This window comes from Pristimantibacillus sp. Z349TD_6 (assembly GCF_056173205.1).
On record NZ_CM149662.1, the window covers coordinates 7,493,185 to 7,550,855 of the forward strand.

Genomic DNA, 57,671 nt, shown 5'->3' on the forward strand with positions numbered 1-57,671 from the left:
AACCGCGCCAGCATGAATGAGATCGTCAAAGCGGAGCAAATGGGCATACTCAATTACGAGGCTTATATGATTTTCAAGAACAAAACGATTGACTTTGTTGATCCAAACCATATTACGCAAGAAAAAATCGATTCCGTCAAAAAGATCGAAACACCTGGCGCTCCGCAGCTGTGGAAAACAGCAGCAGGCAAAAACGTCATCATTATTCAAATGGAATCATTTCAAAACTTCCTCGTCAACTTGAAGATTGACGGAAAAGAGATTACGCCTAACATTAATAAGCTGGTCAACGAAAACTATTACTTCAAGCATTTCTATCAGCAGGTCGGCCAAGGCAATACATCCGATGCGGAATTCGTCGTAAACACGTCTTTCTATATTCCGCCACGCGGCGCGGCAACGATGATTTATGCCGACAAAGAGCTTCCTAGCTTGCCGAAACTGCTGAAAGCAAACGGCTATGACACAACTACGTTCCATACGAATGTTGTTGAATTCTGGAATCGCGGCGAGCTTTACAAAGCGCTTGGTTTCGACCGTTACTACGATCAGAAGTTTTTTGGAGATGAAGATACCGTATTTTTTGGTGCTTCCGATGAGCAGCTTTACAAGAAAACAGCTGCTGAAATGTCACGCATGAGCGAGAATGGCAAACCATTTTATTCCCATGTTATTTCGATGACATCACATCACCCATTCACCATTCCTGCTGACAAATACAAAATGACGCTCCCTGAGCGTTATGAGAAAACTTTTGTTGGTGATTATATCCGCGCACAAAACTACGCTGACTTTGCACTTGGCGAATTCATTGCAGATTTGAAGGAACGCGGCATTTGGGACAACAGCTTAATCTTGTTATACGGTGACCATCTCGGCCTTCCAGTGTACTCGCTGGATCGTGATGACAAAGCGCTTATGGCTGAAATTTATGGTCATGAATATAGCTACACCGATATGATCAACATTCCGCTCGTTGTTGCATCGACAGGCGTAACAGAAGGCAAAGTATTCGATCAGCTTGGCGGTCAAGTTGACGTATTGCCTACGATCGCGAACATGCTTGGCATTTCCTTGGATGATCATATCCACTTCGGCCAAGACTTGTTTAATCAGTCGTATAACGTATTGCCACAACGTTATTATCTCCCGACCGGCTCATTCTTAAGCAGCAAAGAGCTATTCATGTCAGGCAGCGGATATGAGGACGGCAAGCACTATTCCTTAGCCGGAGACGGCATTACGGAGCAGGCTGCGACAGAAGATGAGTATCAGCGTGCATTAGAGCTCCTCAACTTATCTGACAGCTATGTTAGCCAATTGCCTTCTTGGAAAACCAAATAATAAAAAAACTAAAAGGCTCCCCTTGAAGCGAATATCACGCTTCGAGAGGAGCCTTCTTTTACGCAAATGACAAAGCTAGCTGCTTTTTACCGCTTCAAGTACTTCCTTCACATGTCCATCCACGCTTACGCTGCGCCATTCCTTAACAAGCTTGCCCTGTTCATCAAGCAGGAAAGTCGAGCGCTCGATACCCATAAATTCCTCACCGTTCCAGCTCCGCAGCTTCCATACGCCGAACAGCTCCGAAACCGTATGCTCGGTGTCAGACAGCAATAGGAATGGCAGCTCATGCTTGTCTACGAATTGCTCATGAGATGCAAGATCATCTGGGCTGATTCCGATTACCTCCGTGTTGTTCGTGCCGAATTCGCCGTTAAAGTCACGGAAGTCGCATGATTCAGTCGTACAGCCAGGCGTCATGTCGCGCGGATAAAAATAAATAACGAGCTTCTTGCCTGAGTAATCTGCAAGCTCAACTTCTTTGCCATTGGATGCTTGCAGCTTAAAATTCGGGACCTGATCCCCTACTTTTAAATGTTCTCCCATCGTTGAATGCTCCTCTACTTTTTATTTTCAATCAACAAGCCTTGCTCGCCTTCCACCAAGTACAGCTCACCCAGCCCGCGCACGGTCACATGAACTGGGAAGCTCTCTGCGGTTTTGTTCGTAAAATGCCAGCGTCTTCCTTTTCCAACCACTATAAATATACCATTATCATCGCCGATTGGATTGAAATTGTCATTGCGCGTCCTATAGGTCATAATGCCAAGCTCTGCAAATTGATCGACTGCTGTAGGAACGTCACTGGTCGTTATGCCAATTTCACTGATACAGAGAATGTCTTGCTGCGGGTCAAAGGGACGCTCAACACCGTTATCCATCGTATGGCGAGCAATCAGCTCTAAAATATTACCCGACGGGTCTTCAAAATAAACAGAATGCGAGTTCCATGATTCACTATACGACACATCCTGACCTGCCTCCGTACCAATTGGAACAAGCGCTTCGATCCACTTTTTTGCTTCCTCGAGCTTATTCTCTGGAATCGTAAAAGCGAAATGATAACAATACGCTTCAGCAGCTTGATCACCTGTCTCTTGGAAAGTCAGCTCGCTCCAGCCTGCCTGAACGGTAAAGCTGTCCTTCTCAGAGCGAATAACCGGCAATGCCAGCACATCCCTATAAAAGGGCAAAATGCTTGCTGCTTTTTCTGTCAAAAGCACCAGCTTTTCTATAATCATTTTACACCTCATTATGTTCGTGATATAAAACACTTTCCGTTACGAAAGCTTTTGCCTGTGCTTTATCATCGTATAAACCATATGCGAGCATGAGCTTAGTTATTGCAGCCTCAACCGACAGCTTCTCAATGACAATGGCACCCGCTTCAATAAGGCGCAGCGACGACGAATATAGGGCTGCCGAACGATCTCGGATCGGACATATGTATACATCGATGCCAAGCTTTTTACAGTTTGCAATAAACGCAGGAAGAGAGTACGGCCCTGCTTCTATTGCGCTTGCTGTACCCGAATGATGCAAATCATGGAGGATCGCCTTCGGCCGAATCGTTCTAAAATCATACAGCGAATAGTTCAAGCCCGGATATGGACGAATATAGACGATGCTGGAATCGAGCTTAAGAGTAGCCGGCTCCCATGCAAACGACGCTTTAGGCTTGGTACTCAGCGCTTCCGGTCTTGGATTTCTCTCATGCTCCAGCCAGTTGAACACTCGGTCTGCCATCTTTCCGTACGGCACGCCATAGGGGCTGCCGAATTGATCCGTAAAGGACATCGCTTGCGTAACTCTAGTAGCTAAGTAAACAAGTGCATCCCCTTTGTCATCCTCGTAAACGACAAATACGCCCGGAAGCTGTGCATCCACTACAAAATCGATTGCATTTGCAAAATTACGGCGCCCATTGCTTCTTTCATCGGCAACCGGGTAATTGCTGGCGGTCAGCACAATTGGAATTTTTGTATCTGCGAACAAATAACCGATCATCGCTGCGCTATATGCCAGCGTATCCGATCCATGGGTGATGACTATGCCTGCATACGATTCGGTATCTATTCCATGGACAGCCTCTGCAAGCGCGATCCAATCCTCGGTCGTCATATTTTCACTTAACAAGTTAAGCGGCTGTATCGCATCAATTCTAACATCATCGCGCTGCTCAGCACTGTTGATATAATCATCTATAAGCGAATAAGATCCCGCGTCATTAACATCGATGCCGTTTCCCTGCTTTTTGCTTCCAATGGTCCCGCCTGTAAAAACAACCAATAACTGCTTCACAAATGTTCCTCCTTATTGTCTTGCAATCGCTATCCAGCGATAAAAAAAGATAACTTCTACTATCGTATATGCGGCTCTGCACTCTGGTCAAGGCACAAGCGCTATCCTTACATGTTGCCCTGTGCAACTCGCTTCATACGAGATCATATCGCCTATTCATCCAATTAAAAAAGGAGGTGCTGGGCATTTGCAACTAACATGCCTTTAGCATCCTCCATTCATTTAATCTCGCTCCTGCTTTCCTTGCTTCCGCCAAAAATCATCGAATTGCTTAAGCAATTCCTCCGTAGAAATGACATTCATCAAATGTTGTCGACCTAAATCCGTTCCCATTTGAAAAAATTGACTATAATTTTTATAATAGCTCGGTTTTCTTACGCCCTGAAACCGATCAGGGTCATTTGCCATCAACATATAAGGAGCATACGGCCCTGTAGAATACTTTTCCTCTTCAATTGTATTGTTATAGATGGATATAGCGCCTGAGGCATCAGTAAAGGCACGATTGTTCTCAATCGAAGACAAATAGGAAATGAACTTCCAAGCCTCATCCTTATGCTTAGACTGGGAAGCAATCCCCCAGCCGGCTGCGCCAACGTTGTAATGGGAGATCCCATCAGGCCCTGTAGGCAAAGGGGCTGTTGCCCACTGGCTGCTCTCCAGCTTTTCCTTAATCATCTCTATCACGTCTGAGTCTTGGATAAGCAAGGCCGCATTGCCGTTCACAAACGCTTGAACCTGTTCATTAAAGCCCCAATCTATGGACGCAGGATCTGAGATCTCTGTATAAATCTTCTTGTAAAGCTCAACAGCCTCTGCTGCCCGCTTGCCTGAGAATATCGTCGAGCCATCCGTATTAAACATGGAATCGCTTATATCGACATTCTCTCCGTTATAGTCCTGAACGACTGAAGACAACGTATTAACGGCACCACTCCCTCCGCGAAAGGAAAAGCCGTATATCCTCTCCATCGGCTTCGTCAATTGCTTGCCGACAAAGAAGAGCTGCTCCCATGTTTCTGGCACTTGCAGCGCCTTGGCATCGAACCAATCCTTGCGATAATAAAGCTGCACTTGATAAAGACTGCTCGGAATATAATAAGCAACATCGCCTGCATCTCTAGACATCAGCTTTGCATTATTGTTAAGCAGCATATAGTTGCTCCATGATGAAATATAACTTTCCAAGCTGGTTATCAGACCACTTTCCGCAAGCTGATGTACCGTAACGTCCCGCACCTCAACAATATCAATCGCTTGGTTCTGCTCCAGCATCGTCAAGATCGTCTGATCAGCGGTCTCGTATTCTGACGTCACTCTCACAATCTCAATGGTTGGATTGTCGCGTTCAAATTGTTCGATTAATTTGTCTAATTCCACTGTCCGCAGCGGCGTCATTAAACTCTCAACAATTTTTAAAGTCACCTTATTCGGAGCTGGTGTCTGTTCAAGCGGTTCCGGACTATTTGGATTAAGCGTACAACCGCTTATGAAAGATATCATGATAATTAACGAGAGCGGGTATAGTGCTTTGCCCATTTGAGTGAGCTTCATAAATTCCCTCCCGATCAAAAAGTAATGATGCATAACCATTACTTTATTTATCGGCTACATGCGCTTCAATCAATACAGCTGACCTCTTCTTTTTTTTGCAGAATACCACAGATAAAATCGAACGAGCGCCCTCATTTATTGCGCGTAACTCATCAAATGCCTCACTGTCTCATCGATGAGCCCATCGTGGACGGTCGGATTATAGTTCAGCCGGTCGTGATAGCCGATAAAGATACATCTTCTACGCGCATCCTTTTCCCTCAAGCGGCGCCAGCCCTCCTCCAGCTGATTGCAATAATCACGGGAAGCCTCCGCTGGTACGAGGAAGAGAACGCTGCTGCAGCCCAAATCAGCGATCTCCCTTAGTGAGCTCGTATCAAGAAATCCGATCTGGTGTGCCGACTTCGGATAGGTCATTTGCAAATCGTCATAAAAAAGATCCTTCATCTTGCGGCGACGCGGGCCAAATATACGAAAGCCCGTTTTTCCGGCATGAACAATTAAGATAGGCTCATCGCCTAGACTATTTTTGAGCTGCTCACGCGCGTTTTGCACCTTCATCTCATAATAGGATAACCAGCGCTCTGCTACGGTGGACAAGCCTAATGCATTGCTTATCTCAAGCAGCCGCTCCTTCCAGGAATAAGCCTTCCAATCGAGCATTAGAACCGGAGCGATAGCCGAGCATGCCGCGTACATTTCCTCATCCAGCATACCTGCCAATATGAGATCCGGCTCCGCTTCACGCAGCTGCTGAAGCACACGCTCATGCTGATGAGTGCTCAGCCGAATAAAGGACAAGCAAGTAGGCATGCCGATAGCTGATAGGTCGCCCGCGAACACAGATACAAGCGTGGCTACTCGTTTCTTCGCAAGCTGAGCATATTCCGTAGGAGCCAGTCCCATATGTTTCTTAAACAGCCGGCTAAAATAGTACTCGTCAGGATAGCCGACGGAATGGGCTACGTCGACGATGGAAGAGGACGTACCCGAGAGCATGCGCATAGAAGCATCGAGCCTCAGCTTGGTCATATATTTAAGCGGTGTAAGTCCTGTATAACTGCGAAAGGCTTGATAAAAACGGCTTGTACTCACCCCTGAGGATCTTGCGAGCTCCTCCATATCCATCGGTGTGCTTAACTGCTCAATCATAAACTGCTTGGCTTGCTCGACGTAGCCAATTAAATCAGCTTCGGTCTCTCTCGGCTGCTGGACAGACTGAATGAGCGCAGCAACCATTGCATAAAGCTGTGATTGCAGCTGATAGTATAAAACCACATCATCAGTACCGCAGTCGCTTTGAAAGTCCTGAAGCCAGCTTCTCGCCTGCGGCAGCCTCAGCAGTTTTAATCCCATACTGTCTCGGTAAGGGAGCATCTCCGCGCCTGCTGCTGTCGAACCGCTTCGGAAGCGGATAAGTACGATTTCAGCTAGATGGTTGCCCTCATTAAGCAGCGTGCATTCACAATGGGACGGAATGAGAAACAGCTCACCGCCAACGGCTTTTTTAGTCGTGTGCTGCCCCTTCTTCACAATGGAAACCTTTATTTTATGTTGAAGCACAAACGCAAAGCATTGCTCCTCACGATTGTTCAACTGCATATGCTGCAGCGACGGGAGCTTAACTTCCTCCGTGCCAATATAGAACATTTCACCGTACTTTGTTTGATTCGGTTGCTGCGACATGCGCGCTCACATCCTTAATAAACAATATTATTTTATAAATTGTAAATAATAATAATTATCATTGTCAATGCTGTAAGTAGAGTAAGCTTATTCCAAATGACAGCTGAAGAGCGATCTCTTATGTTTCACTTCACCCTCAAGCAATGAAAAACAGAAGCTTTCCTTATCATAAAGATCGAGGTGACTTAACTTGAAGATGTCTACTAACGATGTTTCCAAAGAGCATCATCAACATAGCAAGCAAGAGCCTAAAGTCAATCCGCGCAGCAGCAAGCGTTATTTTGGCCGCGGCGGCGTGAAGGTTGCACTTATGAAGCTCCTCGTCGACCAGCCAATGCACGGCTACCAGATGATGAAGGCTTTAGAGGAGCAGTCTGGCGGCCTTTATGTACCCAGTGCCGGCTCCATTTATCCCACGCTTCAGATGCTTGTGGGATCCGGCTTCGTCTCCGTTCAGTTAGAGGATGACGCCAAAAAAGTCTATAAAATTACCGAGCAAGGTCGTGCAGCATTGCAGCTGCTTCCTGAAAAAACAAAACATAATAACGCCGAGGGCGGCAGCCCATCACTAAAAGCCGAATCGTTTCGGAATGAGAAAATTCGGATTAAGCTTGGATTATCGATTGAATCCTTTAATCTGCTTAAGCTGGTAACACGCGCCGAACAAGAAGCATCGGCGAGCAAAGAGCAAGCAGAAGAGCTGCAGCGTCTGTTAACTGAGCAGCAGCAGCAAATCAGCGCCTTTCTCGATGGGTCCGTGCAAAATGCGAATGCAGCTATGGTTCCATACGAAATGGCCGGACGTTAAGTAACAAGAAAAGGGTTATCGCATAGGTCTTTGTCATGCACCAAAGACCCTGGATAACCCTGCTTTATTAACTAGTGAGTTGAATCATGTGAAACATGATGACCCTTAAGCGTTTGACCGCTATGCAAACGATTCGTTTGCTCAGCATCCTGTTTGCGTCCCATAAACGGCCACCAGTTAGCAGGACCGAAAGTGCGTACCATAACTGGAATGAATAATGGAAGCATCAACAATGCATAGATGAACAGTCCACAAAGCACAATAGTTGCAATTTGCAGAAGTGACATTACGCCTGAAGGAAGCATCGCTGCGAATGTCCCGCCTAGAATAACGGCTGCAGACATAATAACCGTACCCATGTTTTTCATCGCTTCCAAAATAGCTTCCTGAGGCGACAGATGGCGGTATTCTTTAAAGCGATCCATCAAGAAAATACTATAATCAATTCCTAGTGCGACAAGCATGACGAATCCGAAAAATGGAACCGCCCAGCTAATTCCCGACTGCCCAAGCAGCCTTACGAATATGACCTCTGCAATCGCCATCGAGGAATAGAACGTAACGAGAAGCGATGCGATCATATATAGCGGCATGACGATTGAGCGGAACAAAAGGATAAGGATAATTGAAATGCCGATGAGCATGAGAATAACCGTACGCGAATAATCCGACGCTGAAATATTGCTCAAATCGTTATTCATACTCGTTACTCCGCCGACAGCCACCTGTGATCCGTTATAATCGGTGTTTTGAATCGCGCGGTGAACAGCTGCTTCCAGTCCATCGATTTGCGCCATCGTTTCCTGTGCATACGGATTGCCTTTAAATATGACATCGAACTTCGCCGTTTGGCGATCCTCCGACATATACACATTAAGGGCAGCTTGAAATTCCTTGTTCGCAATGGCTTCCTCTGGAATATAAAAGCCCGTCATTTGCTTATTCGGCGATTCCGCTAGACTATTCAAATATCCGCCAGCGGATGTGAGTCCATCGGTTACCTTGGTTAAGCCGTCAACGCTTTGATCCAAACCGCCGGTCAATTCGCCCAGCTGATCGTTTAGCGATGCAAACCCTGCCTGCAGTTCCTTCTGACCATCCGATAGTTCATTAAAGCCCTGCGTGACACCAGGCAGCTTCGATACAATTTGACCTTGGCCTGCGGCTGCCTGCTCAATTCCTTTTTGCAGTTCTCCAAGTCCTGCAGCCAGCTTGCCAAGACCCGAAGCTAGTGCCGTTTGCCCTTCACTTGCTTGCAAGAAACCAGCATTTGCTTGTGTCATTCCCGCTGAAATGCCTGTCAGCTGCTCATTAAGCTGAGACAACTGCCCGCTGATTCCTGCTGCTCCTTGCTGCAGATTTCCAAGAGCAAGCATCGTTTGTTTAAAAGTCTCATCAGTTTGCAGCTCTGGGTGACTTTCCTGAAGTGAAGTCAGGCTTTGCTGTACGCCGGATAACCCGCTCGCTAGCTTCTCCTGTTCCGATGCAATCGCGCTATATGCACCTGTAAGCTGACCAAGACCGCCGCCTAGCTGTTCGTAGCTGCTAAGCAATTTACGGCTCGCGCCTGCCAGCTGCTCCGCACTCGCCTGCGCCTGCTTCAAGCCCTCGCTAAGTTCTCCCGCACCTGCAGATCCATCCTGCAGCCCTTGCTGAATCTTCTTCAAACCTGCGCCAAGCTGTACAATGCCAGCCTTCAGCTCATTCGTACCATTAACGAGCTTACCGGCGCCGTCAACAGCTTCATTTAATTTCGGCTTATTCTCGCTTAACGCGCTGCTTGCCTCGGAGAGACCATCACCGATTTTGCCCAAGCCTTCGCCGCTTTGACCAAGTCCGCTCTCAAGGGTTGTTACTTGATCTGCCACGAGAAATTGCTCCATTACATCACCTGTCGGACGAGTTGCACTGCGAACGGCCTTGATGCCTCCAGAATTCGCAAGCTCGCGGCTGATTTGCTCTAGTACAGCAAGCCCCTCAGGTGTGTCCATCGGTTTATCAGCTTTGACCACAACGGTAGTAGGCAGTGAATCACCAGGTCCAAAGCTATCCGCAATAATGTTGAACGCTTTAACAGAGTCATATTTATCGCCAATCTCATCCAGCGAGTTAAAAGAAATTGTACCTTTATACGCTGTAAGGAAAGGTACGATAATTACTGCCAAAATAACGAGCGCCCACAAAGGGCGTTTTAGTGAAAACTTACCCACCGTACCCCAAAGCTTGCTCGGCTTATGCTCAAGCGAGCCTTTCGCCGGCCAAAACAATTTTGTACCCAGCACCGCCATAAAAAACGGCACGATCGTAAACAATGCGATAAGCAGTACCGCTACCCCGACTGCAACGGCTACTGCCGAGCGGTAAAGCATAAACGTCGAGAATCCGATTGCAGAGAATCCCACCAACACAGCTAAGCCAGAAAATAATACGGTTCTTCCCGCAGTGCGGTAAGTTTGAACAATCGCTTCTGTCTTGTCGCCGCCGCTATGCGTCAACTCTTCCTTGAAGCGGCTAATGAGCAGGATGCAATAGTCTGTGCCGATCCCAAATAATACGGCAACTAAGAAAATTTGCGTGAAGTTGGAAAGCGGAAAATCAAAATATTTGACTAAAAACGCAATAACGGATTGTGATATTAAATAAGTAAATCCAACGGCCACTAGCGGTACGAGCGGCGCAATCGCAGAACGGAATACTACAAACAAAATAATTAAAATAAATCCAAGCGTAATAAACTCGGTTTTCTTAAGCCCTTCCTGCGAGCTTTGCACAACATCCTCAGAAATAAGCCAGTTTCCTGTATAATAATGCTCTACCTTCACATCTGAAATCGTCTCATAGAGACCGTCTCTCAGCTCAGCAAGCTCACGGTCGCCAGCCTCGACATTAACGAGCGCAAGGATGGTGCTTCCATCCTTCGATACCATTTGCTCCTCAAGCTCTTTGGTATCAAAATGAGTCGTCACGGAGAGAACCCCGATAGCCTCGCCTTTGCTCTTCAGCTCATCGATTCCTCTCTTCACTTCCGCTAAATCGGCGTCCTTCAGACCGCCATCCTTATGAAATACAAGCACGGTAGGCATTCCGCTGCTGGCGCCTGCATTATCGCCTCCGCCAATCGATTTCTCCAAGTCCCTGGCGACTGACGAAGAATATCCATCAGGCACGTTGATTTGCCCTTTCGTACGAACAAGCTCTTCCATATTCGGCGCGCTGAGCATTAAGCCTACGGCAGCAGCAAGCCACAATATAAGAACAAACCATCTAAATTTCAAAACGGTTCTCATCTTTGTTCCCCCTCAAATATAATAAAACTATGGATTCATCATTTCTTTAGCAAGCTTCTCGAAGGTTTCGATAAAACAGTTCGCTTCCTGCTCTTCAAAACGATTAATGTATTTAGCCAGCAGCACTTGTATCTTATCCTCCATGAGGTCGCAAACCTGCTTGCCTTCCTCGGTTAGCGCTAAATAAATGACCCTGCGATCCTTCTCATCCGGAAATCTTTGAATCAAGTTTTTATCAAATAATCGCGTAATGATCGCGGTTATTGAGCTTTTGCCCACGCAAAAAATGTCCGCTAATTCGGATGATGTGCTCATTTCCTTCGAATGCAAATAACGTAGTGTCGCAAACTGGTCTACCGTTAGATCATCTGGCATTAACTCGCGGATCATCGCATTTAATCGACGGTTTACAAGAAAATTAGCCGCTTCGTAGCGATCGATGAGTTGTTTCAATGATGCTCGATCCACACTGGTGTCCCCCTTTATATGTAGTTTCAAAATATCCACGAAATTAATTCTATTATGAAACAGTTCGATAATAGAACTATATCAAACGATTTTATTTAAAACAACGCCTTAATTTAGAATATATTGTGAACAGATGTGTACAAGAGAAGGACAAGCCATTTGCTTTTTTTAAGCTGCCGTTTATATACTAGTGAAGTAATCAAACCAACCATTATTGGAGGTATGTCGTATGTACGATATCGTTATTATTGGTGCTGGTCCGGCTGGAGCAAGTGCAGCCATTTTTACTGCAAAAGCAGGAAAAAAGACGCTCGTGTTTGAGAACAACAAAGGAATGACAAAACGCGCTTGGTTCGAGAACTACTACGGAATTTCAGAAATTGGCGGCCCTGACCTTGTGGATACAGGCAAACGACAGGCTGAGAAATTCGGAGCAGAGTTCAAGGAGGAAACCGTACAAAATATCGTTGCCATCACTGACGGCCTGCGGGTGGAAACAGACAGCGGAAGCTATGAAGGAAGGCATGTACTTATTGCAACAGGCGTTTCGACTGAGCTGGCTGAGCATATCGGGATCTCTACAAAGCCGGGTACCGAGCCTCGTATCAAAACCGTTATTGCGGTCGACGCGGCTGGTAAAACGAATATTGATCACATTTGGGCAGCAGGAACGGTTGCTGGCGTAAGCGTGCATGCTGTCGTTACTGCAGGGGATGGGGCAAAAGCTGCCATTAACATCATTAGCGAATTAAACGGCGAACGTTATGTGGATCACGATATTCTAAAGGTTTAACAGTATCTTCCTGAAACAAAAGCAGGATATTAGAAAAAATTGTCGAATAACAGGGAAAATAATCAAACTCTATTTATGTTCTTATCCTTGTCAGGGTGCTTCGGCACCCTTTTATTTGAACGTAAAAGGTTTTGTCACACTTCCAGGAGGCCGACGGTGAGCAACCCATTGTTTCAGCAGCACAACAAACAATTGACGATTGCTTTCGCATTTGCCTTATGTGCGCTTCTTGCGCTAATCGCCGAGTCGAACCATTTTCAATTTTTGTATGGCATTACCTTTTCGTTAACGAGTCTATTTACACTTCTTGGCTTGCGGTTATTCGGTTACTGGCCAGGACTCTTAATGAGCGCAGTTGTCCTATTCCTAGGCACTTTTTTATTAAAGCAGCCCCTCTTTCATTACATCATCCTTATTGAAGCTGCCTTTACGGGCTTGCTTCTTCGCAAATACAAGAATCAACTATTTGGGATTGACGCCGTTTTCTGGGTTCTAGTCGGAATGCCCGCTATCTATTGGTTCTACTCCTTTCATTCAACGCTCATAACGCAGGATTTGCTTCTTATTGCAGGAATTATTGCCATGAATGGCCTATTTAACGCACTGTTCGCTGAGATTATCTACCAGTACATGCCGCTGCGCAAATGGAGTGGGTTTGCCCGGTCGCAGCAAGGACCAAATTCCTTCAGCAAGGTACTGTTTCATTTCTCCATCGGTATCGTATTCATTTCATTTTTACTCAACATTTTCATTAACAGCTTGAGCTCCATTAAAGAAGTAAGTTTATATGTCGAGCGAATCTCCTCGATCGAAGTCAATCGTATTCTAGAATCATTGGACAAATGGCAGGCGGTTAGCACGGATGTAGAGAAGCAGGATCAGATTGCTTTCCTTCAACTAGCCCTTGGCAAACATTCCGGGAATTCTATCATTTCTGTGACGAATATTGACCAGAAAGTTATTGCATCCAGCGCGCCTAAGACTGTAGGTGAAATGCTTGATTTCTCCAAAGAAAGCAGCATTACTCCCATTAACAAAAAATCGTATTTAGTCATGCCTGACTTAAAAAAATACTCTTGGCATTTCCAGACCTGGCATGATGGAAATTTGATATATAAAGATAAGCTTCAGGCAACGGATTGGCTTGTTTACGTTGACTTCCCCATTAAAAACCATCAAAAATATTTGTTTTCCAAATATTTTATTCATTTTGTTTATATGATCGGTCTTGCCTTCTTTGCCGTCATTCTAGCGTATCTCATTAATTGGTGGCTCTCTCGCAGTTTAACGAGGTTAGCGAGAGCGACAACGAACCTTCCGCTGAAGCTTCAGGAGATGAACACGTTGGAATGGCCACGAAGCAGTATTGTAGAAATTCATTCGTTGATTGCTAATTTCAAGCATATGTCAACCAATCTCATTCACATGTTTCAAGAATCGCAGCGAAGCAACGAGAGGCTGGAGGCTCAAACTTATTTATTGCAGCAATCGGAGGAAAGACTGCATCAGCTTGCCTATTACGACATGCTGACTGGTCTGCCGAATAGGCTGCAATTCACACTCCATTTTCAAGACATGATCACTATGAACGCTGCTATGAAAAAACCGATAGCCATCATGTTCGCTGACATCAATCGCTTTAAGCAAATTAATGATACGCTTGGACATGCTGTAGGAGATATTTTGCTCGGCAAGGCAGCAGAACGCTTCGGAGCAGCGGTGTTTGATGAATGCAACGTCTTCCGATTGGGTGGGGACGAGTTCGTGTTTGTCGGACAGTATGAGAATGAAGATGAACTTGCTGCAAATGCCCAAGCCGTCGTAGATTCTTTCAATGAGCCTTTTATGATCGACGAAACGCTGCTTTATTTAACCGTTAGCGTCGGCGTTAGCGTGTACCCGCAGGATGGCGGCGATATGGATACTATTATCCGAAACGCCGATATTGCTATGTATAGCGCCAAAGAGCAAGGCGACGGCTGCTATCGGTTTTTCAAGCCAACGCTGGTGTCCGCGATGACAGAGAAGATGCAGATCGAGAACGGGCTTTATAATGCGCTGCAAAACAAACAGTTCTCGCTTCATTATCAGCCAAAAATAAATGCTGCAACCGGCGAGCTATGCGGCATTGAAGCGCTCATTCGCTGGCGTCATCCCGAGCTTGGCATGATTCCGCCTGATAAGTTTATTCCACTTGCCGAGCAATCCGGTTTTATATTAGATATTGACAGCTGGGTCTTCCATGAGGCCTGCCGGCAAAATAAAGCTTGGCAGGATGAGGGACTACAGCATATATGCGTCTCAGTGAACATTTCAGCAAGACATTTCTACCAAGGAAACTTATCTGAAATGATCGTCAAAGCGTTAAAGGACACCGGCCTTGATCCGCAATATGTAAGCCTAGAAATTACAGAAGGTGTATTTATGCGGAATATGGATCAAGTGATCGAGACCATCCTTTTCCTTCGGGGGCTTGGCATTCAAATATCAATCGATGACTTTGGCACGGGTTATTCATCCTTGAATCAGTTGCAGCGCCTGCCTATATCGGACGTAAAGCTAGATCGTTCTTTTATTCAAGGCATTACGAATGACGAGAAAAAATCATCGATCGTCAAAGCAATTATCGAGCTTGTACATAGCATGAATATGAAGGTTGTTGCAGAAGGCGTGGAGACCATTGCCGAATCGAATTTCTGTACGGAGCTGCAGTGTGATGAGCTGCAAGGTTATTTATTCAGTAAACCGCTGCCGCCACAGGAGCTGGCGCTCCTTCTCAGTAAGAATGAATAAGCTATACAACAAACATGAAGGAGCTGCCTCAAGGTCATAGACCGCGGAGCAGCTCCTTCATCTTTTTAAAGTCTACAGGACTTATTGCATATTTCGCCTACAAAACTGTTATGCAGTTGGAGCTGAAGTTGCTGCTGCGGAGGTATCCGTTGTGGATTCGCTTTTCGCTGCAGCGTCACTCGGGCGTTCGCCACGCGGTCCTTTTCCGCCATGTCCACCCTTGCCATGACCTCCACGCGCCGGGATTTCTCCATTTACATGTTTTGTTGCATGATCGACAGCCTCAGCCAGCTTCGTATCATATTGCTCCTGCGTAATCGTGCCCGCTGCCAGCTCCTCCGCCAGCTTCGCTTTTTGATCCTTTACTTGCACGTCAATGATTACTTGGATCGCAACACCCTTCTCCCCAGCGATTGCCGCCAAGGTCTTGCCTGATTCAAGCTCCGTCTTTAGTACATCTGCCGTTATGCCTAGCGCTGCAGCTATGCCATCTACGTTTTTCTCAAAGCCGCCTCCTCTTTCACCACCGCCGCCATGCTTTCCAAAACCTAATCCTTTGGAATCAAGCAGCTTCTCCGCTTGTGCAGCCGCATCCGGTTTTGCTTGCTGTTGTCCAGTTTCTGCAAGCTTGTCTGCTTCTACTTTTGCGTCAGGTTTCGGATTAGCTGCCTCAGCTGCCTCCAGCCATTCAACAAGCTTAGCCTTAAGATCAACTCGCGTTTTCCCGCTTGCGATTGCAACCTCTGCCAGCGTTGACGTTTGCAGCTTAGTCTGAAGCGCCGCTTCATCGAGCCCTAAGTACGTTAGTAACTGCTCCTGTATTTGTTCAAAGCCGCGTCCGAAACCGCCATGTCTGCCTTCATGATCCTTCTTAGCTGCGCTGCTATCTGCTTGTGCACCTTGTTCTTGCTGCGCGTCGCTGCTTGCTGCTGCCGCATTTACATATTGGCTAGCCCATAGGCCTCCGCCCCCTAAGGCAAGCGTTAGCGCAATAGCACCTGCTGTTATAGCTTTTGCTCTCTTCATTGAATATTCCACCTTTCACTTTCAAATTTGTTGTTACAAGACCTAGCATAGACAATAAAACTTAAGCCTCCTTTAATCCCCGCTGAATGTTGGCTGAAGACATGCTGCAATTGAACACTTTTCTAACATAAAGCCCCGTATTTCTCTAATAAAAGTCTGTTATTGTAAAAACAGATGTCATTCATTGAATTGTAAAAAAATGGACTGTATCGTTACTATTCATTTTTCGACATAATTCGACGATAACTTATCTTATCTTAACTTTTCATTATGGGGTGTGATTGCATGTTCCGAATTAAGGACAGAAGTTTAGTCGTTACCAGCTCCATCGTATTAGCCCTTCTCCTCGTTATTGTCATTAGCGTCACCGAGTATTTATCCTACAGCTCGCAGAAAAAATCCTATTTAGATGAAATTGAACGGATTGGACAAACGCTTGGTTATCAAATCGAAGCTGGTCATGATCTGGTTACTTTTGGATACAACGAAGTATCCGCTGGACGTGATACCAATAATGCTACGTTTAAGACGCTTAAGCTGCAGCTTGACGTCATGATTAAGAACGATATCGTCGCAAATGCATATGTGTATATGCCTGAGGTGATTGAACGCGACGGAAAGAAATTTATAAAGATGATGCAGAGCAATGAGTCTCTCTCCGCCGCAGGCCTTGGTCCTGGAGATGAGTATGAAATGAGTGACGATTTCGCTGGTAAAATTGATGATGCCTTAAATGAGGGATCAGCTTTGACCGAAGTCGTTACAGATGAATATGGTCAGTGGATTTCTTATTTAGCCCGCGTAAAAGACCCAAGCGGCAAATTAATCGGCATATTTGGCATCGACGTTGATTTCAAACAAATTGATGATGCCTTAAATCTTATGTTTTGGAAAAGCATAGGGATTGCAGCGCTGCTAGCCTTTATTGCCATACTTATTATTGTTGCACTGGTAAGAATGACGTTGAAGCCGCTCAAACGGCTCGCGGAAGTATCCTCTTTAGCAGCGAAAGGCGACTTGACGCTTGCCGTTGCAGTCAAAGGAGGCAATGAAATAGCTCAAGTTTCTATCGCCTTTAATGAAATGATCGCAAGCCTTCGTCAGCTCACAGGCAGCATTCGAATAACATCCGATGAGGTGGCTGGCTCGGCTTTCAACATGCAGCAGAGTGCAGAGCAGACCTCCCGTGCAACAGAAGAAGTAACCGAAGCTATTCAAGAAGTTGCCTCCGGTTCAGAAACACAGCTGCAAAGCTTGCAAGAGTGCCAGCGCGCGATGACAGAAATGACGATCGGCATTCAAAGAATTGCAGAGTCGACCTCTTCTGTATCTGAGCTGGCAGCCGACACTACGGCAATGGCTACGGAAGGCGAGACCGTTATTGATCAAACATTGCATCAAATGAATACGATCGAGTCCAATGTAGTCGAAACGGTAACAACATTGCATGAGTTGAAGGAGCAGAGTGACAAAATTGGCGGCATCCTTGCCTTGATCGGCGATGTAGCCAATCAGACTAATCTGCTTGCGCTTAATGCGTCTATTGAAGCGGCGCGTGCCGGCGAGCATGGCAAAGGTTTTGCTGTCGTTGCCCATGAAATCCGCAAGCTGGCTGAACGCTCCAAGGAATCCTCCGAGCAGATTGGAACTATACTGCATAGCATCGGAAGTTATGCTGAAACAGCCGTTTCATCAATGGAGCAATCCGTGGAAGCTGCTCGTTTCGGCTCTAACATCTCGGCGCAAGCCGGCGAGTCCTTCCGCTCTATCGTTACTTCCATTCGTGATGTTTCCAGTCAAGTACAGGAAGTATCCGCAGCGTCTGAGCAAATGTCAGCTGGCAGCGAGCAAATTGCAGCTTCGCTAGATGCGCTTGAGGGCATAACGGCTAATTCCGCAGGAAACTCACAGCGTGTCGCTGCGGCGTCAGAAGAACAGCTTGCTTCCATGCAGGAGGTTGCAAGCTCCTCCGAGCAACTGCGCAACTTAGCTTCTACCTTGAATGAGGCGATTAGCCGCTTCAAGACCTGATGTACTAACAAACGCTAATATCTGCCCAAATAAAAAAGGCTAAGCGGGATGACTCTCGCTTAGCCTTTTTTTGCCGTTTTCTATGATGCAGATGCTGCGCCGAATTGCAGCTGATACATCGCGTAATATTTGCCGCGATGCTCCATAAGCTCATCATGGCTGCCGCGCTCTACAATGACGCCGCGATCAAGCACAAGAATTTGATCTGCACTGCGAATCGTCGACAGGCGATGCGCGATGACGAACGTCGTGCGGCCTTTCTTCAGTACATCAAGCGCCTCTTGAATGATGGCTTCCGTCTCGGTATCAATGCTGGCTGTCGCCTCATCGAGAATAAGAATAGCCGGATCATAAGCAAGCGCCCTTGCAAAGGAAATCAGCTGCCTTTGACCAGCAGACAGTGTGCTTCCCTTCTCAATAACAGGGGCATCAATGCCGCCTTGGAACTGACTGAACATGTCGTAAGCGCCAACGTCACGCAGCGACTGTACAATTTTCTCGCGGCTAATCTCCGGGTTATCAAGGCTGATGTTCGATGCGATCGTTCCGGTAAATAGGAACGGGTCCTGAAGAACGATACCCATATGCTGCCTTAGCAGCTGCTTCGGCATATCGCGTACATCGGTGCCATCTACGATGATCTTACCCTCGTTCGAATCGTAGAAACGGAACAACAGATTAAGAATCGAGCTTTTGCCTGAGCCGGTATGGCCTACCAGCGCAACCGTCTGGCCTTGTTGAGCATGGAAGGAAATATTTTTCAGCACATACTCATCCTTTTTATAAGCAAAAGAAACATCCTCAAACTTAACATCGCCCTTATAACGGTCCATTTTGCCGGAAACGACATCGATTCCTTCCTCGTCCATCAGCTTAAATACTCGCTCTGCAGATACGCGCGCCGTCTCGAGATTGGATAGCTGGTTTACGATACCAACGATCGGCGCAAACATACGGTTCATATAATCGATGAATGCGTAAAGCACGCCAACTGATACCGCTCCGCGGAGTGAATCGCCCCAGAACATAATGAGTACAATGAGGAACAATGTATTCCGTATAACATTGACAAGATTATGCGATGTCACAGAGTTGAGGCTGAGCAGCTTGTTTTGATATTTATAATAATGCTCATTCATTTCCTCAAATTCCTTCGTCGTCTCCTTCTGACGGCGGAACGCCTGGATAATCGTCATCCCTTGTATCGATTCATTGATCATTCCGTTGATTTCACTCAGCTTTGATCTAATGATACGGTTATAACGAGCAGCGAATTTACGGTAAACGATAATCCAAATGATGAGGATTGGCACAAGCGGCAGAGCCAGAAGCGCTAAGCGCACATCAAGCAAGAACAAGGCTCCATAAATAGCCACCATATAAATAACACCTGTAAAGAAATTCGCCAGCACAGCGACATACAGCTCGCGTATAGCTTCTGTATCATTTGTCACCCGCGAGACAACCTGCCCAGCCGATAAATTATCATAATAATTGACCGGCAGCCGCTGCGTGTGTGCAAATATATCCGTACGCATCTTGCGCACGATACGATTCGCTGACGTTTGCAGCATAAGCCGCTGTCCGTAGGTGAAGACAGCTACGAGCAGCAAAAATCCGAAATACATAGCTGCTAGCTTCATTAACGCCGGAAACTCCGGCTTATAGAAGGAATACAGCTCTTGTGATGTAAGCTGTGTTACTGGATACGAGACCGTTTCGCCCGTTTCCTTGTTTGTCACCGAGAGATTGTTCCCCTCTACGACACGTTTGCCTTGATCGGATGCCAGCGCATCCTCCAGCCAATAAAATTTGCGTCCAACCTGCAGCACGCGAACCTCCTTGCCCTTCTGTTCCGAAGCGGCAAAGTGATCCTCGCGCTTATACCATTTATCTTTATAAAGAACCGCATACTCTTGTTTTGCTTCGACTTCATGCCATTTCTTCTCGATGCCGAGAATATTCTGGTCAATCATCCGTTTTGCAATTAGCGGTCCTGCAAGCTCTGCGCATACAGCAAGCACGAGCAGAAGAAGCGCAAGCAGGATCGGTTTTTTATAAAGCATGGCGTATTGAAACAATCGTTTTCCTGTGTTGCCCATTGCTCTTCACGCCTCCAATTTATTACGTTTCAATAATAGCCTCAAGCTGTTGACGATCATACTGCTCGCGATACCAGCCGCCCATCTCCAGCAACTGCTCATGCGTGCCTTCTTGCACAATTCGTCCTTCGTCGAGAACGATAATCCAGTCCGCATGCTGTACTGCAGATAACCGGTGCGTTGTAATGAATGTTGTCTTGCCTGCTCTTTCTGTACGGATGCCTTCAATAATCTCGGATTCCGTCTTCCCGTCAACAGCTGACAAAGCATCGTCCATTAGCAATATTTCCGGATCGGCGATAAGGGCACGCGCAATACTTACGCGCTGCTTCTGTCCGCCGGACAATGCCACGCCTCGCTCGCCTACCATCGTCTCTAGTCCATCCGGCAAAAACTTAATATCTTTGGCGAATGAAGCCCGCTCGAGTGCTCGCTGCAAATCGGCGTCTGTGCCTTCTTTTAGGCCATAGAAAATGTTTTCGCGAATCGTCTTCGAGAACAAGATCGGCTGCTGCGGCACATATCCGACCCAGCCCAGCATATCATCGATTTTCAAGCTGCCAAGCGGCTCTCCAGATATATGAATACTGCCGCGTCCTAGCGGATATTCCCGAAGCAGCTGCTTCAGCAGTGTAGTCTTGCCGCTGCCTGTTCTGCCTACGATACCAAGCGTCTGCCCTTGCGATAACGCAAAGGAGAGATCAACCAAGTTGTCGACTTGGGAGGACGGGTAACGGAACGTCACATTTTTGAATTCAACGGACGTTGGTTCATCTACTTTCACCTGCGTTGCTGCATCAGCAACATCAGGCTTATAGCCAAGTGTTTCACTTACACGATCGAGCGAAGCATTGCCGCGCTGCATAATGTTAATGAGCTCACCGATTGCAAACATCGGCCAGATCAGCATACCAAGAAAGACGTTGAAGGATACGAGCTCCCCGAGCGTAATTTCATTATGGAATACAAGATATCCGCCATAACAAAGCCCGATCAAATAACTTGTTCCAACGAGTATTTTCATCGTCGGCTCGAATAACGCGTCGATGCGCGCAACAGCAATATTTTTGTTAAGCACTTCATTTGTTTTGGCGCTGAAACGCGCCTCGCTTGCTTCTTCCTGAACGAACGCTCTAATGACGCGAACACCAGATACCGATTCCAGCACCTGATCGTTCAAATCGCCAAATGCGTCTTGCGCGTCCATGAAACGTTCGTGAATTTTTTTACCGTAATGCTTCATCGCAAGCGCCATAAGCGGCAGCGGCAGCAATGCGGCAAGCGTGAGCTTCACGCTTATCAAGCCTGCCATAACAATTAGAATCGTAATCATAAATAAGGTCGAATCGATTAGCGTCAAAATACCGAAGCCAGCTGTCTGCGCAACTGCTCCTAAATCATTGGTCGAGCGCGCCATAAGATCGCCCGTCCGATTGCGTTCATAAAAGGTGGGCGTCATTCGTAAAAAATGTCCCATCAATCGCGACCGCAGCAGCTTCTCCAGCACAAATGCTCCGCCAAACAGCTTGTAATGCCATATGTACGTAATGACATAACCTACTACCGTTAGTGCGATCCAGCCGTAAAGCACGCGATTAAAATCGGCTTGACCGAGCAGATCCTGATGTATGCCATCAATCGTATAGCCAATAAGCCAAGGCGGGATGACATCAATAATTCCTGTTAGAACTAGAAGTGTTATAGCAACCGTATAACGCTTCCAATGCAATTTAAAAAACCAACTTAATTTTTTGAGTACACTAAACATGCTTCTCTACCACACCTTCCGCTATCCATCCAAGCTTCGTTTACCTTCGATTTACTCCCGAGAACACAAAAAAAAGCGTGTCGTCGTAACGACACGCTTCTTCCCCTCAAAAAAACGCGACTTAGAACATAGTCAAGTCTCGCGAGGTCATAGAAAAGGCGCATAATTACGATGACGTAATCATGCGCCTCTGATGATGGGGTTTACCCTTTAATCAAAGTGAAACAACGCGCGGATGGATTACGTTATTCATGTTCAAATGATGGTTATTCTTCGCTGCAAATTGATTGTAATCGTAAGTGTTCATGTAACGTAACCCTCCTCTCGCTAAAATATATTAGTCACTTTACCATCCGTAGAAATTACTGTCAATACCGATTGGTAAAAAAACAAATTATGCAAAGCAAGATTGCAAATGGAATATATCAGCGATTGACGGTACAAGAACGGGGAAGGTAAAATGTAAAATGGCTCGCAGCAGCCACTTATTTTAGAAAGAAGGTGATTTTACAGCATGCGTATTAGAACTTATGCAATCTGCTTATATATCATCACGATTTATTGGATTTCGTTACATATTCCGAATATGCACACCTTGTTTTTCCCTACCTTGGGTGCCTTCAGCCTGCTCTTCATCTCGCGTCCATTCGAGAAAGCCGAGCTTCGCAAAATCGCCGTTGGCGCCGTGCTTTCCTCGCTTATCGGCTCTTTATTTGCCCACTGGAACGCGAGCGCTCTTTCGCTGCTTCTCACGCTTATCGTCGTTATTTTTTGCATCCGAACCTTCAAATGGAACGCGCCTCCGATTTTGGCCGTCGCACTCATTCCTTTTTTTACACATCCCACGTTATTCTGGGTCGTTCCCTTGTCCGTATGCGGATCGCTGCTCGGGTTATTAATCACCTTATCGGCTGCAGCATATGTCGAGAAAAGGTTTGGTTCCGTGCAATTGCCGTCATTTCTCAGCCGCAAACCAAAAACAGAGTCCGATTCTGTCAATTGATTATCCCTTCCACTCCTCAGGCAAAAGCCGTTGATACTGGGACTGCAAATACCGATCGTCGATGAGCACGAGTGTGCCGCGATCGGTTTCCGAGCGGATGAGCCTTCCTCCAGCTTGCAGCACCTTGTTCATTCCCGGAAAAACGTAAGCATAATCGTACCCATTTTTGCCCTGCTCGTTAAAATAATCCTTCAGCATATTGCGTTCTACACCAAGCTGCGGCAAACCTACCCCAACAACGATAACGCCGACCAATCTGTCTCCGACGAGGTCAACGCCTTCTGAGAACACGCCGCCCATCACCGCAAAACCGATCAAGGACTTCCCGCTCCCAGCCTGAAATGTACCTAAAAAACGATCCCGCTCTTCCTCTGTCATATCGGGCGTTTGCAGCAGTACCTCTGCATCCGTGGCCGCTCCTGTTGGAACAGACCATTCCTTCAGCTCCATATACGTCTCATAAACAGCATTCATGTAAGCGTAGGATGGGAAAAATACAAAATAGTTGCCCGGCCGCTCACTCATCAGCTCCATAATCAGCTTCGCTATCGGCAGCTTAGATTGATCGCGGTCATGGTACCTTGTAGAAAGCGGATTAATGACTACATCAAGCTGTTCCTTCGCAAAAGGAGACGGCACTGCAAGCGTATAATCATTTTCTCCCGCTCCCAGCATGTCCATATAATACGAGACGGGAGAGAGCGTTGCAGAGAAATAGATATGCGAGCGATAACCCTTGCCGACCTGCTGCAGCAATTGAGAGGGATCAAGGCAAAACAGCTTAAGCCGAACATCGCTCTTCGAAAGCTCGATATAGACGACATAACGCTCATCAAATAACTTAGCTGTCCGCACAAAATTTTGCGCTGCAAAATAAGTATCCAGCAGCGCACTGTCTCCGCTAGCTCCTATAGCTATCGCCTGTTCAGCAGCCGACGCGAATGCATCCACTAATGCGACCAGCTCCTCCGGCAGCTGCCGCTGAATCAGATGCGGCGCCCCATCGCTGCTTTTGCGCAGTGCGATGAAATAATCATTGATTGCCTTGGCGGTGCGATACCCCTCGTTATGCACGCCCTTCAGCTCTCGCTGCAGCGCAAGAAACGGAGCTTTCGTCAGCTCCGCAGAGAACATCTCCCGCGCACGGTCCACAAGATTATGCGCTTCATCCACGAGCAGCGCTGTCCGTTTCTTCATCTCCGCATATTGACGCTTAAATGAAATGCGCGGGTCAAAAATATAATTATAATCACAGACAACCGCATCCGATGCATACGCCAAATCCAGCGAAAATTCGAATGGGCAAACTTTATGCTTATGGGCATAGGCTTCGATAACAGGTCTCGTCATAATCGTTTCCTGATCCAATATATCAAGCACGGCCCCATTAATCCGATCATAGTAGCCTTCCGCGTAAGGGCAATGCTCTTTCTCGCAGCGGACTTCCTCCTGAAAGCATATTTTATCCTTTGCTGTAATCGTCACAGCGTGCAGATGCAGCCCTTTATCGCGCATGAAAATCAAGGCGTCCTCGGCTGCCGCTCTTGTTGTCGTCCTTGCTGTCAAATAATAAAAACGCTGCAGCATGCCTGCTCCTATCGCTTTGATCGTTGGATAGGTCGTCGATATGGTTTTTCCTATACCCGTAGGCGCCTTCGCAAACAAACGAACGCCTTCCTCTATTGATTTATATACCGCTCCGGCAAGCTTGCGCTGCCCTGCTCGGTACGTTTCAAACGGAAAAGCAAGCCCCTTAATGCTCTCATTCCTTAACTGCTCATGCTTTCGGAGCTGCTGCACATAGGGAGCATATCGCGCAGTAATCTCATAAACGTATTGCTCCAGCTCTACGAAGCTGACTTCCCGCATGAACCGCCGCTCTTCCTCTGTCTTCGTCTGCACATAGGTAAGCTGTACGCGCATTGCGGATTGTTCATGCTCCTTAGCATACATATAGGCATAAAATAGCGCCTGCGCCCAGTGGACGGGGTAACCGTCCTCCGCTATACGATCCAAGTCACCGCCAGTCGATTTGATTTCATCTACGGTCAATATCGGGTCTGTCCCAAGCAGTCCATCACAGCGTCCGTCCACGACAAACAGCAGATCATCCAACTGGATATCCGCTTTGACATAGACCTCCTTCTGATCCTGCTCACCATAGGTTAGCTGTACTCTCTGATGCGCTTTCGTGCCCTCATGCATCGTATCGATGGCATTTAGCCTTACGTCGATGCTGCCGCTCAGAAATACGTATTCGACTAAGTTTCTCACCGATATCGTGACCGTATCGTTTATCAGCATATTTTCCTTCTACCGCTCCCATAAAGAACATTTGTTCCTCTATTGTAACATAAGCATCATCGTCATCGCACAACAGTTATGTTTGTTATTCGCTTGGCGAAGCAACTTTTCGCATGTAATAAATCGACAAATAGACGTCAATATTGTATGGAATACAACATAGACGTCTATTATGGAAGCCTTATTCTCCAGCTAATCTATGCGGATCAGTAGTTAGAGCTCTTCCGTCTCATCCTCAGGGTGATTGCCGACACCATTCAATAGGTCAATGCCGTGGAATTCCTCACTGGGAGACGCAGGATCGATCGGACTGTCCTTCGCCATAACATCCGCATCGGGCACCGAAGCCAGCTCCTCAGAAATTTCCTCTGGCGTATCTACCTCGTCGTCCAGCCCCGCACGATTATCCAGTGAAGCTGGAATATGAGATTCAAGCACGTGTGTATCGGGATGCTGCTTCTCCAGCAGCTCCGATGCATGAGGCACAGCTGCGCCACTTGCATCCTCCGTAAACAAACCAAAATCAGGATCGATATCCTTTTCTGTTGCTAAGCTTTTAGCATGCCGCACATCATGTTCATTATCCATTATAATGACCTCCTTCTTCATATCACCTACCTTATACTACCCACTATCTGGGCGTTTCTAACCATAAGCCTACACACAAGCTAATATGGCTATCGTTGCGTTATCCTGGTAAGGCCTCTGCCCTGCAAGCACATGCTGCAAAATAAACGCTGCGGCAAGCGGAGGATATAAGCACGACGCCTCCTCCAGCAGCTTATCTGATAAATCATCATAGAGCCCGTCGCTGCACAATATAACGAGATCGCCCGTCAAAAGGTGCAGCGGCTCTTGATTGGCATCGATTTCTGTTATGCGAGGGATGCCTAAATAACTTGTTAACAAATGGCGCTCCGGGTGCGACTCGGCTTCCTCCAGTGTTAGATTGCCCGCCAAAACATACTCCCGTAACCGATTCGCATAAATATGATCCCTCGTTAGCGGCATGAGCACTCCGCTTCGAAACAAATAAATTCGGCTGTCGCCGGCAGATATCCAGTACAGCTCTCCTTGATGAATGACGGTCGCAATAAGCGTCGTTCCGACGCTCCATTCCAGCTCATGACTTAGCGCCATCTCATAAACAGCTTGATTGGCAAGATGGAGCGACTGCTCCAATGCCCGCGGGATAGACTCCTCTGCTGATTTGGCTATATATTCATTCAGCATCGTTTGCACGGCAAGCTGCCCCGCCTCCTTCCCCATAGCGTAGCCGCCCATGCCATCCGCAAGCACAGCAAGCACACCGTGACGCTCAATAGCTTCTTCATCATCGAGTGACGAGAACCCATAGGCATCCTGCTGCTCCTCACGCTCGCCAATATGCTGTGCATGACCGGTAATGACCTTCATCGTGATGACAGCATTGCGGCTATTCGATATTAACTCAGCGGCAGCGTTTGCGGCTCCAACGATCTGCTCGATTGAAGGTGTTTTTAGAGGGACGGGTGGCGGCTCCCATGCAGGCGTTACGGCAATATCTGGCCTTGACTCCGTCTTCGCTCCAGCTCCAGCGGCTTCAAACACTCCATGGCTGGGATTGCTTATGCGATTATTGCCAGCTGGAAGATCGAATACAATAATCAGGATAAGCAGGGCCCCAAAGCCAATCATCCCAATCGCGATCGCTATCTCAATAATCTCTCCTTGCTCACTAGTCCACAGCTGTTCCAGCTGCTTATCCGGAATCGCCGCTACTCCGATATAGACGATTACAAGCAGCAATAAAACAATAGCCAAACCTTTAATGATCCCTCTTCTGTTCATTAGATCCCCGCCTCGCCTCAGCTTGTCACCCACCATCTACCATTTTATTTGCGTTAGCAGCGATTTATGCCGAAACCATAAGTAGCAAACGTGCATAAAAAGCAACTTCTTAGACGGAAAGGAACCGATGCACAAAAAGAAGGTGCTATCCAAAAAGGTAAGAAGCCATGCGGCATGCTCATCCGCCCCTGCTCAATATAGGCTTATTTTCATCAAACGCTGCCATTAATCAAACATAGCGCTAGAAAGTAGACATAAACTTCCTCATCACCCACAAATCAGCATGATTCGGAGCCGTTTCAGCAAAATAGAGCTAAAATATAGGCTTATTTTCATCAAACGCTGCCAATAATCAAAATAGAACTAGAAATTAGTCCTAAACGTCCGCATCACCCACAAATCAGCATGATTCAGAGCCTTTTCAGTGAAAATAGAGCTAAAATATAGGCTTATTTTCATCAAACGCTGCCAATAATCAAAAATAGAGCTAGAATTTAGCCTTAAACTTCCTCATCACCAGCAAATCAGCATGATTCAGAGCCTTTTCAGTGAAAATAGAGCTAAAATATAGTCCTATTTTCATCAAGCAAGCCCATTGATCATAAATTGAACTAGAGATTAGTCCTAAACTTCCTCATCACTCGCAATCAGTATGATATGAAGCCATTTCAAACAAAATAGAGCTAAAATATAGGCTATTTTCATCAAGCAAGTCCATTAATCAAAAATAGAACTAGATAGTAGTCTTATACTTTCCCATCACCAGCAAATCAGCATGATATGAAGCCGTTTCAAACAAAATAGTGCTAAAATATAGGCTTATTTCATCAAGCAAGTCCATTAATCAAAAATAGAATTAAATAGTAGTCTTACACTTTCCCATCACCAGCAAATCAGCATGATATGAAGCCGTTTCAAACAAAATAGAACTAAAATATAGGATTATTTTCATCAAGCAAGCCCATTATTCAAAAATAGAACTAGAAAGTAGGCTTAAACTTTCCCATCACCAGCAAATCAGCACGATTTAGAGCCGATTCAACGAAAATAGAGCTAAAATTTAGGCTTATTTTCATCAAACAAGCCCATTATTCATAAATAGAGCTAGAATTTAGCCTTAAACTTCCTCACTCCCACAAATCAGCATGATTTGGAGACGTTTTAGCGAAAATAGAGCTAAAATTTAGCCTTATTTTCTTCAATAGATTCCATTGTTCAAAAATAGAGCTAGAAAGTAGGCTTATGTTTGTTTAACCTCGTTCAGTTAAAATTAGTGAAGCTGTTTTTTTGAAAACAACCACCTAAAAAGAAACAGAGGCTGTTCCAAAAATAGATTTATCTACCTTTGAAGCAGCCTCTCGATAAATATTGCAGTTGTCTAAGCTAACCCCATTACATCACTCAAACGATAATATCGCGATAAGATGCCAGCACATTGCCTTCCAAATCCGTCGCAAATAGAACCGAGCGTTCGCTCTCCAGCACGAAGCTGTAGCTCTTGTTGGTTTCGGCATCACGCACAGTAATAGGACAGTCCATACCTGCTTCCGAGATAAAAGTATATAAGCTTCCTTGCTTAAATTGCAGCTTGCTGCCAAAGATCCCCGGGTGGTCTCCGCCTGCTTCCCATACGATGCCTGGCTTCAAATCCTCAGCCTCATGCAGCGCAGCCTCATAAAGTGCAATGAGTGCATCCGTACGCTCGTTTAGCTCCAGCGGCAGCGGACACCACATGACTTTTCCTAATCCGTGGGCTACGGTACGAACGGTTGAAATGCCATCCGAATAGCTTCCGCTGCTGTCCAAAGCAATTTCCTTGTTCAACTCGCCAATCTTCTTGCCTCCGAAAGAAGCTTTGAAGGTACGCTCACCAATTTGCAGCGTTTCTTCCCGTGATATATTGCTTAAACGAGACGGTCCCACAATCGATTCCGCCCGTGAAGTGGGCTTCCAATATTCATCCAGCCCAATAGGTCCGGTGAAGAGCAGCGTGCCTCCATGCGCTTCAACATGCGCAAGCAGCTCCGTCAGCGCAGCATCGCTGAAATTGTGAGCGCTCGGAACGATAATGAGCTTCGGTTTGTCGCGCTGCAAGGTTTCCAAGTGAAACTCTCCAATGCCGCGATGCGGAAGCTTCATTTCGTAACCCAGCACACGAGTTAAATTTCCTGTCGCTTCGCAAGCAAAACGGCGGCTGGAGAAATCATTGGAGTAAGGAAACACTACCGCAATCTCCTCTAGCTGGCGTTCCTCAAACAAGCTCGATATCTGCCCAATAAACTTGCCGAAATCATAGGATACATCCGCTTCCGGCTTCTGTGTCCCGTCAGCCCGCAGTGCTCCGATATTCGACTCGCAAACGTTGTCCATGAAATAGTTTGTATTCCACAGCCACTGCACCGCACCTGCGCCGCCTGCGGCAAAAGCATATGCATATTTGCGCTCCAAGATGTTCCTCAGCTCTTCCTCGGAACGCTTCGCCCTATTATCCGGCATTTCCACATACATAATGCCCGTTTCTTGAATCAAGGTCGGCTTGCTTGGATCTTTGCCATATACGCTGTCCCACAGCAGCCTGTCATTCAGCCACCAAGTGTGTACGGTTGTGTAATCTACGCTTTCCGCATAAATTAGCGGAGAAGGACGCGGCCCCATGCCAAGCGCCTCATCTTGGCCAACAGTCACGAGCTGACGCGGGGAAATGGCATGAATCGTTGCCGTAAGCTCCCCTACCCAGCGGTTATGCATATCCATCGTAAACCGTGTATAGTCCAGCCAGCGCGTATTTTTCTTCAGCTTCTTCACGTCTTGAATATCAAACGCGATGTCCGTTTGCTCCGGCAAGGTGACCGCTTCAAAGTCCGGCAGCTCCGTGCTCGTCATATTCCACCGCGCCTGTAGCTTGCCAATCGATTCGTGCCGCTGCTTCAGCCAATTCACATAGGCTGCTTTTTCAAAAGGATCATGCATGGAGCGAGGTCCTGAGAAAATGCGCATATGATCAAATAATGACGGCTCATTGATCAAATCCCACTGTACATTGGACGTGTGTTTATGCCTGGATACGATCGCTGCGATAAACCGTTTTTGTGCATGTACGCTTCTTGGATCGAGATACGGGTTTTTGCCTTCCCAAGCTTCGGGAGCAAAGGCGAAGAAGCTGAAGGTCATTTCAATCTCATGTTTAGCCGCTGTCAAAATAAAAGCATCTACAGCTCTGAGCAGCTCTTCCGATGCATGTCCATCCTCGAACATAAGATGCCGCCACGCCGTCCATAAACCGGTACGAATCAGGTTGATGCCTGCTTCCTTCATCGTCGCCATATCTTGATCCCAGATCGCAGCATTCGGCATAGACACGAATTTCCGGCCAACATCCGAGGTCATATACGTCATTCCTACAATCGGGAAGGGAGCGCCATTTTTCTCAAAATAATCCCGACCAACTGCAAGCGGCGTACCTCTCTCCAGCAAATCACGGTCATACCCCCAGAAGCCCTGCCGCAGTACCCTTTTTTCCCCGCTTTCAGCTTCGGCTTCACATACGATCTCATACAAGCCAGGCTCAATAGAAAGCGGTACACTAAAACTCACATACTCGATTTCGCTTCCTACGCTCACGCTCAACCGATGCTCCCATACCGCCTTAACCTCTCCTTGCTTATAAATAGAAATAGCCATCGACCAGTTCTCTTGCTTGCCGCTTTGCTCATAGCCGTATGCCGCTTTAATCTGCTGTGCTTGAAGCGTCAGATGCGGTCTCTCTGCTTCATAATAAACCGCGTAGCTCGGCTTAATCCAAAGCTCAGTCACACCCCTCGCACAAAATGCCGCCCATTCTGCAAGAGCATCCGCACCTGCGCCCGACCAGAAACGGTCAGTCAGCTGTTGATTCACAAACAACCAGCGTCCGCCTGCAAAGTCGCCTTTGTTATGCTCGATCAGAACGACAGGAGCCGATACCTCCCGGCCATCGGCAGACATTCCCTTCAGAAGCGGGCGAATGTGTGCATTCATCGGTCCCTGCGAGCCCGTAGCCTGATTCAGCTGATCCCGCTCATGCGTCACATGTAAAATAAGGCCAAACGTAGGTTCAATCGTGAACAAATGCTCCTTGCCCTGCAGCAATGGCAGCTCCTGATTGTGGCATAATTCAGTTGAACGCGTATGATCGACAGCAAGCGCTTCATGAATAAATAGTTCCTGATGGTATGCTGTCATCTCCTGCTGGACGTCCCACTGCTCGCCATCCCGGCTCACCGGCTGTTTAAAAGGGGCTCCGCCTGCATGAATCAATCCCCCGCCCCGCTTTACAAAAGCGAGTATTTCCGGCCATGATGCCATCGGAAAATACGATCCGTGCAAATGAACGAGGCAGTCTACCCCGTCTTCTTTAAGAGCTGCTGACAATCCTTCCGCATCGGTTACTTTAAACAGACTATTCAGCTTTTGAAGTGCCTCTGTATTTGGCGCACAGCCGTCTAACGGAAAAGTAGGGTCATAAAATAGTACTGCTTTCATGGTTCTCGCTCCTATCATTTCTCTATTGTTTATGGATCTTTACTTTCCATGATCCGCTATTTATTGCATAATGGAAGACTAAGCGTCATGATTGAACATGGATTACAATTACGTACTGGAGGCGAACACAGTCGTGTCAAAGCTCACAAATAAGTCAACTTCGTTGTCACGAGCCAAAATAAATTGGAATCATTTGAAATCAAGCTTGCTTCTGAAATACGCCTTGTCGTACATACTTATCTTCCTAATCCCTTTGACCGGAGTTACCATATTCGTTTATGAAAACGCAGTCACTGGTCTTCGCTCGGAGATAGAGCAGTCCAATGTGAATCAATTGAATCAAGTGAAAATGACGATTGATGACCGGATGAGAGAGCTTCAGGAAATCGCCAGCAAAATAGCCTACGACGAGCAATTAACGCCTTATATGGTTCGTGATCCCTATTTTGGCTGGGAAGCTATTCGTCAACTTTCTACCTACAAAGCCAACAGCAGCATTTTGGAAGATTTATTTCTATATTTCCATGATGATTCTACTATTTACTCATCTCGCGGTCTTACCAATGTAGATGTTCTATTCAGCCAAACCTATCAGTTTAATCAAGTGAGTAAAGAGGATTTGCTTCATGACCTAAATGAAGCCAAAGGTCCGATTATGCGTCCTGCTGAGCAGGTCAACGTTAACTATCGCAAGGAATCTATGCTTACACTGCTCGTTCCGATTATGCCAAATGATCCTTTTCCTTATGGAACCGTTGTCTATTTGATGGAAGAGTCCAAGCTGACCGGAGTGATGGATTCCATCCTCAACAACTTTTCCGGCAGCAGCTACATCTTTGATCAGGACGGCAAAATGCTGACGGCCAATAATCATGGAGCAAGCATGCCGCAGGGTGACTTAGCTATCCTCTCTGCTTTGCAGCCAGGCATTCACAGCCTGACACTGAACGGCGAGAAGCAGTCTGTTGTTGCTGTCCTATCGCAAGAGAATGGATGGACTTACGTCGCCGCAATGCCGAGCCATCAATTTTTCAGCCGTGTCGTTCACATTCAGACTCTGATTCTGCTAGTATTCAGTATCGTCGTACTGACGGGCATTGCCGCAGCTATGTTATTGGCCAAGCGTCAATACCATCCCATTAAAGATTTAATGGAGTTCGCCAAACAAAAGAGCAAAAGCACTGCATTAGATTCAGCAAAAATCAGCAATGAATGGGATTGGATCAAGCAGACCATTCATGATTATAATGCTCGAATAGATATACAGGTGCCTTATGTTCGCAATCAATGCTTACTTCTTCTACTCAAGCATGGCAAGCCTGACGACCCAGAGATCGAGCAGCTAGTCTTGGATGCAGGGCTTGAGCTTCCGCAGGGGCAAGGGTATTATTTCTCTGTTATTTTGGCTTGGAATGCTTCCAATACGGGCGAAAATTCCCGTCAGGAACGCCAGCAGATGCAGGAAATGCTCCATGAATTGGAGCTGCCGGATCTTCATTCGCGAGTTTATGGGATCGAGTTCTCCCCTGCAGAGCAATTTGCGTTCATGGTTAGCCTTGTACCAACAGAGTCCGTACCTTTGCAGGAGCAGATTGAACAAATCGTTGAGTCCATAAAGCTCATGATTATGGAAAACTCGCAGCTGCTGCCATCGCTAGGGGTTGGTACGCCATACGAGAATCTGGCAGAGCTTAATCAATCCTTTATCGAAGCGGCTACCGCGCTGGAATTCCGATTGGCAGGCGGTAATGGCCATGTCACTTACTTTGAACACTTGGCAGAGCTCAGCTCGCCGGATACAGAGACCTTCTGGATCTCCAAAAAATCGCTGCTCAAGCTAGAGCAAAGCTTAAAGCAAGGAAACGCAATCGTAGCCAGACAAATGATTAGCAGCATCATCCTTGATATGAAAAACGAGTCATTGTCGGTATCCTTACTGCGCTGCTTTTGCTATGACCTGCTAAACGCCTTGCTGCGGGCAGCCTCTGAAATGGGCATGCACAGCGTTATTCAGCACATTTCTGCCTTGGCAACCTTCGATACACTCGAAGAAACCGAACAAAAGCTGAACAGGCTTGCCGAACAAATTTGCGACCAGGTGGAACGAAATACCGAGACCGAGCAGCATTCTTTAATGGACGATATCGTAGCGTACGTGGATCAACAATATGCGGATTACACGCTCAGTCTGGAGCATATCGCCTTGAAATACGCAATCTCAACTTCCTATTTGAGCCGCAGCTTCAAAGAAAAAACAGGCCTCAACTTTTCACAATATATTTCGCGCTGCCGTATGGATGAGGTCATGCGCCTGCTGCTGAGCACCGATGCTCCACTTAAAGACATTATTGAGCAAGTCGGATACTTGGATACACCGAACTTTATTCGTAAATTTAAGAAAGAAACAGGCCTTACCCCAGGGCAATACCGTAAGCTTAATGCTCCCGAAGTCCACCATGTGGAGTAAAGCCCATCATTGTCATCATGCTCATAATCAAAGCCAACTCTTAAGCACCGTTCCCGGTGCAAGAGTTGGCTTATTTACTTGGATGTTAGCTCGTTTTCCAGCGGTCGTATGCCGTCTGATAAATCGCCGCCATCCGTTCTCCACCCATTTTCTTGATCGTGCCAACGTATTTATCCCAACCGCTAATCGAATCTTGACCTGTAATAAACTTAGCTTCCATTTGCATAACATAAGTGCTCAGGTCAGAGCGAAGTTTTGTAACCTCAGCCGACTCTTCTGCAGTTAAGAACAAAGCTGGAAACGGAACTCTTGCACCGCGATCCAACAGCTTTTCCTTATTTTCCTTGGCTACCCACTCATCGAACTCTGTTTTCAAGCCCTTTGTAAGGTCATCGCTAATTACCATAGGCGCGGCAATACCATAGTTAGGCGTAAGTGTTGAGCGGTATTCCTCCCGATCGCCGCCGCCTGGAACAGGCAGCCATTCCTTCGTCATTGAAGCTTTGTCTGTGTATTTCCAAAGCGTGCCTTCAGGTCCTTTGTCAAACAGCATTGCTCCATCATAGGAGTACAAATAATCGACCCAACGCATCGACGCTTCAGGCGCTTTGTTGCTGCTCGTAATTGCGAAGGCGCCTGTTGAATAACCTCTATTTTTTGCAATTGCAGGAGCTGCTACCATATCGCTCTTCACAGGGCTGAACAGCACATCTTCTGTGTCTGGCTCTCCGCCGAGTGTAAAGTATGCATGCCACTCCGAGAACAATCCGACTTGATTGTTTTTAGCTTTTGCTTTCTTCTGATCATCCGTTTGAGAGAAGGACTCATGATCGAGCAGTTCCTCACTCCAAAGACGATTCATGTATTCCAGGTACGCCTTGTAAGGCTCTTCCATAGGCGTATAATGAACAACATCCTTGTCATCTACGTAAATTTCTTCCTCATATGCGCCAAACGCTCCTAGAATCCACGTCCGCAAATCTCTCATCTTCGAGGAGGAAGCGAGTGGAATTTCGTCTTTTTGGCCATTGCCGTTCGGATCTTCTTCTTTGACCCGCTTCAAATAAGTGTACAATTCCTCCGTTGTTTCAGGAATTTTCTTAATATCAAGCGCTTTCAGAAAGTCGCCGTTATACCAAAGCGGATTGCGGTACCATGGCTGGTTTAAATCAAATCTTGGCAAGGAGTAAATATGCCCGTCCGGTGCTGTGATGGATTTGCGAATATCCGGGTAAGCCTCAAGCAGCTTCTTCACATTCGGTGCATATTCGTCAATAAGGTCTTCCAGTGGAATAAGAATGCCTTGTCCACCATAATTAAGCTCCTCAGCCTGAGTTAGCTTTGCGCCAAACAATACATTAGGATAATCGCCGCTTGCAAAAACTAGATTTTTTTTCGTATCAAAGCTGTCTCTAGGCGCATTCAAATACTCAAATTTAATGCCCGTCAATTTCTCCATTTCGTCCATTACCGGCATGTCATTCCAGTTCTGAATACCGATGTCCGGCGCCATTAGCGTTAAGGTAAGTTTCTCGTTAACGATTGGAAAACCTTCCTTATTCACGTTTGCAGCTGCTCCTGCTCCTGCTCCCGCTCCAGTCGTATTTCCTTTTTCCTTGTCGCCGTTAGAGCCGCAGCCTGCAAGCAATGTAACCGTCATCACACCTGCAAGCAGCAAGGACGCTGCTTTTCTTGATTTGTACATTCTTAAATCCTCCCTTTTTTTCCTCTATTCTATTTAAATGATGCTATATAATAAGCGAAGGAATGATTTCCTTCGTCCATTATCTCACAAAGTCCTTCGGAAAAGCTCCGAACAAGGCAACTAACCCTTTACAGAGCCAATCATGACGCCTTGTACGAAGTAACGCTGCAAAAACGGATAAACGGCAATGATCGGAAGCGTCGATACGATAATGACCGCATATTTGACCAAAGAAGCCGCATCTGCCTTGGAATTCATCGCCATCGCTACTTCACCGCTAACCGCGGCACCCGTAGTCTCTGCTGTCATTTCCTGCAGCACAAGAATTTGGCGCAAAATCATTTGAAGCGGATATTTCGCCTCGTCATTCAAATAAATCAATGCAGAAAAATAACTATTCCAATGCCCTACTCCATAGAAGAGAGCCATAACCGCAATAATCGGTGAGGATAACGGTAAAATAATACGGACAAATAGCTTCAAGTTCGTACAGCCATCCATATGCGCAGCTTCTTGCAGCTCCTTCGGAATCGTAGACTGGAAAAAGGTTCTCGCCACGATGATATTCCATACTGAGGCTGCGACTGGCAAAATAAGCGCACCCATGCTGTTAATGAGGCCTAGGTTTTTAATTAACAAGTAGCTTGGCACAAGGCCTCCGCTGAAGAACATCGTAACTAGAATGATGCCCATGAAAAGCTTGCGCCCGATGAAATCGGTTCTGCTCAGCGCATACGCGGCAGGCAGGGTAACGACTAGATTGAGCAGCGTACCCACGACCGTGTAAATGATCGTATTGAGATATCCGTTCCAAACCTTCGCGTTATCGAATACCAGTTTGTACCCTTCCCACGTAATCCCCTTCGGAAACAGCCACATTTCGCCTGAATTGACGTATTTCGGATCACTTATCGAAGCGCTGACCATATAGAGCACCGGGTACAACACAACGATTAGCGCTAGTAGCAAATAAATATAGTTCAAAATGAGAAACAGCTTATCGCCCTTTGATTCTTTTACTGCTGTAACCATACGTTTCTGCTCCTCCTTCCTACCAAAGACTGGTTTCGCTTGTGCGTTTCGCAATTTTGTTGACCATAATAAGCAATAGCGCATTCACGACTGAATTGAACAAGCCCACGGCCGTAGAAAAGCTATATTGTGCATCTACTAGCCCGGTTCGGTAAACAAATGTAGAAATGACATCCGATGACCCCATATTTAATGGATTTTGCAGCAGCAAAATTTTCTCGAAGCCAACGCCCAAAATATTGCCCATGTTCAAAATCAATAAAATGGTGATGGTCGGTACAATCGTCGGCAAGTTGATGTGCAGCACTCGTTTGAATCGGCTTGCGCCATCGACGATAGCAGCCTCATGAAGCTGAGGGTCTACGCCAGACAATGCTGCAAGATAAATAATTGTCCCCCACCCCGCGCTTTGCCACACGCCTGATAAGACGTACACCGTCTTAAACCATTTTGGATCCGTAAGATAAGCAGCCGGCTCCAAGCCAACCAGCTCGATGAGCCTTACAAGCATTCCCGATGATGGCGACAAGAAAGTGATAATCATCCCGGCCATAACAACGACAGAAATAAAATGCGGTGCATAAGTAACCGTTTGCACAGTTTTCTTAAAGTAGCCGTTCTTAATTTCATTAAATGCTAACGCTAGAATAATGGGCAGCGGAAAACCGATGGCCAGTTCATATAAGCTAATGCTGAACGTATTCCACAATAAGTCCCAAAAATAATAGGAGTTAAAAAATCTCTCAAAATGCTCGAAGCCTACCCACGGACTTCCCATAATGCCTTTTGTCGGAATGAAGTTCTTGAAAGCAATCTGGATACCGTACATCGGACCATAATGGAAGATAAGAAAGTACAGCATGACAGGAGTCATAAATAAGTAGAGCTCCCAGTTTTGCAGCATCTTTTTTGCGAGCGACTTGTTTCCGCTTGTCTTCTTGTTTAATGGAACAGCTTGCAATTCGTTTCCTTCCATCTCTCTCGAATCCTCCTCTCTCTATGTTGTTATTCGCAGCTTCACTCAACCGGCAACCGGCATTGTAATTGACTAGCGCTTACATTCCAAATTGTAGTCATTTTCACCATCAACGGTAAATATGTATGATCTGCATTGTCATTCGAAAACGCCGTAACCATAGGGTTTTACAGGCTTTCCGCAATGACAGTTGTCCTATTTTCGCTCATCAGAACGCTCTTAATGTGTTAGATATGCTGTCCGAAAATGGGGTGCAAGTGATACATATTGTGCTTTGCGGATAAATGTGTGAACCTTTCTTACGAATGCCTGTTTCTGAACAGCCGTTATCAATTATCTCTTATGAACACGCATACAATTCCAATCCAATTCAGGAGGCTTTTGACCGTGACAAACAAAACCGCCCACCTTATTTCGCACACGCACTGGGACCGCGAATGGTACATGCCTTACGAATACCACCATACGCTGCTCGCAGAGCTAATGAACGATTTGCTTCGCATCTTGGAAGAGGATGACAGCTTCCGCAGCTTTCATCTGGACGGACAGACAATCATTATTGAAGACTATCTACAGATTCATCCTGAGAAAAGAGAAGTGCTCGAGAAATACATTCGAGAAGGCCGAATTATTATCGGTCCATGGTATGTGCTGCAGGATGAATTTCTGACAAGCTCCGAGGCGAATGTCCGCAACTTGTTGATTGGGCATCAAGACGCTGCTTATTATGGCGTTATTTCAAAGCTTGGATATTTCCCCGATTCCTTCGGAAATATGGGGCAGGCTCCACAAATGCTGAAGCAAGCAGATATTGATACCGCTGTGTTTGGACGGGGCGTTAAGCCGACCGGCTTCGATAATATGGTCGGTGAAACGACCGGCTCCAGCTATGAATCTCCATATTCAGAAATGCACTGGACCTCTCCTGACGGTTCGTCCGTGCTCGGACTGCTATTTGCTAACTGGTACAACAACGGGATGGAAGTGCCGACTGATCCAGAAGAAGCGAAAGCCTATTGGACCAAACGGCTTGGCGATGCCAGCAAATACGCTTCTACGCCAGAGCTTCTATTTATGAACGGTTGTGATCATCAACCTGTTCAAACCAACTTATCCGAGGGCATTCGCACGGCAAGCGAGCTTTTCCCGGACGTTACCTTTGTTCATTCCAGCTTTGAGCAATATATCGAGGCATTGAAGGGACAGCTGCCTTCTCATTTGACGACGGTCGAGGGCGAGCTGCGCAGCCAGCATACAGACGGGTGGAGCACGCTCGTCAATACGGCTTCCGCTCGGGTTTATTTGAAGCAGCTCAATCAGCGGGGACAAACCTTGCTGGAGAAAGGCGCTGAGCCTCTAGCCGCACTTGCACATCTAGTCGGCGGCCAAAGCTATCCGCATCAGCTATTGACCTATGCCTGGAAGACGCTTATGCAAAATCATCCCCATGACAGTATTTGCGGCTGCAGCGTAGACGAAGTGCATCAGGAAATGGTGACGCGATTCGATAAGAGCCGCCATACGGCCGAATCCGTCATAGCGGAGAGCTTGAGTGCAATTACGGGACAGATCGATACGAGCGGGGTTAAAGCATGGGGTGAATCCAGCGTGCCTGTTACTATTTTCAACATGACGGGTTGGGAGCGCAGAGGCACAGTAAGCGCGGAGCTCATCGTTGCCAAAGCTTATTTCAAGGAAGGACCTAACCCTGCTGCCATTGCTGAACGGCTTGAGAAGCTTCCGCTTCATTTGGAGAATGGGGCTCTGCTGGATGACGAGGGTTATGCGATTGCTGCCAAAGTGGAGGATTTAGGCGTTCATTTCGGTTATGAGCTGCCGAAGGATAAATTCCGCCAGCCTTATATGGCTCGCAAAATAAAGTTAACGTTTGAAGCAAGCCGGGTTCCGGCACTTGGCTTCAAAACGTATGCATGGCAAGAATCCGCTGCAGCTCCGGCTTTAGCGCCTAACACATCACTAATCGCCAGCCCAAGCGGCATGGAAAATCAATTTATTGCTGTAAGCTTTGAAGCAGACGGCTCATATCATTTAACGGATAAAGTAACCGGAAAGACATTCCAAGGACTTGGCATTTACGAGGATTGCGGCGACATTGGCAATGAATATGTATTCCGGCAGCCTGAGGGAGAACAGCCTCTTACGACCAAGGGTATTCCGGCAACTATTACCCTTGTTGAGAATGAAGCTTATCGGGTCACGTACGAGATTGTCCATGAATGGGCAATTCCAGCCAGAGCTGATGATACATTCACCACTGAAAAACGAAAAATGGTCCGTTTCCGTGATCGGCAGGCCCAACGAGTTGAGCATATGGTGCCGATGCGCATCGTCACACTCGTTAGCCTAGAGCAATCCGGCAGAGGGCTGCAGCTGGAGGCATCCTTCAATAATCAGGCCAAGGATCATCGCCTTCGCGTATTGTTCCCTACTGGGCTGAAGTCGAACAAGCATTTGGCTGACTCGATCTTCGAGGTCGCTTCCCGTGATACGACGCCAGCGGAGGAGTGGATAAATCCAAGCAATGCCCAGCATCAACATGCATTTGTTAGTGTGTCGGACGGCGAACATGGCTTAAGCGTCGCTAATAAAGGTCTTAACGAATACGAAGTGCTACGCGATGGATCGAATACCATAGCGGTTACGCTTCTCCGTTCTGTTTCTGAGCTGGGAGATTGGGGAGTATTCCCGACACCAGAGGCGCAGTGCCTTGGCGAGCATACCGTAGAGTTCTCCCTATTCCCGCACGCCGGCGATGCTATTTCTTCGGAGGCATTTGTGGAAGCTTACCAATTCCAAGCGCCTTGGTTCCACCTGCAAACCGGAATTAAACAAGGCTCGCTCCCGGCAACCTATGAGGCACTGAAGTGGGAAGGCAAAGGGTTCGCTTTGTCCGCCTTTAAAGTGTCGCAGCAAAGCGGCGATGTCATTATTCGTTGGTACAACCTTGCGGGCGAGCCGCAGGAGCTGGCGTTTGAAGCTAATTTTGGCGTAGAGCGTATTCATCAAAGCGATATTTTGGAACGCCGCCAAGAGGCCGCGAGCATTCAGAACAGCTCTGTACGCCAAACCATTGGAAAAGCAAAAATTATAACCTACTCATTACAATCAGGAGGCAAACCTTATGAAATTACCAGATTCCATCATTAACGTATTAGCTGAGGCAGACCAGCGCCTTGCGCATCGTCCCAAGCTGCAAAAGCTGTTCAAAAATTGTTTTCCAAATACGCTGGAGACAACGATCAAGCTGCTGGACGATGGCACAACCTTTGTCATTACAGGAGATATTCCGGCGATGTGGCTGCGGGATTCTACGGAGCAGGTTCGTCATTACATCCCTTATGCCAAGGAGGATGCTGAACTGCAGCGTATTATTAGCGGCGTAATTCGCCGGCAAATGTTCTACATTAATATAGATCCCTATACGAACGCTTTTAATGAGACGGCAAGCGGCAAACATTATAATGCCGGCGATCAATCGGATATGACAGCTTGGATGTGGGAGCGCAAATATGAGCTGGATTCCTTGTGCTTCCCTACTCAGCTCGCCTATATGTACTGGCAGGAAACGGGCAAAAGCGATATTTTCGACGATGCCTGCTATCAAGCCTTAAACTCGATCGTCAATGTAATCAAAACAGAGCAGCGGCATGAAGAAAAGTCCCCTTACCGCTTCGTGCGTCCAGGCTTTAAAGAAACCGAAACGCTGCAAAATGACGGGTTAGGACTGCCGGTCAACTACACAGGCATGTCTTGGTCGGGCTTCCGTCCAAGCGATGATGCTTGCCTGTTCGGCTACAACATTCCTTCCAACATGTTTGCCGTCGTTATTTTGGGCTATATTCGGGATATTGCGGATCAAGTGTATGGCGACATAGAATTGGCCGCAAGAGCAGAGAAGCTGCGGCAGGAGATCGACTTTGGCATCAGAGCGTACGGCATCGTCAATCATCCGGTATTCGGCAAAATTTATGCTTATGAAACGGATGGGTATGGAAACTACTGTCTTATGGATGACGCGGGTACACCTGGACTGCTGTCTATTCCTTATTTCGGCTATGCGCCTGTGGACGATCCCATTTATCAGAACACACGCAGGTTTGCGCTGAGCCATGAAAATCCGTTTTACTTTGAAGGCAAATTTGCCAAAGGCATAGGCAGCCCTCATACGCCTGCCGGGCATGTATGGCATATGGCTTTGTCGATGCAAGCATTGACTGCTGATAATAATGAAGAAATAAAAGAGCTAATCGATATGCTCGTGAATACGGATGCTGATACAGGCTTTATGCACGAGGGCTTCCATAAGGATGATCCTTCCGTATTCTCGCGAGAATGGTTCGCTTGGTCCAACAGCCTGTTCGCCATGTTGATTTGCGAGGCGATGGATAGAGAAATCGTATAATCTCATGTATGGGTAAGTTCTCACACAAATAAGAGGCAGCCCCTTAGGTCAATAACCTAAGGAGCTGCCTCTTCTATTATAGAAGATACGGGAGCATCATAATCTTCTGCTTGCTCAAATTATTATTTTTTCACGATATCCTGTACCGCTTTGTCGAATTTCTCAAGCAATTGATCGCTAGTAATTTGCTTGCCGAGGTATTCTTGCATTGCTGCACCCCATTGCTGTGTAATGCCGTCAGGGAAACGATCCCAGTTCCAGCTTTTCACTTGCTCTGGACTCGCATTCGCGAAGGTTGCGAAGTCGCCGCCGATTTTGCCTACCGCTTCTGGGTTTGGCTCGATGGAGGACAATGCCGGTACAAATTTGAAATCGGTTGATATGAATTTTTTGCCTGTTTCCGAAGTAACCATCCAGTTCAAGAAGGCTTTCGCTTCTTCGACTTGGTCGGATTTGCTGTTGACGATCCAGTTGTTCGGTACGCCGGTAAATACGTTAGGCTTGCCTTGAAGAGGGACAGCCATCATGCCAAGGTTAAGCGCAGGATCAATTTCATCAATCATGCCTTGAATCCAGTTGCCGTGCTGAATCATGGCATATTTGCCTGCTGCGAACTCCGCTACCTGCGTATTGTAATCCGTTGTCAGCGCATTGTCTTGACCATTCGCGAACATAATGTCCACTAGGCGAATCCACTGCTTCATGATCGGATCATCTTTCAGCTTGACTTTGCCCGCTTTCACATCTTCAATAAATGCCGCAGGATCAGCTTGGTTAGCGAATGCGATATTTAGCGTATGAATGCCCATCGACCACCACTCCGAAGTAAGCGCGAATGGAATGATGCCAGCATCCTTCAGCTTTTTAGCTGCTGCTTCTAGATCCTCGAGCGTTTGCGGCAGGTCGGTGATGCCTGCTTTTGCAAATAGATCCTTATTGTAGGTGAAGCCATAAGCTTCAAGGTTCATCGGCATGCCAAGCAGCTTGCCGTCACGCGTAATTTGCGCTTTCGATGCTTCAACCAAATCCTTCGCCCAAGCCTCGCCAGTCAAGTCCGTCGCACGGTCCACGTAAGGATCGAAGCCCGCCCAGCCGCTTGAGTTGAAAATTTCCGGCTCCTCGCCGGCAGCCAGCTCTGCTTTCAGCAATGCGCTGTAGTCTTCCCCGCCGCCGTGTGTCTCGATTTCCACTTTTACGCCGGTTTCCTTCTCGTATTCAGCAGCCATTTTGGCAAGTGCGTCAGCTATCTCTACCTTGAATTGAAACACTTTAATGGTAACGTCCTTCTTCGGCGCTGCCGTCGCTTCTGTTCCACCGTTTTTTTCAGTTTCTTTTGGTGCATTTGTTGCTTTCCCGCCGTTGCCGTTGTTGCTTCCACAGCCGCTTGCCAGAACGATGAGCATAATAGCAGCTAGCATAAGTAAGGAAACTTTTTTCATCTTATGACCTCCCGCAAATTTTATATATCATTTCGTTTTTGTATCGCTTACATCGTCATTATAATTGTGCAACAACGTGGCACAACACCGAATATATTGTACTTCTAGGTGTAAAATGTTGATAACTTCCATAATTAAACTTTTTATCGTTAACCTTTAACTGAACCGGCTGTAATTCCTTCAATAATGTGCTTTTGCAAAAATAAAAAAAACAAAATAATTGGAATCGTACTAAGCGTGAGTGCAGCCATTGCGAGATCCCACTTGCGCAAATATTGGCCAAAAAACTTTTGCACGGCGAGCGGAATCGTAGTCAGCTTATCATTTATAACGAGCACTGGCAGCAAATAATCATTCCAAATCCACAGCACGTTCAAAATAATGACCGTTACCGTGATTGGCTTCAGCAGCGGAAACACGATACGCCAGAATACGCCATAAGGTGAGCAGCCATCCACAACCGCCGCTTCCTCTACCTCTAGCGGAACAGATTTAATGAACCCATGATACAAAAACATCGATAAGGAAATGCCGAAGCCCATATAACATATAACGATACCATACAAATGACCGCGCAATTCGAACATCGACGTAATGCGCATCAGCGGCAGCATAACCGATTGGAACGGAATGATCATGGCAGCAATAAGTACCGTCAGCAATATTTTATTAAAGGTCGTCGGACGCCTAACTAAGCGATAAGCCATCATGGAGCTGACGATGACAAGCATAAGGACGCTAATCGAGGTCACCATAAACGAATTCAGAAACACCGTCGGAAAATCAATGGCAACCCATGCGCGCTTGAAGTTGTCCAGCCCCAGCTTCTCCGGCAGCGAAGCGGCGTTGAGCAAAATAAATTTGAGCTCCTTAAACGAGTTGATGATCAAAAAGTAGAACGGTGCCAAGAAAATGAGCGCAGCCGCGATACCTAAAATTTCGAGCAATAAAATGAGTGGAGTATAGCGCTGTTTGTTTTCCATTACGCCTCCACCTCCTTCTTCTTCGTGAACCATACCTGCGTGACCGTAATTAAAGCTACGCCGAAGAAGAATATCATCGCTTTCGCTGTTCCAAGTCCATAACGGTTGTTAACCAGCCCCTCGCGGTAAACGTTTAGCGCAATCGATTCCGTTGCATTGCCAGGACCGCCAGCGGTGAGCGACAGGTTCAAATCGAACATTTTGAACGAGTTTGATGTCGTAAGGAACAAGCAGATCGTAATGGCTGGCATAATAAGCGGCACGGTGACTGAACGCAGCATTTGCCAAGCTCCTGCCCCGTCGATTTTGGCGGCCTCGATTAAATCCTTCGGCACACTGATCATAGCTGCGATATAAATAATCATCATATACCCTGCCGTCTGCCATACGAATACGATAACGATGCCCCAAAAGGCAGTATTCGGAGTACCTAACCACTGAAGGTTAAAGAATCCGAAGCCCGTCGCTTCGCCGATAGCCCGAAAGCCCCTTACGAATATAAAATACCAGATGTAGCCGAGCAGCAGTCCCCCGATTACGTTAGGCAGAAAAAATACGGTTCGCAAAATGTTGCGGCTCTTCAGGTTTCGCGTAAGCAGCAGAGATAACAGAAATGCCAGCAGATTGGTGACGATAACCGCGGCAGCCGTAAACTTAGTCGTAAACCAGAATGCATTCCAAAAACGCTCATCGTCCGAGAAAATCTTAACTATATTTTTCATTCCTACCCATTTGGCGTTGCCGAGGTCCATCCCGTTCCATTCCGTAAAGGTGTAGTAAAAACCCATCACGAATGGCGCAAGCACAATCAATATAAAGGCAATGAGTCCCGGTCCAACAAATACTGTTTGCTGTATCCATTCGTTCCACTTGATTTTTTTGGACATCATTCTCGTCCCCTTTCTCTTCCCTATGTGTCAATGTATCTGTTGATATTCACAGTATAAAACCGAGTCCCCCATCAAACCACAGAGGATGATGATAAGGTAGGTGGACTATATTGACCATCCGCAGCAGGATCGGTTACTGTGTTTATGCAAGAGTGACTTAGACAGAAAGCGGGCGATTGTGATCATGAATACGATTAAGCCATTTAACACGATTCGCAAAAAGCTCATGCTTTTGCTGCTCGCAGCTACGATTTTGCCGATTGCAACCTCGATGATTATCTCTTATAATGCGACAACCAAATCGATTACGGAGGATGCAATTGCCCGCAACAATCGATTGCTGTCGCTCGGGAAAACCAACATTATGAACTACATGAACAACATCAATCAGAAGTCGCTCGCTGTCTACAACGCAATGAACGTTCCGCGCTCCTTGTATTACATTTTGGAGCACAGCATGGAGGATGAGGTATTCCCGAACGATATTACCGACGTCATCCGCAATCGCAACCTGCTGAAGGATCATTTGTACAACATGTATCAAAGCGTCAGCGAATTTCATAAAGTAAGGCTTTATGCGGTCAACCAAAACGCAACGTATCTACTATGGAATGACGACATTAAGGTTGGGCGAAATAATGTTCCCATTCCACAAACCTTTAAGAAAGCATATATAGAGCCTACGCATATGAGCCATAATTACGGACTCGTTGATCTCAAATCTTCGGCAAGCGAGGAGATGGTATTTACGCTCCATCGTCCGATCTTCCTCGCTCCAAGTGATGAGCTGCTTGCTGAATTGTCTATCGATGTGAGATTGAATGTATTAGAGGATTTAAATCGCCAGCTCTATGACGGCGGTGAGGAAAGCTTTTATATTGCGGATTCGAATGGTCAAATCGTGCTTTCTTCAGATAAAAACGAAATCGGTACGTCAGCTAAACAGAGCTGGCTGGGGACGATTCTCAGCTCCGGGCAGGACAGCGGCCATTTTGACTGGAAAGAGGAATCATTTAAGGGCATGATTTTTTATGATCGGATTAAGACGCCTTACATGGACTGGTATTTAATCAAACAGACGCCCTACAAGCATCTCTTCAGCGCTGCCGATCGGATTGCCCGCATTAATACGGCAGTCGGAATCGCTTTTCTAGCCATTGTCGTATTAGCCACTTTGTTCATTTCAATTCGGTTTACGAAGCCGCTGCTTCGCTTAATCGGTTATGTGAACAAGATTGAGACGGGCAATTTGAATGTAGCGATCGACATACACAGCAATGATGAAATCGGCCTGCTCGCAAGGCGGTTCCGCTCGATGATGCAGACTATCAACAATCTCATTTTGACCGAATATCGGCTTGAGATTGCCAATAAAACCAATGAGTTGAAAGCGCTGCAAGCTCAGGTAAATCCGCACTTTCTCTATAATGCGCTGCAATCGATCGGTACGGTTTCACTGCAGCACGGCGACACCAAAGCGTATTCACTCATTACGTCTCTTGGGAAAATGATGCGCTATCAAATGAACGCCATGGACTCGGTCGTGGAGCTGCGCCGGGAGCTCGATTATGTTCAGGCCTATCTTGATTTGCAGAAACAGCGTTTTGATACAGCTCTCCATGTGCAGTTGCTAATCGATGAGCAGACAAGGCAAATACTCGTTCCAAAAATGATTTTGCAGCCGCTGCTCGAAAACTTTTTTAAGCATGGGTTTGTGCAATCATCGGAGGAGCCTTCGGAACTTCTGATTACCAGCGTTTTGGATAAACAAGGGGGATGGCTTTCGATTACGGTTCAAGATAATGGCTGCGGCGTGTCCGAGGATCGGCTGCAAGAGGTGCGGCTTCAACTGGAGAAAATGCCTCCCATCGGAACCGGGCAGCCGAATGATCAAGAAGAGGGCGGCATTGGCCTGCCTAACGTGCTTTCGCGTCTGCGCCTGCATTTTAACAAAACGGCTGCTATGGAGCTGCGTCACGTGAAGCCGCATGGCTTTTCCGTTACGATTCATATTCCGCTGGCAAAGGAGAATGAACGATGAAGGCATTAATCATTGACGATGAGAAGCATGTGAGGGAAGCGATACGACTGCTCGTCCCTTGGGATGATTACGGCATCGATACACTGCTTGAGGCACAAGACGGTATCGCCGCTACTGCTTTAATTCGCACGGAACGGCCAGAAATTATTTTCACCGATATGATGATGCCTAATATGAATGGCACGGAGCTGCTGCAATGGGCGGCTGAGCATGCGCCCTCCAGCAAAATCATCGTCATTAGCGGCCATGACGACTTTAGCCTCGTTCGCCATGCGGTCAAATACGGCGGAATCGATTATATTTTGAAGCCCATTGATGCAGAGCAGCTCGTTAGTGCATTAGCGAAAGCAGTGAGCTGCTATACCGCGGAGGAGCAGGAGCGATGCCGCAAGACGAGGATGAATATCGAGCTTAATCAGCTTAAGCCGATGTACTTGGAGCAATATTTTTCGGCAATGATCAACGAACCCGGCTCCTACTCGAACTTTGCAGATACGCTCAGACTGGAGTTAGGGATTACGAGACCTATACCTCGTGCACGTATTGCACTGGTCAAGCTTGAGCTTGCTTCTCCGTTCATCAGAGAGAAATTTGCCTCAGGACTCGATTTGCTGCTGTTCACCTTGACGAATATTTGCAATGAATTTCTAAAGGAAAAAGAAATCGGCTTCGCGCTTCGCCACCGCGGACAGGAGCAGGAGCTATTGCTGCTGTTTTGGGGAGATGGAGAGCTGGCGCCTGCGTTAATCAAGGAAATGAACGATGCGATATTTGTGATATTGAAGACGCGGTTTCATTTTGGACTCGGGCATGCTGCAGCTTTTCCTTCATCAGTAGCCACCGCTTATCAGCAAGCGAAGCATGCGCTTTTGCGCCGGAATTTGCTCGTTAACGATTCGTATTGCCATACTTTTGAGGCAGCAGTTCATCAGCACAAAAACACGCTTCTGCTCTTTAGCGAGCATGAAGAAAAAATAAAATTTGCTGTGCAAAGCGGCAACAAAGAACAAATCCGCCGCGCTTTAAAGCCTTGGTTCGATTCCCTTGATCAAGCAGGATTCATCTCGCAAGAGCAGCTAATGAACTGGCGTCAGCAATTCGAATTCGCCAAGTCTATATGGGAATACAAAAGCGACAAAAACAAAAGTGGAAACAAATCCGAATTAATTGAGGATCAGACACTCTTATCCTTGGATGCCAATGGTTTTTTTGATTACGAGCAGTGGAAACAGGGCGTTTTTACAGAAACGTGTGACGTTTCCTTGCGTTTGGCTGAACATGACAAGGAACGTAGTGTCATTGAGGACATCGCTGCCTATATTGAACAGCATCCTCACGAGGAGATCACGCTGCAGGATATATCCGAGCGCTTTTATTTAAGCAGAGAATACATTTCGCGCAAATTCAAGCAGGAGACGAATGGCAATTTATCTGATTTTATTGCGGAGGTTCGGATCAAGCGGGCAAAGGAGCTTTTGGCGAACGGGCAGTTAAAGATCGCTCAGGTTGCTGAGCTGGTTGGCTTTCAGGATGAGAAATATTTTAGCCGCGTCTTCAAGAAACGTACGAACTGCTCCCCCAACGACTATAGGAAACACCATTACAGCGGGGATAGTTAGCGGAAACCTGCTCTCGCATAAGGGATAAAGTCAGCTCCATAAATTGATTCAAAAGCAAAAAAAAGCTGAGCTTCGTTCAATTGGCGTTAACCAACCGAGCAAAACTCAGCTTCTCTTTGTCTGAGAAAGACACCTACATAATCGGTGTACCCTTCTTCAACGTCTTCATGTCACTATTGGAGTTATTGAGCGCGGGCAGCATCTTCTCGCCACTGACCATTGGTTCATGGCAGATTAAACAAGTAGGAACGTGATCAAACGCAAAGTTATCGCGCATCCAACTGTTGCACCCTTCCGTCTCGCATGTCCATACCTTCGTGTTTTCTTCCGGAATTTCTTCAAGCGGTTTTTTACGATTGTACATATGGTCAGCCCCCTTCGCGATAAAAAAGGAAAAACTGCCTCGAACTTAGAGTAAGGGGCAGTTATCATTTATAAACAGCAGTGTATTGTGAATATTTGCTTCAAACTTGCAATTGATTTTATTGTACCATATTTCGTCCAATAAAGGCAAATATCAGCCTATATTTTAGCGCCTTTTTTTTGGAGAGTGACAGTAATGCGCAAACAGCTGCTCAATCGGTTTGAAATACAAATGCCCATCCTCCCAAGGTTGAAAATGAAGATCCATTCTAGAATCGCTCCAATTAACAGGAGTCCCTGTCGTACTAAGCTTCCCTGACAATATGGGCTCCTCGACGACGGCAGGAAATTCCTGATAACCAAACAGCAAATTCTCATGCATCGCAATGATTTCATACTTCGGCCCATGGAAAGCCCGCTCCTCTTGGAGCTGATAATGAAAATAAATATAGCTTGCTGCCATCTCCGGCTTTAAGTGCGCTACTCTTCCAACACGCCGTTCAACCGTTTCTTTGCGAAGCCAATGATCACAGCTGGCTGGCTCGTTGAAATGGAAGACATCAATCATCGGAATCCATTTGCGCGCAGCTGAATATCCAGGCCAATCCTCCAAAAAAGCAGCCATCTCTGGAAGCAACTCTTCGGGCTCGAGCACTCGATCGATGCACTCACAGTAAATGAACACATTTCGCTCCCATTGGAAGCAGCCAACCGTCATAATCTCCCCTTGCTCTATTAGCTGCTGTACAGCATCTGACTTTTTTGCCGCTTCGATGGCTTCCATCTCAAAGCCTTCTTTCATTTGCGCCCTCGCTATGACTCTAAACATGATTATTCTCGCTCCGCTCGTACGATCAATTGAAGTGCATATATAAATCTTCCCTATATAGTTAACGTAAATGACTTTATCAAAAGGGTAGTACATATCGGTATCATAAAGGAGCTCAATGCTACAATCAATCGATTTTCTCAAAATAAATGACGTTATCGCCAGTTTTTTAAAATGTTGGATATTCTAATTAAGGAAGTTGGAAAGAATGCCAAAAAAACGAGGAGGAAATACAATTGGAAAGCACAAGTGAGTTTGTCCAAAAGGTACAGGCTACGCAGCGTAAAGCCGAACTCAACAAAAGAAGAAACGGCAACGGCAACCCTGCAGAGAGACTTGTAAATAAGCAGCACAGCACCAATAAATAAATGATTGAATAAGGCTTAGATAAGGTGCTGTCGCCGCAGGGTGGCAGCACCTTTCTTGCTTTCCGGAGAAGGTCATCTCTTTCAATCGCAGGACAACTCCGACATGTATGGATACAAATAAAGACCAGCCCTACATGTGAAAACATGTCTGACTGGTCTATGTGAACAAATTGATAATAGCACATGATTGCCTCACGCTTTTAAACCGAATACTCGTGAGGGTAATAGGCGATATGAGAATCCGCTACAATCGTGAGACTGTTCTGGTCAGCGTTATATTCAACTGGACCGTCTTTGACGTAATACCACGTTTTTAGCGTTGGCTGATCGTCAAACTCTTGGAAAACAAACACGTTCAGCTCCGCTTTATGCGCAAGCAGCTCTTCGATACTTTCGCTCCATGGCACAGAAACCGTGAATCGCCAGCCTTCCCCCTGTGGAACAAGCGTATAGGGCACTTCCAGCTTATTCGAATCAATAAACATCCGTCCACCCACCGCATGTTTAACAAGAAACGTTTGTTTCATTTTTATCCCTCCTCAAAAGTTTGCGAATGCAAACTTACTTCGAAAGCCTAAGTCAAATCGATCAGCATAAAAAAGGCTGGAGCCGCAGCGGTGAGTGTAAGCTCCTCAGCTGCCTCAATTTGTGCCTCATCACCGGTAAAAAGCGTTTCTCCGTGAACCGACATTTCACCTTCAATAATATATATAAATTGCTTGCGTCCCGGTTCAACAACGTATTCAAGCTGATTTCCTTGCTCCAACTTGCTCAGATAAATCGTCATATTCTGATTTATCGAGGCAACCTGTTCCAATTCTTGATTTGAAACGACAGGAAGCAGTGCATTATGCAGCTTGTCTACATCGAATCGGCTCGCTTCATAAGAAGGTTTCATTCCTCGTTCCTGCGGCATGAACCACAGCTGGAGCAAACGCAGCTCTTGATCTTCTGATGCGTTAAATTCCGTGTGGATAACGCCCGTGCCAGCTGACATCCGTTGTACCTCGCCAAACGAGGACACGACCGAGTTGCCCATGTTATCCTCATGTCTAATGCGGCCATTCAATACGATAGATACGATTTCCATGTCGCTATGTGGATGCGCGCCAAAGCCTTTTTCCGGAGCCAAATAATCGTCATTGCACACACGCATCACACTAAAGCCTGTTCGATTCGGATCATGATAAGCTCCGAATGAGAAGCTTGGGTGGCTGCGCAGCCAGCCTAGATCCGCCGAATGCCGCGATGCCGCGGGGAATACGTCGATCATCGTCTCTCCTCCAAACAAGTTTTTATTTACTTACTTATATATAGCAGTTTTTCATTCTCCGAGCAAGCTAAAATTGAACAGTATTCAGCAGCGGCTCGAAACCATTGATATGGCAGCCTACTATATCTCCGCCGCGAATAACGACAGCGCCTGGTGTTCCTGTCATCATAATGTCGCCCGGCAGCAGCGTCATCACTCTGGAATGAAAAGCAACAGCTGCAAAAGGGCGGAACTTCATATTGAATACCTTATTGCGATGTGCGACCTCGCCATTGATTGCGGTTTCCACATTCAGCTCTAACAAATCAGGAATCTCATCCTTCGTGATGAACTCCGGCCCGAAGCTGAAAAAGGTATCGAAGCTTTTGGCCCTCGATAAAAACCTCTGATGTCTAGCATGAATATCAGCTGCCGTAACATCAATTGTCGTCGTATACCCGGCAATGACGTCATACACTTCAGATTCTGATATATTTTTGCAGGTTTTTCCGATAATAATGCCGAGTTCAGCTTCTGCTGTGATTTTCCCAACTCCCTCTGGAATATGTATCGCATCAAGCGGGCCGATAATCGTCGTATCCGGCTTGATGAAGCTGACTGGCTCTTCATTTGGGTCCGCCAACGCTAATTCTGCCGCATCCTTTACGTAGTTCATGCCGATACCCCAAATTTTGCGAGGGTGACGATATAGCGGAGCGTACTGTACATCCTCATAAGGAATCGCTGGCAATCGCTTCAACTTTTCCTTTCCTACTCCTTCATACCATTTTGTTAAAAGCTCCAGTTCACCCAAACGAATAAGCTCGAACAGCTCTGTACTCCAGCTGGCATTCTCCGCCTCATTAATCGTTTCTATAAGAACAAGGCCCTTTGCACTTGGTATCGCAGCGAGCTCCTTGCCATTCCTTTTTACCGTCGATATTTTCATTGCCAGCAGCTCCTTTTCTTTAGCTTAATGGCTTTATTCGTGTCGAGACGTGATCAGCCACCCATTTCAACAGCCTCATATCCTGACCTCTACCCGCAATGAAGGATAGACCAATCGGACAACCCAGCTCGCCTGCAATCGGAACCGTAATCTGAGGAAGCCCAGCCAGCCCTGCTAAACAGCTCATTTCGAGCGTTCGCGCGCGACGCTGCTCAACCTCCGAGCCCGATAATCCTAGCAGCGGCGCTATCGCAGGCACGGTGGGCACAACGAGCACCGTATCCTCTCCAAGCCATTCATCCATAAGCGCCCGCGCTTCTTCCCGAATAATGAAAGCTGTACCACTATCCTCTTGCCGCAGCGTGCTCGCCCAAGCAAACCGCTCCGCTATGCCCGGTCCGAAGGCAGGCTGCTCGCGCAATATCCAGTCCCGATGCTCACGCCAAATCTCTAATCCTTGAATAATCCGAAAAGCATTCACCCACTCTCGCAGCCCGTTTGGCGCAATGACGGCTTGTTCATGCCTCTGGGCTAAATCATGCAGCATTGGAAAATATTGCGACGAAGCTGCAGATGTATGCTCATCCGTCAATGCCCAGACATCCTCAGCAAACACCATTCGCGTGAATGTCTCCTTACTGCTCCCTTGCTCATCAAGCAGTACACCGCCCACTTGAAGCAATGTCTGCGCATCTCGGGCCATCCAGCCTACCGTATCGAAGCTAGGCGCCAGCGGTATTAGCCCATTCGTATCCACTGCACCATGCGTAGGCCGTATTCCATAAATTCCACAATAGGCGGATGGCACTCGAATGGAGCCTCCCGTATCCGTTCCAATAGCGAAGTCTGCTAATCCTGCCGCCACCGCAACAGCTGATCCGCTGGAGGAGCCTCCGGGTATCCGGCCAAACGCTTTAGGATTCACCGGGGTTCCATAATGAGCATTTTCTCCATTGATGCTGTACATCAATTCATCCGTAATGGTCGTTCCTTTTAATGTCGCTCCGCTTCTAAGCAGCCGATTTATGACTGAAGCGTGCTTATCTGCCTCGTCATGTGTTCGCAGCCAGTCGGGATTGCCTGCACTTGAGATATGTCCAGCAATATCGAATACATCTTTTGCCGCATACGTTTTACCGCTTAAGACACCTTCAGCTAAAGGCTCTATCTCAAGCTGTTCCGTCGCATACGCATTCCAGCTTTGCTTCATCAAGATCCCCGCCTCCTCTTTACCATCCCATTGCTGCGCCATCGCAGCGCGGATCCGATCCGCCTTGCAGTAACCCTTGCTCATCTCGCATAATCGCATGGGCATGGCCCATAATGCCGTCGAAGTCCTTCACTTTCTTCACCGTGTGGCCTGCCTGCGCCAGCGATGCTAGTACGTCTGCAGAAACACGTCCTTCTATTTTCAGCTCCTGCGTTGGCTCTCCCCACGTTCGGCCCCATACCCATCTAGGTTCATTTATCGCTTGCTGAGGATTCATGCCATAATCAATCATCCGGGTAAATATCGCCGTTTGCGTCTGAGGCTGGCCCTCGCCACCTTGCGTGCCATACAGCACAGCAGGTTTGCCATCACGACATGCCATCGCTGGCATTAAGGTGTGAAATGTCCTTTTAGCTGGCTTCAGACTGTTCACATGATTCGGATCAAGCGAGAAAAACGAGCCGCGGTTTTGCAATAAAACACCAGTATTACCCGCTACAATGCCCGATCCAAACTCGAAGTACAGACTTTGAATGAAGGAGACGGAATTCCCTTCCTCATCCACAACTGCTGCATAGGCGGTATCGCTGCCCAGCACCTCTGATTTCTCGCATGAAGCATGGTTTAACTCAATTGAAGCAGCAAGCGCTGCCGCATAGTTTTTATCCAAGAGCCGCTCAAGCGGTATGCTCGTAAATGCAGGGTCTGATAAATATTTGTTCCGGTCACGGAAGCTTAGCTTTAATGCCTCGACGCACAGCTGATAATAATGATGGGAGCCATGTTCAATTTCACCGAGCTTAAACTGCTCTAGTATTTGAAGTGCCATAATAGCGGAGAAGCCTTGTGAATTGGGAGGCATCTGATGAAGCGTATACCCTCGGTAAGTGCCCTCAATCGGGAGTACCCAGTCGCCATGATGATCCGCAAAATCATCTGCAGCAAGCAGACCATTTTGTTTGCCCAAAAAACTCGTCATTTCCTTCGCGGTTTCGCCTTTATAAAATTCATCGCGCCCGAATTCAGCTAAACGGCGCAGCGTCTTCGCAAGCGCAGGCTGCTTAAATCGCTCGCCAACCTTAACCACCTGCCCGTTTGGCAAGTATATATCTGCTGTTTCGAGTGTTCTCGCAAGAACAATTTCATTATGAACTGTATTTTGATATTGATCATTCGACATAGGGAAGCCATTTGCGGCGTAATCAATAGCGGGTGCCAGCACCTGCGCCCAGTCCAGTCTGCCATACTCTCGGTGAACCGCATCCCAGCCGTCTACCATGCCGGGCACCGTTACGATGCTACCAATGCCCCGATTTGGAATCGCCGACAAGCCATCGTAAGCACTAATACTAGCTTTATATCCAGATCGGCCGCTGGCATTATAACCGCGTACTTTCCCTTCACTATGATGATAGCCGAGCCAGAAGGAGTCTCCTCCAAGACTTGTCATATGCGGATAAACGACGGCAAGACATGCGCTCACAGCGACAGCTGCATCGTAAGCATTCCCACCTTGCGCAAGCATACGAGCGCCAGCCGCAGTAGCTAAATAATGAGGGCTGACAACCATAGCTTTGGTTCCGATGACCGATTGATTCATATCTACCACCCCTAAAAATGGATATAACTCTAATCAAACTCGCAATTCACTTATTTATATGTTAGATAATATAACATTGTGTATTCTTTTAAAATACCACCTCAGAGAATGATAGGCAATAAAAATGTAACTTCTTTTTATTAATTGTGTTGAAAACGAATGGTGATGTGTATATATTTATACATATGGTAATTAAAACTCGGTATTACAAGACACCTTGCAAAATAATGAAATATAATTGGAGCTGATGAACAAGTGCAAGAAAAGCTTTTTGATGAACCAAAAATAATGGAAATTGATGATATTGATCGTAAAATCATTGCTGAGCTCAATATTAATGGAAGAATATCTTACACAGACTTAGCGAAGGAGATTGGATTGTCGCGAGTAGCGGTCCAATCCCGGATTAATGCGTTGATGGATGGCGGTGTCATCGAACGATTCACAGCTGTCATTAATCCTGAGCGAATCGGCATAAATGTATCGGCTTTTTTCAATGTGGAGGTAGAGCCTAAGCATCTGCACGCCGTTGCTGATCAGCTTTCGACAGAGCCGTTTGTCACAAGCCTCTACCATATGACTGGACCGAGTAAACTGCATATGCATGGTCTGTTTCGCAACAATCAGGAGATGGAGCATTTTCTCAAAGATAAGCTTTACACACTGCCCGGCATTATGAGCGTCGATTGTCAGGTGTTAATTAATCGTTACAAGAGTCGAATGGGAATGAGGCTGTAGATGATGGCTGTCAAAATAATGAATAACCGCTACATACAGCTTTCATGGGCGATGATGAAGACAGGTATTCTTGGCTACGGGGGCGGCCCGTCCGTTATCCCGCTGATTCGATATGAGGCAGTTACGAACTATAAATGGATAGAAGATGAGGAATTCGGCGAAATTCTTGCGCTTGCGAATGCACTGCCAGGTCCGATCGCAACAAAGATTGCCGCCTATTTAGGGTATCGCGAAAAAGGTACTCTAGGCGCTATCGTGTCTGTTCTCGCCCATATCATTCCTTCTGCTGTTGCAATGATTCTGCTATTAACGACGGTTCAATTCCTCAGCAGCGCAGCCTTCATACAAGGTATGATCGGTGCGGTAACGCCTGTCATCGCTGTCATGCTTGGCATGATGGCCTATGAATTCGGGGAACGTGCCGTCAAAGGGCTTGGCAAATACGTCGGCTTTGGTTTTTTTGCATTAGCATTTGGACTGCTGCAAGGCATTCATATTCATCCTGCTATCGTCATTCTTTTATTTCTTGGTTACGGTGCTTTTCATCTAAAAACAGTTGCAGCCCTTCAGCGCAAAAAAAAGCAGAAGCAGCTCCGAAGCAGCCAGCAGAAGGAGGGTGTAACGCGTGGAATGGATTAATTTAATTATCGGATTTTTTATCGCTAATGTGCTTGGCTACGGGGGCGGACCAGCCTCTATTCCGCTTATGTACAGGGAGATTGTAACGAATCATCAGTGGACGACTCCAGTAGAATTCTCAAACATACTGGCGCTTGGCAATGCACTCCCAGGCCCGATTGCAACTAAAATAGCCGCTTTTGTCGGCTACGACGTCGGCGGCTGGATCGGCTTAATTGTCGCATTAGCTGCAACGATTGTTCCATCCGCTGTTGCGCTCATTCTACTTCTTAAGGTGCTGCAGAAGCATCGTCAATCGCCTGTAGTCAAAGGAATGACGCTGCTTGTACAGCCCGTAATTGCCATAATGATGCTGCTGCTTACATGGCAAATGGCTGAAAGCTCAATCGAATCGATCGGAATTGTGCAATCGCTCATTATTGCAGCAGTCGCTTTCTGGGCGATGCAGTTCCGCAAAATTCATCCTGCCATCGTCATCGTTATCGCATTCGCCTATGGCGGTCTTGTTATTCCTCATTTGAACGTACTA

The 57,671-nt window shown here is 46.8% G+C and carries 42 protein-coding genes (2 of these 42 only partly in view); 15 read left to right on the plus strand and 27 right to left on the minus strand.

The annotated features are described in order from the left end of the window. Nucleotides 1-1,344: the 3' portion of an LTA synthase family protein gene (locus AC0VYE_RS32505; RefSeq protein WP_076266304.1), read on the plus strand. Its footprint begins 519 nt before the window's first position; 1,344 of the gene's 1,863 nt are visible here — the last part of the coding sequence; its start codon lies beyond the left edge, outside the window; the stop codon is at nucleotides 1,342-1,344. 75 nt (nucleotides 1,345-1,419) lie between these two features. On the opposite strand, the gene bcp is transcribed toward AC0VYE_RS32505, so the two are convergent. The 5 genes from bcp to AC0VYE_RS32530 all read right to left on the minus strand — a co-directional run bounded on the left by bcp (nucleotide 1,420) and on the right by AC0VYE_RS32530 (nucleotide 6,885). Then, nucleotides 1,420-1,890 carry a thioredoxin-dependent thiol peroxidase gene (gene bcp / locus AC0VYE_RS32510; protein WP_339205449.1) on the minus strand — a complete coding sequence of 157 codons (471 nt, stop codon included), beginning with the start codon at nucleotides 1,888-1,890 and terminating at the stop codon, nucleotides 1,420-1,422. A 14-nt stretch (nucleotides 1,891-1,904) separates the two neighbouring features. Then, a complete protein-coding gene (locus AC0VYE_RS32515; RefSeq protein WP_475444919.1) occupies nucleotides 1,905-2,585 on the minus strand; it encodes a VOC family protein in 681 nt (226 codons plus the stop codon). A gap of 1 nt (nucleotide 2,586) precedes the next feature. Beyond that, nucleotides 2,587-3,645, minus strand: a complete 1,059-nt coding sequence (locus AC0VYE_RS32520; protein ID WP_475444920.1) for an asparaginase — start codon at nucleotides 3,643-3,645, stop codon at nucleotides 2,587-2,589. A gap of 222 nt (nucleotides 3,646-3,867) precedes the next feature. Beyond that, nucleotides 3,868-5,199, minus strand: a complete 1,332-nt coding sequence (locus tag AC0VYE_RS32525) for an ABC transporter substrate-binding protein (RefSeq protein WP_475444921.1) — start codon at nucleotides 5,197-5,199, stop codon at nucleotides 3,868-3,870. A 135-nt stretch (nucleotides 5,200-5,334) separates the two neighbouring features. Continuing rightward, nucleotides 5,335-6,885: a helix-turn-helix domain-containing protein gene (locus AC0VYE_RS32530; RefSeq protein ID WP_076266308.1), complete on the minus strand. Its 1,551-nt coding sequence runs from the start codon at nucleotides 6,883-6,885 to the stop codon at nucleotides 5,335-5,337. A 196-nt stretch (nucleotides 6,886-7,081) separates the two neighbouring features. Between AC0VYE_RS32530 and AC0VYE_RS32535 the strand changes: the two genes are divergently transcribed. Continuing rightward, the gene (locus AC0VYE_RS32535) at nucleotides 7,082-7,693 is read left to right on the plus strand and encodes a PadR family transcriptional regulator (RefSeq protein WP_475444924.1); all 612 of its coding nucleotides are present in this window, start codon (nucleotides 7,082-7,084) and stop codon (nucleotides 7,691-7,693) included. 71 nt (nucleotides 7,694-7,764) lie between these two features. Here the strand turns inward: AC0VYE_RS32535 and AC0VYE_RS32540 are convergent, their stop codons facing one another. Further along, nucleotides 7,765-10,980 (minus strand): MMPL family transporter, encoded by a 3,216-nt coding sequence (locus AC0VYE_RS32540; protein ID WP_475444925.1) that lies wholly within the window; start codon nucleotides 10,978-10,980, stop codon nucleotides 7,765-7,767. 27 nt (nucleotides 10,981-11,007) lie between these two features. Next, nucleotides 11,008-11,448 (minus strand): MarR family winged helix-turn-helix transcriptional regulator, encoded by a 441-nt coding sequence (locus AC0VYE_RS32545; protein WP_076266311.1) that lies wholly within the window; start codon nucleotides 11,446-11,448, stop codon nucleotides 11,008-11,010. 229 nt (nucleotides 11,449-11,677) lie between these two features. Between AC0VYE_RS32545 and AC0VYE_RS32550 the strand changes: the two genes are divergently transcribed. Together AC0VYE_RS32550 and AC0VYE_RS32555 are read left to right on the plus strand one after the other, a co-directional pair. After that, nucleotides 11,678-12,241: an FAD-dependent oxidoreductase gene (locus AC0VYE_RS32550; RefSeq protein ID WP_475444928.1), complete on the plus strand. Its 564-nt coding sequence runs from the start codon at nucleotides 11,678-11,680 to the stop codon at nucleotides 12,239-12,241. A 156-nt stretch (nucleotides 12,242-12,397) separates the two neighbouring features. Then, complete coding sequence (locus AC0VYE_RS32555; protein WP_475444929.1) at nucleotides 12,398-15,034, plus strand: EAL domain-containing protein; 2,637 nt, start codon at nucleotides 12,398-12,400, stop codon at nucleotides 15,032-15,034. 108 nt (nucleotides 15,035-15,142) lie between these two features. Here the strand turns inward: AC0VYE_RS32555 and AC0VYE_RS32560 are convergent, their stop codons facing one another. Further along, a complete protein-coding gene (locus tag AC0VYE_RS32560) occupies nucleotides 15,143-16,060 on the minus strand; it encodes a hypothetical protein (protein WP_475444931.1) in 918 nt (305 codons plus the stop codon). A 285-nt stretch (nucleotides 16,061-16,345) separates the two neighbouring features. Between AC0VYE_RS32560 and AC0VYE_RS32565 the strand changes: the two genes are divergently transcribed. Then, nucleotides 16,346-18,091, plus strand: a complete 1,746-nt coding sequence (locus tag AC0VYE_RS32565; RefSeq protein ID WP_179089744.1) for a methyl-accepting chemotaxis protein — start codon at nucleotides 16,346-16,348, stop codon at nucleotides 18,089-18,091. An 80-nt stretch (nucleotides 18,092-18,171) separates the two neighbouring features. On the opposite strand, the gene AC0VYE_RS32570 is transcribed toward AC0VYE_RS32565, so the two are convergent. Further along, nucleotides 18,172-20,193: an ABC transporter ATP-binding protein gene (locus AC0VYE_RS32570; RefSeq protein WP_076266315.1), complete on the minus strand. Its 2,022-nt coding sequence runs from the start codon at nucleotides 20,191-20,193 to the stop codon at nucleotides 18,172-18,174. Nucleotides 20,194-20,215: 22 nt separating this feature from the next. Further along, on the minus strand, nucleotides 20,216-21,961 hold the full coding sequence (locus tag AC0VYE_RS32575) for an ABC transporter ATP-binding protein (protein ID WP_076266316.1): 1,746 nt from the start codon (nucleotides 21,959-21,961) through the stop codon (nucleotides 20,216-20,218). Nucleotides 21,962-22,475: 514 nt separating this feature from the next. Here AC0VYE_RS32575 and AC0VYE_RS32580 point away from each other — a divergent pair. Beyond that, nucleotides 22,476-22,964 carry an HPP family protein gene (locus tag AC0VYE_RS32580; protein WP_475444934.1) on the plus strand — a complete coding sequence of 163 codons (489 nt, stop codon included), beginning with the start codon at nucleotides 22,476-22,478 and terminating at the stop codon, nucleotides 22,962-22,964. On the opposite strand, the gene AC0VYE_RS32585 is transcribed toward AC0VYE_RS32580, so the two are convergent. From AC0VYE_RS32585 to AC0VYE_RS32600, 4 genes are all read right to left on the minus strand, one after another. Continuing rightward, complete coding sequence (locus AC0VYE_RS32585; protein WP_475449801.1) at nucleotides 22,965-25,262, minus strand: helicase C-terminal domain-containing protein; 2,298 nt, start codon at nucleotides 25,260-25,262, stop codon at nucleotides 22,965-22,967. It abuts the gene before it with no gap. Between the two features lie 219 nt (nucleotides 25,263-25,481). Further along, nucleotides 25,482-25,856 (minus strand): hypothetical protein, encoded by a 375-nt coding sequence (locus AC0VYE_RS32590; RefSeq protein ID WP_076266319.1) that lies wholly within the window; start codon nucleotides 25,854-25,856, stop codon nucleotides 25,482-25,484. Between the two features lie 69 nt (nucleotides 25,857-25,925). Continuing rightward, entirely contained in the window at nucleotides 25,926-27,098 is a 1,173-nt protein-coding gene (locus tag AC0VYE_RS32595) for a PP2C family protein-serine/threonine phosphatase (protein WP_475444937.1), read from the minus strand. A gap of 1,401 nt (nucleotides 27,099-28,499) precedes the next feature. After that, nucleotides 28,500-31,619, minus strand: coding sequence for a beta-galactosidase (locus tag AC0VYE_RS32600; RefSeq protein ID WP_475444938.1), 3,120 nt, complete (start codon nucleotides 31,617-31,619; stop codon nucleotides 28,500-28,502). Nucleotides 31,620-31,752: 133 nt separating this feature from the next. On the opposite strand from AC0VYE_RS32600, the gene AC0VYE_RS32605 reads away from it, so the two are divergent. Further along, a complete protein-coding gene (locus AC0VYE_RS32605; RefSeq protein WP_475444939.1) occupies nucleotides 31,753-34,086 on the plus strand; it encodes a helix-turn-helix domain-containing protein in 2,334 nt (777 codons plus the stop codon). 85 nt (nucleotides 34,087-34,171) lie between these two features. Here the strand turns inward: AC0VYE_RS32605 and AC0VYE_RS32610 are convergent, their stop codons facing one another. The 3 genes from AC0VYE_RS32610 to AC0VYE_RS32620 all read right to left on the minus strand — a co-directional run bounded on the left by AC0VYE_RS32610 (nucleotide 34,172) and on the right by AC0VYE_RS32620 (nucleotide 37,727). Continuing rightward, the gene (locus AC0VYE_RS32610) at nucleotides 34,172-35,791 is read right to left on the minus strand and encodes an extracellular solute-binding protein (protein ID WP_475444941.1); all 1,620 of its coding nucleotides are present in this window, start codon (nucleotides 35,789-35,791) and stop codon (nucleotides 34,172-34,174) included. 120 nt (nucleotides 35,792-35,911) lie between these two features. Beyond that, nucleotides 35,912-36,823 carry a carbohydrate ABC transporter permease gene (locus AC0VYE_RS32615; protein ID WP_076266323.1) on the minus strand — a complete coding sequence of 304 codons (912 nt, stop codon included), beginning with the start codon at nucleotides 36,821-36,823 and terminating at the stop codon, nucleotides 35,912-35,914. Nucleotides 36,824-36,842: 19 nt separating this feature from the next. Then, complete coding sequence (locus AC0VYE_RS32620; protein WP_372238957.1) at nucleotides 36,843-37,727, minus strand: ABC transporter permease; 885 nt, start codon at nucleotides 37,725-37,727, stop codon at nucleotides 36,843-36,845. Between the two features lie 414 nt (nucleotides 37,728-38,141). Between AC0VYE_RS32620 and AC0VYE_RS32625 the strand changes: the two genes are divergently transcribed. Beyond that, on the plus strand, nucleotides 38,142-40,967 hold the full coding sequence (locus AC0VYE_RS32625) for an alpha-mannosidase (RefSeq protein ID WP_475449803.1): 2,826 nt from the start codon (nucleotides 38,142-38,144) through the stop codon (nucleotides 40,965-40,967). Further along, nucleotides 40,942-42,222: a glycoside hydrolase family 125 protein gene (locus AC0VYE_RS32630; protein WP_475444943.1), complete on the plus strand. Its 1,281-nt coding sequence runs from the start codon at nucleotides 40,942-40,944 to the stop codon at nucleotides 42,220-42,222. The genes AC0VYE_RS32625 and AC0VYE_RS32630 overlap by 26 nt, the downstream gene beginning before the upstream one ends. Nucleotides 42,223-42,344: 122 nt before the next feature. On the opposite strand, the gene AC0VYE_RS32635 is transcribed toward AC0VYE_RS32630, so the two are convergent. From AC0VYE_RS32635 to AC0VYE_RS32645, 3 genes are all read right to left on the minus strand, one after another. Further along, nucleotides 42,345-43,661 (minus strand): ABC transporter substrate-binding protein, encoded by a 1,317-nt coding sequence (locus tag AC0VYE_RS32635; protein ID WP_076266326.1) that lies wholly within the window; start codon nucleotides 43,659-43,661, stop codon nucleotides 42,345-42,347. A gap of 149 nt (nucleotides 43,662-43,810) precedes the next feature. Further along, a complete protein-coding gene (locus AC0VYE_RS32640; RefSeq protein WP_475444945.1) occupies nucleotides 43,811-44,644 on the minus strand; it encodes a carbohydrate ABC transporter permease in 834 nt (277 codons plus the stop codon). Next, a complete protein-coding gene (locus AC0VYE_RS32645; protein WP_076266328.1) occupies nucleotides 44,644-45,531 on the minus strand; it encodes a carbohydrate ABC transporter permease in 888 nt (295 codons plus the stop codon). Before AC0VYE_RS32645 ends, AC0VYE_RS32640 begins: the two co-directional genes overlap by 1 nt. Before the next feature lie 187 nt (nucleotides 45,532-45,718). On the opposite strand from AC0VYE_RS32645, the gene AC0VYE_RS32650 reads away from it, so the two are divergent. Beyond that, nucleotides 45,719-47,575, plus strand: coding sequence for a sensor histidine kinase (locus AC0VYE_RS32650; RefSeq protein WP_475444947.1), 1,857 nt, complete (start codon nucleotides 45,719-45,721; stop codon nucleotides 47,573-47,575). Further along, nucleotides 47,572-49,194, plus strand: coding sequence for a response regulator (locus AC0VYE_RS32655; protein WP_475444949.1), 1,623 nt, complete (start codon nucleotides 47,572-47,574; stop codon nucleotides 49,192-49,194). The genes AC0VYE_RS32650 and AC0VYE_RS32655 overlap by 4 nt, the downstream gene beginning before the upstream one ends. A gap of 133 nt (nucleotides 49,195-49,327) precedes the next feature. On the opposite strand, the gene AC0VYE_RS32660 is transcribed toward AC0VYE_RS32655, so the two are convergent. Next, nucleotides 49,328-49,558: a cold-shock protein gene (locus AC0VYE_RS32660; RefSeq protein ID WP_053373644.1), complete on the minus strand. Its 231-nt coding sequence runs from the start codon at nucleotides 49,556-49,558 to the stop codon at nucleotides 49,328-49,330. A gap of 165 nt (nucleotides 49,559-49,723) precedes the next feature. Next, nucleotides 49,724-50,386 (minus strand): hypothetical protein, encoded by a 663-nt coding sequence (locus AC0VYE_RS32665; protein WP_475444951.1) that lies wholly within the window; start codon nucleotides 50,384-50,386, stop codon nucleotides 49,724-49,726. Nucleotides 50,387-50,622: 236 nt separating this feature from the next. Between AC0VYE_RS32665 and AC0VYE_RS32670 the strand changes: the two genes are divergently transcribed. Next, nucleotides 50,623-50,754 carry a DUF4023 domain-containing protein gene (locus AC0VYE_RS32670; RefSeq protein WP_076266332.1) on the plus strand — a complete coding sequence of 44 codons (132 nt, stop codon included), beginning with the start codon at nucleotides 50,623-50,625 and terminating at the stop codon, nucleotides 50,752-50,754. Between the two features lie 200 nt (nucleotides 50,755-50,954). Here AC0VYE_RS32670 and AC0VYE_RS32675 read toward each other — a convergent pair whose 3' ends face one another. The 5 genes from AC0VYE_RS32675 to ggt form a co-directional block, all read right to left on the minus strand. Next, nucleotides 50,955-51,281: a hypothetical protein gene (locus AC0VYE_RS32675; RefSeq protein ID WP_076266333.1), complete on the minus strand. Its 327-nt coding sequence runs from the start codon at nucleotides 51,279-51,281 to the stop codon at nucleotides 50,955-50,957. 47 nt (nucleotides 51,282-51,328) lie between these two features. Beyond that, on the minus strand, nucleotides 51,329-52,027 hold the full coding sequence (locus tag AC0VYE_RS32680) for a pirin family protein (protein WP_475444954.1): 699 nt from the start codon (nucleotides 52,025-52,027) through the stop codon (nucleotides 51,329-51,331). A 67-nt stretch (nucleotides 52,028-52,094) separates the two neighbouring features. Then, nucleotides 52,095-52,955 carry a fumarylacetoacetate hydrolase family protein gene (locus AC0VYE_RS32685; protein WP_475444956.1) on the minus strand — a complete coding sequence of 287 codons (861 nt, stop codon included), beginning with the start codon at nucleotides 52,953-52,955 and terminating at the stop codon, nucleotides 52,095-52,097. A 19-nt stretch (nucleotides 52,956-52,974) separates the two neighbouring features. Next, entirely contained in the window at nucleotides 52,975-54,165 is a 1,191-nt protein-coding gene (locus tag AC0VYE_RS32690; RefSeq protein WP_475449805.1) for an amidase, read from the minus strand. A 19-nt stretch (nucleotides 54,166-54,184) separates the two neighbouring features. Next, nucleotides 54,185-55,765 carry a gamma-glutamyltransferase gene (ggt, locus tag AC0VYE_RS32695; RefSeq protein ID WP_475444958.1) on the minus strand — a complete coding sequence of 527 codons (1,581 nt, stop codon included), beginning with the start codon at nucleotides 55,763-55,765 and terminating at the stop codon, nucleotides 54,185-54,187. 288 nt (nucleotides 55,766-56,053) lie between these two features. Between ggt and AC0VYE_RS32700 the strand changes: the two genes are divergently transcribed. The 3 genes in view from AC0VYE_RS32700 to AC0VYE_RS32710 are tightly spaced (each overlapping or abutting the next) and all read left to right on the plus strand, a layout consistent with a single transcriptional unit that may run on beyond the window. After that, nucleotides 56,054-56,503 (plus strand): Lrp/AsnC family transcriptional regulator, encoded by a 450-nt coding sequence (locus AC0VYE_RS32700; protein WP_339209783.1) that lies wholly within the window; start codon nucleotides 56,054-56,056, stop codon nucleotides 56,501-56,503. Beyond that, entirely contained in the window at nucleotides 56,504-57,142 is a 639-nt protein-coding gene (locus AC0VYE_RS32705; protein WP_475444960.1) for a chromate transporter, read from the plus strand. Further along, a protein-coding gene (locus tag AC0VYE_RS32710) for a chromate transporter (protein ID WP_076266338.1) crosses the window boundary here: on the plus strand, nucleotides 57,129-57,671 show its 5' portion. 3 nt of this gene lie beyond the right edge of the window; only the first 543 of its 546 coding nucleotides appear in the window; the start codon lies at nucleotides 57,129-57,131; the stop codon falls past the right edge of the window. The genes AC0VYE_RS32705 and AC0VYE_RS32710 overlap by 14 nt, the downstream gene beginning before the upstream one ends.

What these genes read in the sequence shown, in the direction of transcription:
- AC0VYE_RS32570 (WP_076266315.1), bottom strand. Translation starts at nt 20,193, where the DNA reads ATGGGCAACACAGGAAAACGATTGTTTCAATACGCCATGCTTTATAAA.
- AC0VYE_RS32690 (WP_475449805.1), bottom strand. Translation starts at nt 54,165, where the DNA reads ATGAAGCAAAGCTGGAATGCGTATGCGACGGAACAGCTTGAGATAGAG.
- AC0VYE_RS32640 (WP_475444945.1), bottom strand. Translation starts at nt 44,644, where the DNA reads ATGGAAAACAAACAGCGCTATACTCCACTCATTTTATTGCTCGAAATT.
- AC0VYE_RS32705 (WP_475444960.1), top strand. Translation starts at nt 56,504, where the DNA reads ATGATGGCTGTCAAAATAATGAATAACCGCTACATACAGCTTTCATGG.
- AC0VYE_RS32590 (WP_076266319.1), bottom strand. Translation starts at nt 25,856, where the DNA reads ATGGATAATGAACATGATGTGCGGCATGCTAAAAGCTTAGCAACAGAA.
- AC0VYE_RS32575 (WP_076266316.1), bottom strand. Translation starts at nt 21,961, where the DNA reads ATGTTTAGTGTACTCAAAAAATTAAGTTGGTTTTTTAAATTGCATTGG.
- AC0VYE_RS32610 (WP_475444941.1), bottom strand. Translation starts at nt 35,791, where the DNA reads ATGTACAAATCAAGAAAAGCAGCGTCCTTGCTGCTTGCAGGTGTGATG.
- AC0VYE_RS32685 (WP_475444956.1), bottom strand. Translation starts at nt 52,955, where the DNA reads ATGAAAATATCGACGGTAAAAAGGAATGGCAAGGAGCTCGCTGCGATA.
- AC0VYE_RS32540 (WP_475444925.1), bottom strand. Translation starts at nt 10,980, where the DNA reads ATGAGAACCGTTTTGAAATTTAGATGGTTTGTTCTTATATTGTGGCTT.
- AC0VYE_RS32700 (WP_339209783.1), top strand. Translation starts at nt 56,054, where the DNA reads ATGGAAATTGATGATATTGATCGTAAAATCATTGCTGAGCTCAATATT.
- AC0VYE_RS32535 (WP_475444924.1), top strand. Translation starts at nt 7,082, where the DNA reads ATGTCTACTAACGATGTTTCCAAAGAGCATCATCAACATAGCAAGCAA.
- AC0VYE_RS32680 (WP_475444954.1), bottom strand. Translation starts at nt 52,027, where the DNA reads ATGATCGACGTATTCCCCGCGGCATCGCGGCATTCGGCGGATCTAGGC.
- AC0VYE_RS32595 (WP_475444937.1), bottom strand. Translation starts at nt 27,098, where the DNA reads ATGAACAGAAGAGGGATCATTAAAGGTTTGGCTATTGTTTTATTGCTG.
- bcp (WP_339205449.1), bottom strand. Translation starts at nt 1,890, where the DNA reads ATGGGAGAACATTTAAAAGTAGGGGATCAGGTCCCGAATTTTAAGCTG.
- AC0VYE_RS32615 (WP_076266323.1), bottom strand. Translation starts at nt 36,823, where the DNA reads ATGGTTACAGCAGTAAAAGAATCAAAGGGCGATAAGCTGTTTCTCATT.
- AC0VYE_RS32660 (WP_053373644.1), bottom strand. Translation starts at nt 49,558, where the DNA reads ATGTACAATCGTAAAAAACCGCTTGAAGAAATTCCGGAAGAAAACACG.
- AC0VYE_RS32655 (WP_475444949.1), top strand. Translation starts at nt 47,572, where the DNA reads ATGAAGGCATTAATCATTGACGATGAGAAGCATGTGAGGGAAGCGATA.
- AC0VYE_RS32600 (WP_475444938.1), bottom strand. Translation starts at nt 31,619, where the DNA reads ATGAAAGCAGTACTATTTTATGACCCTACTTTTCCGTTAGACGGCTGT.
- AC0VYE_RS32620 (WP_372238957.1), bottom strand. Translation starts at nt 37,727, where the DNA reads ATGCTGCAAAACTGGGAGCTCTACTTATTTATGACTCCTGTCATGCTG.
- ggt (WP_475444958.1), bottom strand. Translation starts at nt 55,765, where the DNA reads ATGAATCAATCGGTCATCGGAACCAAAGCTATGGTTGTCAGCCCTCAT.
- AC0VYE_RS32550 (WP_475444928.1), top strand. Translation starts at nt 11,678, where the DNA reads ATGTACGATATCGTTATTATTGGTGCTGGTCCGGCTGGAGCAAGTGCA.
- AC0VYE_RS32635 (WP_076266326.1), bottom strand. Translation starts at nt 43,661, where the DNA reads ATGAAAAAAGTTTCCTTACTTATGCTAGCTGCTATTATGCTCATCGTT.
- AC0VYE_RS32515 (WP_475444919.1), bottom strand. Translation starts at nt 2,585, where the DNA reads ATGATTATAGAAAAGCTGGTGCTTTTGACAGAAAAAGCAGCAAGCATT.
- AC0VYE_RS32675 (WP_076266333.1), bottom strand. Translation starts at nt 51,281, where the DNA reads ATGAAACAAACGTTTCTTGTTAAACATGCGGTGGGTGGACGGATGTTT.
- AC0VYE_RS32645 (WP_076266328.1), bottom strand. Translation starts at nt 45,531, where the DNA reads ATGTCCAAAAAAATCAAGTGGAACGAATGGATACAGCAAACAGTATTT.
- AC0VYE_RS32580 (WP_475444934.1), top strand. Translation starts at nt 22,476, where the DNA reads ATGCGTATTAGAACTTATGCAATCTGCTTATATATCATCACGATTTAT.
- AC0VYE_RS32560 (WP_475444931.1), bottom strand. Translation starts at nt 16,060, where the DNA reads ATGAAGAGAGCAAAAGCTATAACAGCAGGTGCTATTGCGCTAACGCTT.
- AC0VYE_RS32525 (WP_475444921.1), bottom strand. Translation starts at nt 5,199, where the DNA reads ATGAAGCTCACTCAAATGGGCAAAGCACTATACCCGCTCTCGTTAATT.
- AC0VYE_RS32565 (WP_179089744.1), top strand. Translation starts at nt 16,346, where the DNA reads ATGTTCCGAATTAAGGACAGAAGTTTAGTCGTTACCAGCTCCATCGTA.
- AC0VYE_RS32665 (WP_475444951.1), bottom strand. Translation starts at nt 50,386, where the DNA reads ATGTTTAGAGTCATAGCGAGGGCGCAAATGAAAGAAGGCTTTGAGATG.
- AC0VYE_RS32625 (WP_475449803.1), top strand. Translation starts at nt 38,142, where the DNA reads ATGAACACGCATACAATTCCAATCCAATTCAGGAGGCTTTTGACCGTG.
- AC0VYE_RS32530 (WP_076266308.1), bottom strand. Translation starts at nt 6,885, where the DNA reads ATGTCGCAGCAACCGAATCAAACAAAGTACGGTGAAATGTTCTATATT.
- AC0VYE_RS32650 (WP_475444947.1), top strand. Translation starts at nt 45,719, where the DNA reads ATGAATACGATTAAGCCATTTAACACGATTCGCAAAAAGCTCATGCTT.
- AC0VYE_RS32630 (WP_475444943.1), top strand. Translation starts at nt 40,942, where the DNA reads ATGAAATTACCAGATTCCATCATTAACGTATTAGCTGAGGCAGACCAG.